Source organism: Mucilaginibacter sp. GW822-FHT03E02 (assembly GCF_058801545.1).
Genome location: NZ_JBXANJ010000001.1, coordinates 6,283,436 through 6,340,962, shown reverse-complemented (window position 1 = coordinate 6,340,962; position 57,527 = coordinate 6,283,436). Strand labels below are relative to the sequence as shown.

At 43.4% G+C, this 57,527-nt stretch carries 60 protein-coding genes (2 of these 60 running past the window's edge); 28 read left to right on the top strand and 32 right to left on the bottom strand.

The window, feature by feature from the left end:
- The 11 genes from AC1RM2_RS26595 to AC1RM2_RS26545 all read right to left on the bottom strand — a co-directional run.
- Positions 1-302 carry the 5' portion of a hypothetical protein gene (locus tag AC1RM2_RS26595; RefSeq protein ID WP_492988136.1) on the bottom strand. It extends 211 nt beyond the left edge of the window, so 302 of the gene's 513 nt are visible here — the first part of the coding sequence; the start codon lies at positions 300-302; its stop codon lies off the left edge, out of view.
- 19 nt (positions 303-321) lie between these two features.
- Positions 322-1,014, bottom strand: a complete 693-nt coding sequence (locus AC1RM2_RS26590) for a DUF4288 domain-containing protein (protein ID WP_492988135.1) — start codon at positions 1,012-1,014, stop codon at positions 322-324.
- A gap of 2 nt (positions 1,015-1,016) precedes the next feature.
- Complete coding sequence (locus AC1RM2_RS26585) at positions 1,017-1,442, bottom strand: VOC family protein (protein ID WP_492988134.1); 426 nt, start codon at positions 1,440-1,442, stop codon at positions 1,017-1,019.
- A 10-nt stretch (positions 1,443-1,452) separates the two neighbouring features.
- The gene (locus tag AC1RM2_RS26580) at positions 1,453-1,827 is read right to left on the bottom strand and encodes a hypothetical protein (RefSeq protein WP_492988133.1); all 375 of its coding nucleotides are present in this window, start codon (positions 1,825-1,827) and stop codon (positions 1,453-1,455) included.
- 2 nt (positions 1,828-1,829) lie between these two features.
- Positions 1,830-2,552 carry a DUF2071 domain-containing protein gene (locus AC1RM2_RS26575; RefSeq protein ID WP_492988132.1) on the bottom strand — a complete coding sequence of 241 codons (723 nt, stop codon included), beginning with the start codon at positions 2,550-2,552 and terminating at the stop codon, positions 1,830-1,832.
- Positions 2,553-2,571: 19 nt separating this feature from the next.
- A complete protein-coding gene (locus AC1RM2_RS26570) occupies positions 2,572-3,015 on the bottom strand; it encodes a DUF695 domain-containing protein (protein WP_492988131.1) in 444 nt (147 codons plus the stop codon).
- Between the two features lie 88 nt (positions 3,016-3,103).
- Positions 3,104-5,521, bottom strand: coding sequence for a glycoside hydrolase family 3 N-terminal domain-containing protein (locus tag AC1RM2_RS26565; protein ID WP_492988130.1), 2,418 nt, complete (start codon positions 5,519-5,521; stop codon positions 3,104-3,106).
- Positions 5,522-5,843: 322 nt separating this feature from the next.
- Positions 5,844-6,860, bottom strand: a complete 1,017-nt coding sequence (locus AC1RM2_RS26560) for an alpha/beta hydrolase family protein (protein WP_492988129.1) — start codon at positions 6,858-6,860, stop codon at positions 5,844-5,846.
- 278 nt (positions 6,861-7,138) lie between these two features.
- Positions 7,139-7,720 carry a Crp/Fnr family transcriptional regulator gene (locus tag AC1RM2_RS26555; protein WP_492988128.1) on the bottom strand — a complete coding sequence of 194 codons (582 nt, stop codon included), beginning with the start codon at positions 7,718-7,720 and terminating at the stop codon, positions 7,139-7,141.
- A 456-nt stretch (positions 7,721-8,176) separates the two neighbouring features.
- Positions 8,177-8,695 carry an O-acetyl-ADP-ribose deacetylase gene (locus AC1RM2_RS26550; RefSeq protein WP_492988127.1) on the bottom strand — a complete coding sequence of 173 codons (519 nt, stop codon included), beginning with the start codon at positions 8,693-8,695 and terminating at the stop codon, positions 8,177-8,179.
- Positions 8,696-8,706: 11 nt separating this feature from the next.
- Positions 8,707-9,024 (bottom strand): ferritin family protein, encoded by a 318-nt coding sequence (locus tag AC1RM2_RS26545; protein ID WP_492988126.1) that lies wholly within the window; start codon positions 9,022-9,024, stop codon positions 8,707-8,709.
- A gap of 240 nt (positions 9,025-9,264) precedes the next feature.
- Between AC1RM2_RS26545 and AC1RM2_RS26540 the strand changes: the two genes are divergently transcribed.
- Positions 9,265-9,621, top strand: coding sequence for a hypothetical protein (locus AC1RM2_RS26540; RefSeq protein WP_492988125.1), 357 nt, complete (start codon positions 9,265-9,267; stop codon positions 9,619-9,621).
- A 110-nt stretch (positions 9,622-9,731) separates the two neighbouring features.
- On the opposite strand, the gene AC1RM2_RS26535 is transcribed toward AC1RM2_RS26540, so the two are convergent.
- Genes AC1RM2_RS26535 through AC1RM2_RS26520 form a run of 4 tightly spaced genes read right to left on the bottom strand, consistent with a single transcriptional unit; the run spans position 9,732 to position 15,673 of the window.
- Positions 9,732-10,295: a histidine phosphatase family protein gene (locus AC1RM2_RS26535; protein ID WP_492988124.1), complete on the bottom strand. Its 564-nt coding sequence runs from the start codon at positions 10,293-10,295 to the stop codon at positions 9,732-9,734.
- Between the two features lie 46 nt (positions 10,296-10,341).
- Positions 10,342-11,361, bottom strand: a complete 1,020-nt coding sequence (locus tag AC1RM2_RS26530) for a hypothetical protein (protein WP_492988123.1) — start codon at positions 11,359-11,361, stop codon at positions 10,342-10,344.
- A 28-nt stretch (positions 11,362-11,389) separates the two neighbouring features.
- Positions 11,390-12,814, bottom strand: coding sequence for a hypothetical protein (locus AC1RM2_RS26525; RefSeq protein ID WP_492988122.1), 1,425 nt, complete (start codon positions 12,812-12,814; stop codon positions 11,390-11,392).
- A gap of 27 nt (positions 12,815-12,841) precedes the next feature.
- Positions 12,842-15,673: a TonB-dependent receptor gene (locus AC1RM2_RS26520; RefSeq protein ID WP_492988121.1), complete on the bottom strand. Its 2,832-nt coding sequence runs from the start codon at positions 15,671-15,673 to the stop codon at positions 12,842-12,844.
- 296 nt (positions 15,674-15,969) lie between these two features.
- On the opposite strand from AC1RM2_RS26520, the gene AC1RM2_RS26515 reads away from it, so the two are divergent.
- Positions 15,970-17,223, top strand: a complete 1,254-nt coding sequence (locus AC1RM2_RS26515) for an arsenic transporter (RefSeq protein ID WP_492988120.1) — start codon at positions 15,970-15,972, stop codon at positions 17,221-17,223.
- A 14-nt stretch (positions 17,224-17,237) separates the two neighbouring features.
- Positions 17,238-17,660, top strand: coding sequence for an SMI1/KNR4 family protein (locus AC1RM2_RS26510; protein ID WP_492988119.1), 423 nt, complete (start codon positions 17,238-17,240; stop codon positions 17,658-17,660).
- Positions 17,661-17,669: 9 nt separating this feature from the next.
- Here AC1RM2_RS26510 and AC1RM2_RS26505 read toward each other — a convergent pair whose 3' ends face one another.
- Genes AC1RM2_RS26505 through fdhD form a run of 3 tightly spaced genes read right to left on the bottom strand, consistent with a single transcriptional unit; the run spans position 17,670 to position 21,243 of the window.
- A complete protein-coding gene (locus tag AC1RM2_RS26505) occupies positions 17,670-19,988 on the bottom strand; it encodes an FdhF/YdeP family oxidoreductase (protein WP_492988118.1) in 2,319 nt (772 codons plus the stop codon).
- Entirely contained in the window at positions 19,988-20,341 is a 354-nt protein-coding gene (locus AC1RM2_RS26500; protein ID WP_492988117.1) for a DUF7009 family protein, read from the bottom strand. Before AC1RM2_RS26500 ends, AC1RM2_RS26505 begins: the two co-directional genes overlap by 1 nt.
- A gap of 5 nt (positions 20,342-20,346) precedes the next feature.
- Positions 20,347-21,243, bottom strand: a complete 897-nt coding sequence (gene fdhD / locus AC1RM2_RS26495; protein ID WP_492988116.1) for a formate dehydrogenase accessory sulfurtransferase FdhD — start codon at positions 21,241-21,243, stop codon at positions 20,347-20,349.
- Positions 21,244-21,368: 125 nt separating this feature from the next.
- On the opposite strand from fdhD, the gene AC1RM2_RS26490 reads away from it, so the two are divergent.
- The 3 genes from AC1RM2_RS26490 to AC1RM2_RS26480 all read left to right on the top strand — a co-directional run bounded on the left by AC1RM2_RS26490 (position 21,369) and on the right by AC1RM2_RS26480 (position 22,565).
- Positions 21,369-21,611, top strand: coding sequence for a MoaD/ThiS family protein (locus AC1RM2_RS26490; protein ID WP_492988115.1), 243 nt, complete (start codon positions 21,369-21,371; stop codon positions 21,609-21,611).
- Between the two features lie 97 nt (positions 21,612-21,708).
- Positions 21,709-22,146 (top strand): GNAT family N-acetyltransferase, encoded by a 438-nt coding sequence (locus AC1RM2_RS26485; protein ID WP_492988114.1) that lies wholly within the window; start codon positions 21,709-21,711, stop codon positions 22,144-22,146.
- Entirely contained in the window at positions 22,143-22,565 is a 423-nt protein-coding gene (locus AC1RM2_RS26480; protein WP_492988113.1) for a molybdenum cofactor biosynthesis protein MoaE, read from the top strand. The genes AC1RM2_RS26485 and AC1RM2_RS26480 overlap by 4 nt, the downstream gene beginning before the upstream one ends.
- A 93-nt stretch (positions 22,566-22,658) precedes the next feature.
- Here AC1RM2_RS26480 and AC1RM2_RS26475 read toward each other — a convergent pair whose 3' ends face one another.
- The 5 genes from AC1RM2_RS26475 to moaA form a co-directional block, all read right to left on the bottom strand.
- On the bottom strand, positions 22,659-23,723 hold the full coding sequence (locus tag AC1RM2_RS26475; protein WP_492988112.1) for a ThiF family adenylyltransferase: 1,065 nt from the start codon (positions 23,721-23,723) through the stop codon (positions 22,659-22,661).
- Positions 23,720-24,910 (bottom strand): NTP transferase domain-containing protein, encoded by a 1,191-nt coding sequence (locus AC1RM2_RS26470; RefSeq protein ID WP_492988111.1) that lies wholly within the window; start codon positions 24,908-24,910, stop codon positions 23,720-23,722. Before AC1RM2_RS26470 ends, AC1RM2_RS26475 begins: the two co-directional genes overlap by 4 nt.
- Positions 24,891-25,361: a cyclic pyranopterin monophosphate synthase MoaC gene (gene moaC, locus AC1RM2_RS26465; protein ID WP_492988110.1), complete on the bottom strand. Its 471-nt coding sequence runs from the start codon at positions 25,359-25,361 to the stop codon at positions 24,891-24,893. Before moaC ends, AC1RM2_RS26470 begins: the two co-directional genes overlap by 20 nt.
- A gap of 201 nt (positions 25,362-25,562) precedes the next feature.
- Positions 25,563-26,756 carry a molybdopterin molybdotransferase MoeA gene (locus AC1RM2_RS26460; protein WP_492988109.1) on the bottom strand — a complete coding sequence of 398 codons (1,194 nt, stop codon included), beginning with the start codon at positions 26,754-26,756 and terminating at the stop codon, positions 25,563-25,565.
- A gap of 131 nt (positions 26,757-26,887) precedes the next feature.
- The gene (gene moaA, locus AC1RM2_RS26455) at positions 26,888-27,877 is read right to left on the bottom strand and encodes a GTP 3',8-cyclase MoaA (RefSeq protein WP_492988108.1); all 990 of its coding nucleotides are present in this window, start codon (positions 27,875-27,877) and stop codon (positions 26,888-26,890) included.
- A gap of 206 nt (positions 27,878-28,083) precedes the next feature.
- On the opposite strand from moaA, the gene AC1RM2_RS26450 reads away from it, so the two are divergent.
- From AC1RM2_RS26450 to AC1RM2_RS26440, 3 genes are read left to right on the top strand one after another with little or no spacing between them, the layout of a single operon-like run.
- The gene (locus AC1RM2_RS26450) at positions 28,084-28,560 is read left to right on the top strand and encodes a hypothetical protein (RefSeq protein WP_492988106.1); all 477 of its coding nucleotides are present in this window, start codon (positions 28,084-28,086) and stop codon (positions 28,558-28,560) included.
- Positions 28,557-29,708, top strand: a complete 1,152-nt coding sequence (locus tag AC1RM2_RS26445; RefSeq protein ID WP_492988105.1) for an XdhC family protein — start codon at positions 28,557-28,559, stop codon at positions 29,706-29,708. The genes AC1RM2_RS26450 and AC1RM2_RS26445 overlap by 4 nt, the downstream gene beginning before the upstream one ends.
- An 18-nt stretch (positions 29,709-29,726) precedes the next feature.
- Positions 29,727-30,314 (top strand): nucleotidyltransferase family protein, encoded by a 588-nt coding sequence (locus tag AC1RM2_RS26440; RefSeq protein WP_492988104.1) that lies wholly within the window; start codon positions 29,727-29,729, stop codon positions 30,312-30,314.
- 119 nt (positions 30,315-30,433) lie between these two features.
- Here the strand turns inward: AC1RM2_RS26440 and AC1RM2_RS26435 are convergent, their stop codons facing one another.
- Positions 30,434-30,877, bottom strand: coding sequence for a KTSC domain-containing protein (locus tag AC1RM2_RS26435; RefSeq protein ID WP_492988103.1), 444 nt, complete (start codon positions 30,875-30,877; stop codon positions 30,434-30,436).
- A gap of 476 nt (positions 30,878-31,353) precedes the next feature.
- On the opposite strand from AC1RM2_RS26435, the gene AC1RM2_RS26430 reads away from it, so the two are divergent.
- Positions 31,354-32,121 (top strand): DUF4382 domain-containing protein, encoded by a 768-nt coding sequence (locus tag AC1RM2_RS26430; RefSeq protein WP_492988102.1) that lies wholly within the window; start codon positions 31,354-31,356, stop codon positions 32,119-32,121.
- 83 nt (positions 32,122-32,204) lie between these two features.
- Here the strand turns inward: AC1RM2_RS26430 and AC1RM2_RS26425 are convergent, their stop codons facing one another.
- Together AC1RM2_RS26425 and AC1RM2_RS26420 are read right to left on the bottom strand one after the other, a co-directional pair.
- Positions 32,205-32,552 (bottom strand): DUF6717 family protein, encoded by a 348-nt coding sequence (locus tag AC1RM2_RS26425; protein WP_492988101.1) that lies wholly within the window; start codon positions 32,550-32,552, stop codon positions 32,205-32,207.
- 185 nt (positions 32,553-32,737) lie between these two features.
- Positions 32,738-33,340, bottom strand: coding sequence for a GIN domain-containing protein (locus AC1RM2_RS26420; RefSeq protein ID WP_492988100.1), 603 nt, complete (start codon positions 33,338-33,340; stop codon positions 32,738-32,740).
- Positions 33,341-33,715: 375 nt separating this feature from the next.
- On the opposite strand from AC1RM2_RS26420, the gene AC1RM2_RS26415 reads away from it, so the two are divergent.
- On the top strand, positions 33,716-34,210 hold the full coding sequence (locus tag AC1RM2_RS26415) for a hypothetical protein (protein ID WP_492988099.1): 495 nt from the start codon (positions 33,716-33,718) through the stop codon (positions 34,208-34,210).
- Positions 34,211-34,344: 134 nt separating this feature from the next.
- Here AC1RM2_RS26415 and AC1RM2_RS26410 read toward each other — a convergent pair whose 3' ends face one another.
- Complete coding sequence (locus tag AC1RM2_RS26410) at positions 34,345-36,000, bottom strand: M56 family metallopeptidase (protein ID WP_492988098.1); 1,656 nt, start codon at positions 35,998-36,000, stop codon at positions 34,345-34,347.
- Positions 36,000-36,365 (bottom strand): BlaI/MecI/CopY family transcriptional regulator, encoded by a 366-nt coding sequence (locus AC1RM2_RS26405; protein WP_492988097.1) that lies wholly within the window; start codon positions 36,363-36,365, stop codon positions 36,000-36,002. The genes AC1RM2_RS26410 and AC1RM2_RS26405 overlap by 1 nt, the downstream gene beginning before the upstream one ends.
- Before the next feature lie 219 nt (positions 36,366-36,584).
- Between AC1RM2_RS26405 and AC1RM2_RS26400 the strand changes: the two genes are divergently transcribed.
- Positions 36,585-37,526 (top strand): hydroxypyruvate isomerase family protein, encoded by a 942-nt coding sequence (locus AC1RM2_RS26400; RefSeq protein WP_492988096.1) that lies wholly within the window; start codon positions 36,585-36,587, stop codon positions 37,524-37,526.
- Positions 37,527-37,648: 122 nt separating this feature from the next.
- On the opposite strand, the gene AC1RM2_RS26395 is transcribed toward AC1RM2_RS26400, so the two are convergent.
- Complete coding sequence (locus tag AC1RM2_RS26395) at positions 37,649-38,566, bottom strand: hypothetical protein (RefSeq protein ID WP_492988095.1); 918 nt, start codon at positions 38,564-38,566, stop codon at positions 37,649-37,651.
- 135 nt (positions 38,567-38,701) lie between these two features.
- Between AC1RM2_RS26395 and AC1RM2_RS26390 the strand changes: the two genes are divergently transcribed.
- From AC1RM2_RS26390 to AC1RM2_RS26380, 3 genes are all read left to right on the top strand, one after another.
- Positions 38,702-39,859: a M28 family metallopeptidase gene (locus AC1RM2_RS26390; RefSeq protein ID WP_492988094.1), complete on the top strand. Its 1,158-nt coding sequence runs from the start codon at positions 38,702-38,704 to the stop codon at positions 39,857-39,859.
- Positions 39,860-40,108: 249 nt separating this feature from the next.
- Complete coding sequence (locus AC1RM2_RS26385) at positions 40,109-40,327, top strand: hypothetical protein (RefSeq protein ID WP_090649425.1); 219 nt, start codon at positions 40,109-40,111, stop codon at positions 40,325-40,327.
- Between the two features lie 241 nt (positions 40,328-40,568).
- Positions 40,569-40,862: a hypothetical protein gene (locus AC1RM2_RS26380; RefSeq protein ID WP_492988093.1), complete on the top strand. Its 294-nt coding sequence runs from the start codon at positions 40,569-40,571 to the stop codon at positions 40,860-40,862.
- A 5-nt stretch (positions 40,863-40,867) separates the two neighbouring features.
- On the opposite strand, the gene AC1RM2_RS26375 is transcribed toward AC1RM2_RS26380, so the two are convergent.
- Positions 40,868-41,335 carry a CYTH domain-containing protein gene (locus AC1RM2_RS26375; RefSeq protein WP_492988092.1) on the bottom strand — a complete coding sequence of 156 codons (468 nt, stop codon included), beginning with the start codon at positions 41,333-41,335 and terminating at the stop codon, positions 40,868-40,870.
- Positions 41,336-41,471: 136 nt separating this feature from the next.
- Between AC1RM2_RS26375 and AC1RM2_RS26370 the strand changes: the two genes are divergently transcribed.
- From AC1RM2_RS26370 to AC1RM2_RS26350, 5 genes are all read left to right on the top strand, one after another.
- The gene (locus tag AC1RM2_RS26370) at positions 41,472-42,413 is read left to right on the top strand and encodes a hypothetical protein (RefSeq protein ID WP_492988091.1); all 942 of its coding nucleotides are present in this window, start codon (positions 41,472-41,474) and stop codon (positions 42,411-42,413) included.
- 65 nt (positions 42,414-42,478) lie between these two features.
- Complete coding sequence (locus AC1RM2_RS26365; RefSeq protein ID WP_492988090.1) at positions 42,479-44,947, top strand: ABC transporter permease; 2,469 nt, start codon at positions 42,479-42,481, stop codon at positions 44,945-44,947.
- Between the two features lie 146 nt (positions 44,948-45,093).
- The gene (locus AC1RM2_RS26360; protein ID WP_492988089.1) at positions 45,094-46,050 is read left to right on the top strand and encodes a hypothetical protein; all 957 of its coding nucleotides are present in this window, start codon (positions 45,094-45,096) and stop codon (positions 46,048-46,050) included.
- 239 nt (positions 46,051-46,289) lie between these two features.
- On the top strand, positions 46,290-49,016 hold the full coding sequence (locus tag AC1RM2_RS26355) for a carboxypeptidase regulatory-like domain-containing protein (RefSeq protein WP_492988088.1): 2,727 nt from the start codon (positions 46,290-46,292) through the stop codon (positions 49,014-49,016).
- Positions 49,017-49,511: 495 nt separating this feature from the next.
- A complete protein-coding gene (locus AC1RM2_RS26350) occupies positions 49,512-49,916 on the top strand; it encodes a DUF1761 domain-containing protein (protein ID WP_492988087.1) in 405 nt (134 codons plus the stop codon).
- A gap of 127 nt (positions 49,917-50,043) precedes the next feature.
- On the opposite strand, the gene AC1RM2_RS26345 is transcribed toward AC1RM2_RS26350, so the two are convergent.
- Positions 50,044-50,475, bottom strand: coding sequence for a DUF6526 family protein (locus AC1RM2_RS26345; RefSeq protein WP_492988086.1), 432 nt, complete (start codon positions 50,473-50,475; stop codon positions 50,044-50,046).
- A 656-nt stretch (positions 50,476-51,131) separates the two neighbouring features.
- Here AC1RM2_RS26345 and AC1RM2_RS26340 point away from each other — a divergent pair.
- Positions 51,132-51,995, top strand: a complete 864-nt coding sequence (locus AC1RM2_RS26340; RefSeq protein ID WP_492988085.1) for an aldo/keto reductase — start codon at positions 51,132-51,134, stop codon at positions 51,993-51,995.
- Between the two features lie 86 nt (positions 51,996-52,081).
- Entirely contained in the window at positions 52,082-52,507 is a 426-nt protein-coding gene (locus tag AC1RM2_RS26335) for a hypothetical protein (protein WP_492988084.1), read from the top strand.
- A 94-nt stretch (positions 52,508-52,601) separates the two neighbouring features.
- Here AC1RM2_RS26335 and AC1RM2_RS26330 read toward each other — a convergent pair whose 3' ends face one another.
- Positions 52,602-52,892 carry a YciI family protein gene (locus AC1RM2_RS26330; RefSeq protein ID WP_492988083.1) on the bottom strand — a complete coding sequence of 97 codons (291 nt, stop codon included), beginning with the start codon at positions 52,890-52,892 and terminating at the stop codon, positions 52,602-52,604.
- A 203-nt stretch (positions 52,893-53,095) separates the two neighbouring features.
- Here AC1RM2_RS26330 and AC1RM2_RS26325 point away from each other — a divergent pair, with 203 nt between their 5' ends.
- The 6 genes from AC1RM2_RS26325 to AC1RM2_RS26300 all read left to right on the top strand — a co-directional run.
- On the top strand, positions 53,096-54,262 hold the full coding sequence (locus AC1RM2_RS26325; RefSeq protein ID WP_492988082.1) for a galactokinase: 1,167 nt from the start codon (positions 53,096-53,098) through the stop codon (positions 54,260-54,262).
- 104 nt (positions 54,263-54,366) lie between these two features.
- On the top strand, positions 54,367-54,900 hold the full coding sequence (locus AC1RM2_RS26320) for an RNA methyltransferase (RefSeq protein WP_492988276.1): 534 nt from the start codon (positions 54,367-54,369) through the stop codon (positions 54,898-54,900).
- Between the two features lie 176 nt (positions 54,901-55,076).
- The gene (locus tag AC1RM2_RS26315; RefSeq protein ID WP_492988081.1) at positions 55,077-55,736 is read left to right on the top strand and encodes a YdeI/OmpD-associated family protein; all 660 of its coding nucleotides are present in this window, start codon (positions 55,077-55,079) and stop codon (positions 55,734-55,736) included.
- 350 nt (positions 55,737-56,086) lie between these two features.
- The gene (locus tag AC1RM2_RS26310; protein ID WP_492988080.1) at positions 56,087-56,410 is read left to right on the top strand and encodes an ArsR/SmtB family transcription factor; all 324 of its coding nucleotides are present in this window, start codon (positions 56,087-56,089) and stop codon (positions 56,408-56,410) included.
- 18 nt (positions 56,411-56,428) lie between these two features.
- Complete coding sequence (locus tag AC1RM2_RS26305) at positions 56,429-56,851, top strand: SRPBCC family protein (protein WP_492988079.1); 423 nt, start codon at positions 56,429-56,431, stop codon at positions 56,849-56,851.
- 401 nt (positions 56,852-57,252) lie between these two features.
- Positions 57,253-57,527: the beginning of a Crp/Fnr family transcriptional regulator gene (locus AC1RM2_RS26300; protein WP_492988078.1), read on the top strand. Its footprint extends 298 nt past the window's final position; only the first 275 of its 573 coding nucleotides appear in the window; its start codon is at positions 57,253-57,255; its stop codon lies beyond the right edge, outside the window.

The window sequence follows — 57,527 nt, the reverse complement described above, 5'->3', positions numbered from 1 at the left end:
GTTCTTGCCTCGGAGGTATAAAACACTTGGTCGTCGGCACCGGTATAAAACTCCTCGTCGGTTGATGCTTTGTGGCGTTTCTGAATTTCGGTTGTATCTAAAATGGTGAAAACGGCTGCAGTAGAATCGACTATGAAAACTCCATGCTGGCTTTTGCCCGCGCCAACCAATGATCCGTTGACATGCCTATGTGCAGCCAACAGTTTTTTATGTTGATTTTTTGCAGGATTTTTCCGCGGTGCCGATGAACAAGCAGTAAGGATAAGCAGGCAAATGGCGACAATTTTGGTAAAAGGTGGCATAGGTTTAGTAAAAGTTATATCAGGGCTTTCCGTCCCAGACAGATTTCAATTTATTCTTTCTTTTTCCAAGGGCCGAAAAAACTTCAACGCCTTCAGGATTATCTAATTCAGCAGGGTTTTCTATATCAGTTACAAAACAATCATCATAACTTTCAATCCGCCAGCGCACAAAACGGCCATCAGAGTTTAGGTAAGGTGCAGCATAATTCCTTTCTTGTTTTTCCAGTCTGTCGTACGCATCTTCAAATGAGCAGGCTTTTATTAAAACAAACCTTTTTTCGATGCTTTGCTTTTTTAGGCACACTCCTTCCACTTCAATAACCACCGTCATCTTAACACAATAATATTGCTCCTTTGGTGGCTCCTCCTCTTTTGTAAAGATCGCGTGATCAACAGATATCACCCAAATACTTGCAACAAAATCTACCTTTTTAAGCTTTTTCAGGTCATTAAATTTCAGTTTTGCAGTTACCCCTGTAGGGCGTTTCTTTTTGCCCGTAATTTCATACGTGTCAAATAAATTTAGTGCTACAAGGCGGGCTAAATCCGCCCGGTATATACTGTCAATTTTTTTGATCCGATCTTTGGGTTTAAGGTCGAGATGTTGCTTTACATCGGGATAAGCTAAATTGATTTTAACGGTCGCAAAACGTTTGGTGCTTGAAACGGCCTTATCTAATTGCCAATATTCCAGGTCATAAATTTCTTTCATTTTCAAATTTCCTTCTGCATAAACATCCAGCGCTGCCCTTCCAAATCGGCAGCGCGGTAACGGGTGCCGGGGTAGCCTTCTTCCGGCACAGATAATATGGTAGCGCCGTTGCTTTTAGCGTGTTCATAATGCCGGGTTACGTCATCCACATAAACCAAAACCCCGTTGATAACATAGGGCACCTCGTAAGCTTTGGCAGCTATAGCACAATTTTGCGCATGATGCTTCGGGCTTTGGTAATCTGGCGTGGGTTCGGCCAGCATTACCAGGCTTTCGCCCATGGCTATTTCGCCATGGCTCAGGCGGCCTTGCTCATCAGTCATGCGGGTTACCTCGGTAAAACCAAAAACCTTGCAAAGCCATTCCATTGCCGCTATGCCGTCCTCATAGGCCAGCATAGGTATAATTTGTTGGTTTGATGTGCTCATGATGCGCAGTTTAATGTTTAACAAATAATCTTGCAACGGCAAAATACCCTATATCGCAAACTACAATGATAAGGTAAGCCCAGAGTAGTTCGCGTTTATACAACCGTACCTGTTTATGAAAAAACACCAGCAATACAGCTGTTAGCACCAATAAATGGAACACAATAAGGTAGTAGCTTTCTATAAACAATGCCCAGTAAGCAATGCCTGTTACATCTGCCTGCACCTTATTTTTTGTCTCGAAATGCGAATTATAGTGGTTACGCAAATAGGCCCTTAAAAAAAACAGTACTACCTTATCTAAAATATAGGTGCCGCTTACCAGCAATGATATGGTAATAACCAGCGCATCAAATTTTATCTTACGGAAAATGCTTATAGGCATTGTCAGTTATTTACAACCAGTTTATCGGGTTTCGAATACCAATCGTGCTGTATATTGGTCATCAACAGCGCATTATCAAACTTAATAGTTCCTTTTGGAAAAATAGCTTCATCTTCAAAAAAGCTTGATGACACTTTGCTTACTTCCAGGGCTTCAACCTTCCAGTTTCTTGTATGTAGCAACAAACCTTCATATTTATCGCCATTTGGCGAATAGCCTGTAGCACCTGCCTTAAAAAAATCAGAAGCTGTATCTAAATCCTTAAAAACAGAATCCACGTTAAAAGTATCGGTAATTTTAGCATCTATGCTAATGGTAGTACCATCCGAGCTTTCAAAAGCTACATGATAGTTGCTGTTATGCTCATTAACATCAAACCTGGCATGGTAATGCCTGCCCGGAAATATCCTGCCGCCAACAATGGTGTTGAAACGGGATGAAGTATCCCTTCGGGGAATATAAACACCTTCTTTAATTTCATCATCTTCCTGCCATTCAACAGCAATGCGGTGCGCGCCGTTTTCGGAACCCATCCCAATAAAAGCGGGCAGCCCTTTAGGCCTTACATCTTTTAGCCGGATAAGACAAATACCCACGATGGCTTTGCCGTTGACAATTTTGGGACGAAACGGGGGCGGAATTATTAATTTGGCAATATCAGGATCAACAGTAAAGTTAACCAATATACGCCTGTCTATAATGCCGGTAATGGTAGGTATCTTCATGTGAAACGTTATTTAAAAACTATTCGGCAAAATCTTCCAGAACACCGTTATACTCGACCCAATCCGGGTCGGTATTAGCGGTAATACTGATAGGTAATTCATCAAAGCCTGCCAATGCGGCATTCAGGCGCTCGCCGGCTATATCGACATCGGTAGTATACCATGCCCACCACCGTTCGTTTTCGCCGGTAAATGAAAACGCCAGGATGGTTTGGTTATCCTCTTCCATAATATCCATAAGCACTTCCTCAACCTGCTCCATCAGGTCAAGGTCTGTTTCATGCGGCAGCAAAGTTTCATTGGGCGAATTATATGACCATATCACATCCATCCGGTGGTTATAAAAACCGGTATCAATAAAATTTTGCAGGTAAGGCCTGAATTTCACAAAAACAGGCAGCCCTCCGTCTGTCGAAAACTCGAGTGAGATCCATGAGTCGCCCAGGTATAAATCTTCAATCATGTATCAATATTACAAAAAAGGTTTGCGATTATTACACTTCGCAAACCTTTCATTTCATTTTTTAAGCCGGTATATTTTAGTATCTATATCACTGCACCTCAAACTCCTTTTTTAGCTTAATATCTTCCGATGAGCTGCCTATCATCACCATAAACTTACCGGGTTCAACCGTCCAGTTCATATTTTTATCCAGCAGGGCCAGGTCATCGGGATGCAGGGTAAATTGTACCGTTCTTTTTTCGCCGGGTTTAAGATTTACCCGTTCAAAACCACGCAAATCGTATTCATAGGTAGTTACACTGCTTACTTCATCCTTCAAGTACAGTTGTACCACATCATCACCCGCGCGGGCACCTGTGTTGGTTACATCAACGCTTACCTGCACATCACCCTGAGAATTCTCTGTCTCTGGCGACACTACCAGGTTACTGTATTCAAATGTGGTATAGCTTAGGCCATAACCAAATGGGTATAAAGCGCCGTTTACACTGGTTTTGCCCCAGCTGTTTTGCCCCTTTTGGCTTGCCTGGGCATTGGGCTTAAAGGGAAAGTTAAACTCAATTTGCCCTGTTGTTTTGGGGAAAGTGATTGGCAGTTTACCGCCCGGGTTATTATCACCAAATAAAGTCTCGGTTATTACCTGCCCGCTTTGCACGCTCGGGAACCAGGCCTCTAAGATGGCCGGCACGTATTTATTTTCCCAGTTGATGGTAAGCGGCTGCCCGTTTATCATCACCATAACCACTGGTTTGCCGGTAGCCTGTAAGGCCTGTATCAGCTTTAATTGCCTGCCCGGAAGGTTTAAGCCTGTGCGCGATAAGCTTTCGCCTACCCTATCCACATCTTCGCCCACAACGGCTATAATCACATCCACATTTTTGGCCTGGTTAACGGCGTTATCAATTTCTATTTGTTCCTGGTGGGTAAGGGGCGTTTCAATAATCTCACTCTCGGGCCAGGTGGCATCTATCATATCGCAACCTTTGGCGTAAACAATTACACCATCGTTACCCATATAATTAACCAGCCCATCGTACACACTGGTAACCGGGTTATGCGACGGACCGTAACGGCTAATGGCATAATTGGTTTCTTTAGCCAGCGGGCCGGTAACCAATATCCTGGAATATTTCTTCTTATCCAAAGGCAGCAAGCCGCCCTCATTTTTCAACAATACCATCGATTCGCGGTTCATTTTTAGCGACATGGCAGCATCGTCTGCCGTATGTACAACTTTATTTGCAGCCTTCGGGTCTTTAACATACGGGCTATCAAACAAACCCAGGCGGAATTTCACCCGCAACACATCGCCCACCCGCGAATCTATCACCTTCATTGAAATCTTGTTTTCTTTAATCAGCTCGCGCAGCGGCAAAATAAAGGTTTGCGGCATGGTAAAGTTGGTGCGCACATTTAGGCCGGCCTCAACCGCCTGCCTTACGGCTTCTTTATAATCGGCTGCTACATGGTGCTTGGAATAAAGATATTCAACAGCTTCGCTATCGCTCACTACATAACCATTAAAGCCAAACTGCTGGCGCAGCAACTGGGTTAAAAAATAGTAACTACCGGTAACAGGCACACCATCCCAATCATTATAGCTGCTCATTACGCCCATAGGATGCGCTTCCTGGATAACCCGGCGAAAAGGGTATAAATAAACCTGGTGCATTTCCCTTGGTGCCACATGCGGATCAGTACGTGCTGCGCCGTCGCGGCCGCCTTTAGGCACGCTGTATACCGCGAAATGTTTAAGGGTTGAAGCAACCCCTTCCTCTTGTATACCCAAAACCATTTGTTTGCCCATTTCGGCAATATGAAAGGGGGCTTCTCCATAACATTCTACCACGCGGCCCCAGCGCTGGTCGCGGGCGGGGTCAAGTATGGGGGCATATACGTTGGTATAGCCCAAAGCTTTGGCTTCGCGGCCTACGGTTTGGCCTGCCTGGCGTACCAGTTGTTTGTCGAAAGTACTGCCAATATTAATAGGCGCCGGTAAAGGTGTGGCACGGTCATGGTTTAAGCCATGAATGCCCTCGTTGGTAAAATCAACCGGGATACCCATGCGGGTTTCTTCCACAAACCATTTTTGTACGGTATTAATGGCCGAAGCATGTTTGCTAAAGGGGAACGAATATTGCGTGGGCGCATCATCAGTATGTGATGTAAGGTTGTTCAGTTCTTCGTCAATATTAGCTATGCCATCCTTCCAGATCTCGTTTTTCCAGTTGGCGACAGGCATTTCGTCTTTGAGTACCCGTTTATAACCGTATAAGGTAGCCATCTGGCATGTTTTTTCGTCAACGGTCATCTGGCTTAGTAAATCGGCAACGCGCTTATCAATGGTTTGCGATGGATCTTCAAACACATCCATTTTACCATTTTTGTTAAAGTCTATCCAGCCTTTATGATAAATATTTTTTTGTTGTGCCGATGCCGATAAGGTGAGTCCGGCAGCCATTGCCGTTGCCACGCAAATACGCGGCAGGTAATACTTTTTTCTCATGTAGATGAATTGCGGTTTGTATTTCAAATATAGGAGAATATAGTAATGCCGGGAATATATCACTAAGCTGTTACAATGCCCCCCGGCCCCCTGAAGGGGAAGTGTTTAATACCATTAGTTAAGCAAAACAGAAGTACCGATAATATCAATAATGAATTTTAAATATCCAACACCGAAGTTTTCTTTCATTATTCGTTATTGGACATTCGGTGTTCGATATTTAAACTGTTCATAATTCTCCAACTTAATGACAATTGAGGGAATGTTTATAAGCTCAACAAATCGCCGATAAGTTTTACTCCCCCTTCAGGGGGCCGGGGGGCTACAACGTCTTCCTAAAAAACGCTACAGCCAAACTATCTACTTTCAGGTGTACGGCATGCCTATCCACAGATGGATCATCAGTAAATAACACAGGGGCTTCTTTTTTTACAGGTTCGATAGCCTCCGACAGCATTACATAATGCCCGGTTTTGCCGGGGTTAATGTACAGCTGCGATCCATTTATCAATTGGTGGTAATGAATGGCATTGGTTTTTACCGGCGCTATACTGTCGCTTTGCGAACCCACGATATAAACAGGACTGCTGATATTTTTTACCTGTTGCTTATTTACAAAACCCGGGCCCATGGCCGGCGAGATAGAGAAGAATGCTTTTATCCGTTTATCTTTCAACGGAGGGTAATGTTTTGACGCGGCCAACAGGGTACTATCATCCAGCGATTTTAAAAGGCCGGGATATTCGGGGATCTCGATTTCTTTACGGCCAGCGGTTTTATAATAATTGCGTAGTACTTCAAAGTCAACTTCGCCGCCTGCAAGGGCTAACACCGTAAATCCGCCGAGTGAAAAGCCTGCCGCTCCTATCTTGTCAGTATCTATCACCGCTTTAAAATCCCGGTCATTCAATAGCGAGGTTAATGCAAAACTAATGTCCTGCGGACGCTCCCAGGCCTTTAAAAACTCCAGCTTTATCTTGTTATCATAAGTATTGCCCCAATGGTCAACCGCGACCACAATAAAGCCGTTTTGTGCCAATGCTACTGCCAGCCATTCCAGCGTTAACCGGCCGCCCCCTGTACCGTGCGATAGCATAATAACCGGCAACTTGCCCGCAGGCAGTTTTCCGTTACGCACGGTTTGCACACGGGTAAACGGCGAAAAGTATTTATCGGCCTGTTTTACCGAATCTATAGTGGGATACCAAACCTCAGTTGTTACCGGTCGGTTACGCTTTTGATCTTTAAACTGAAAAGTGCGCTGGCCAATATTAGTTTGTGCTAAAACGATATTGCCTGATAGTAAAAACATAAAGGCGGTTATAATTTGCTTGTACATAATTTTGATGGTTTAATAGTACAAATCAAGCCTTTATCATTAATAAAAAGATTGACAATTGTCAATAAATCAGGGTGGTCATTGGTCAGTTGTCATTAGTCATTGGTTTGGCGGCCAGGCACAAACTCCCGCGGGGTTAGCGTTAGCGTAACCCGTGGGTTAAACTGGTTTAAGCCTCCGGCTTAAGTTCAGCTGAAAGCTGAAATCATGTGGCCCACGAGCTGAAGGCTCGCGGGAGCGTTAACCATGTAGCCCACGAGCTGAAAGCTCGCGGGAGCTTAGGCTTTGGGGGGCCGTGGGGCCTTCAACCGGCTAAGCGTCTCCTGCGAGATGCCCAGGTAATCGGCCACTATTTTGTTGGGCAATCGCCTGATGATATCCGGACGGGTATCCATCAGCACCTGGTAACGGGCTTTTGAATCCATGGTAATCAGGCTCTCTATCCGCTGGATGGATGCAATATAATCCTGCTCAAGCCCGATGCGGTACATGGTTTCCCAGCCGGGAATCTCTGTCAGCAGTAAATCCCTGTCGTGCCGGCTAAGTACCAGCAGTTCTGACGCCTCCAGACTTTGAATAGCCGCCAACGACGGCGTGCCGTTTATAAAACTCGGGAAAGCTGTTCCCATATTGTTTTCAAATATCAAAAACCTGGTCGACTCGCTACCGCTATCGTCAATCAGGAAAACCCTAAGGCAGCCCTTAATTACAAAGTATATATTTTTGGCTACACTGCCCTTTGGCACCAATATCTCGTTACGCCTGGCATGTTTTAATTTAAAACAACGCTCAATCAGTTCCTCGTGTCCGGCAGAAAGATCCATCTTGCCTGAAAAATATTTTTTTAAAGTTGGATGCATAATACTGGTTTCAGGGGCTCCACACACACCCTCCCCGGTAAGGAGGGCTTAAATAGGGTTCAGCGTTTGTAATTATTAAGTTACAACTAAACCTTTAACTTATGAAATATCTAACAACATATAAATTTACCAAAGCCATACTTCTATCATGAAAAACTTAATATTTTGCTAAACCCTGTTGATTATTAACGGCTTAGTTATTAACAAAAGTGAAGCCCAAACCCAGACCGACACTGCGTCTGTTGTTTTTAAAAGCACCGCGTTAAAAATTTATCCTGATTTTCGGTTGCCGAATTTGAGGCATCGGGAGATCGAAGGATTTCAGTATTTTTTTTGATCCTCACTTTATATTTGTTGCGGTTTTGTTTCGATTTATATTTTATGACAATTCGTAATTTATTGATTATTAAACAGATGCTACTTTTTACTGTTTCACCTGTTGCGCAACACTACACTTTATAGCAAACCTTTATAAATACCGCAGTTTTCGTCATCAAAACAAACAAAAACCACTTCTTTAATACTGTCGTTCCCGGCCAGAAAATCCTGTACGGTTTTTATGGCGATACTTGCCGCCTTGTTTTTAGGGAAATGGTAAATGCCAGTACTGATATTAGGAAAAGCAATGGTTTCCACGTGATTTTCAGCAGCCAGTTTAAGGCTGTTTAAATAGGCGGCAGCCAGTAATCCATCTTCGCCCTTGCCGCCATTATTATAAACCGGGCCAACCGTGTGTATCACATATTTTGCAGGAAGATTACCACCTGTAGTAATTACCGCCTCGCCGGTTTTGCAGCCGCCCTGTCGGTTACGAATCTGGATGCACTCTTCCAGTATGGCTTTGCCGCCCGCCCTGTGGATGGCGCCGTCAACTCCCCCGCCGCCCAACAAGGATGTGTTGGCAGCATTAACAATTGCATCGGCTTTAATTTTAGTAATGTCGCCTTGTACCAGTTTTATTCGTTGGTTATTCATTGTAAAATAGTTTAGTCTTCGGCCGCCTCTTCGCCTTTGCTGCCCAATTCAACAATATCACCCTGTTGAAATAAAATAGCTTTTAATGTGGTACGCCAAACGGGCTTTTTACGCAGCAAAAATTCCAAATCCATGCCAAAATGTTTAAACTCCTCCTGTTGGGCATTTTGCATAATGGCTTTGGCGTCCTTATCTGTTTCTACAGCTATCCGTTGCTCGTACCAGTTAATGGCCTCTGCCTCCTCGGTAAGCGAAACAATCATCCTGGCAAAAGTACGGGTCTCGGCCGATAATTCATTTACAGGTTCGTGGTATTGATTAAATGACATAATATTCTTTTATCAATTAAAACAGCTAACCCGGATTTTGTTTGAACAGATAATTATTTATATGGGGTGAAAGGCAGAAAGGTTAAAGGTTGAAAGTGCGTGTGAAAACTTTGTTATTCGCCGATATGTTTTATTTATTGTTCAATCAGACGGTCAATTTTGACTTTTGAATTTTGCCTTTTGAATTTATTTTGTAACCCACACCAGGCCTTGTCCGTAACATTGTTATAAACTGATTTTATGCAGCCTAAAACTTTACTCATTTTATTGTTAATAGCATCGCCTTTTTTATGTTTTGCCCAGCCGGGTGCTGCCACTTACACTGCAAATTTTCACGGCCAGCAAATTAAACTTAACCTGGCCAGTGGTTTTAGCGGCGGAAGCCAAATACAAATGGGCACGGTAACCTATTATGCCAACAGTGGCCACCCCGATGCAAGCAATCACCTGATGTTCCAATCAAGGTATATCCAAAAAATCGAATATTTTGTACTCTCCAACATCCATGATTCCTATGATAAATTGCCGGCCTTTATCACCGGGAAATATTACCGGGGGCGAAATGCTGTGACCATAAGGTTTAAGTTGGATAAGTAACTAAGTGCGGCTTTAACGCGATGCCGGACTGTTTGGCCGTTGCAAAAACTATCATCTATTTAATCTGTGATGATTAAATTTTAGCGGAGGCTTATATTCGGTAACGTCTCTTAAAAATCGCAGCCCTTTGAGGCAACTATACCCTCTTTATCTTTGGTTAAAACAGCAACTCCATTATCAAATGTTATTATCCAAATGCTGTCATAATCATCATCCGGCCATTTTAAGCCACTTTCTTTTACACCAAGCGCCCTTGCTATTGGTGCGATGCCCCCGTGTTCCCAGGCTACAAGTACAACGCCGCTACGGCTTTTAAGATCTGCGGCCATACCTAATGAGTCTTTCTCGGTGCGGCTGCTATTGATGGTTAAATTGTATTTGGCCGCAAGCGGTACAATAGTTTGAAACATACGCGCATGTTTAGTAGCCTCGCCCAAACCAAGTGAGGGCACAAACACAAACGCCGGGATGCCAAACTTTGCAGTTATTACAGCCGGTAGTTTTAACGACCGGTTTAACCCCTCGCAGGTAAGGTTATCGCCTTTAAGCGGTTTCTCGGCATGGCGGATGAAGACTATTTTCAAATCGTTTGAAATGCTTTTTTGACCAAAGGCATTTAAACAACAAGCGTTTATAGCAGTAATTGCAATAAATAAAATTTTAGAAAACTTCATTTTTTCAGTTTTAAATCAATTATTAATATGAGCTTGTAATTGGGGATTATTTTCTTTTATAAAAAGAAATAGTAGCTAAAGAACCGGGATAGTCCCTTACTTCGGTGTTGGTATAATACCCGGAACCGTCAGCAGCAAAACATACGCCTTCGCCCTGCGGTTCGTTATTAAAGTAAGGGGCGTATTGCGGTTTAGTGAGCAGCCCGGCAGTTATAGAAAGGCCCGTGGGTAACTTCCAGTACCATATAGACTCTTTGCTTCTCAATAAAATCTCGGTGCCATCGGCAGATATATCGCCGCCGGTAGCTTTGTTAAACAGCAACTTAACAACAGGAGTTAAAGTTGTTATCGCAATAGTACTTTGGGGGTACCTGGCAACATAAATTTTTGAAAGGTTATTTTCCTTACTGGCAATATAAATATCCTTTGTTTTAGCATCAATCATCAGCGTCTCTGCGTTGCGGGACCCGTCCGGATAACGCAATTCTATTTTATCTACATCATTTATATCCAACGTAACAGGTAGAGTTTTGCCTGTTAAATCGGGTTCGGGGAAACGGTAGATCGTTATTGTTTTATATTTCGCATCGTTATCGCCTATATCGGCAACATATACATAACTTTTACCTGCAACCGGGCCGGGGCCTATGGCTATATCTTCCCAATCGCGGTTGCTTTCCCGGGTTAACGTGAGCGTTCCTTTATCGGCACCGGTTCCGTTGGTAAGGTAAACCTGGTTTGGGTTGCCGCTATCGTTATGAATATATAGCAAGCCAGGGGTTAACCTGCTTGCGGCAACGCCGGATATTTCTACAAGATCTGTCCGGGAAAGATGATTGGTTACCGGCACCGCGTTAAATAGCGTAGTAGTATCTAACGATGCAGGATCGTATGTAGGAGAGGGGAATACAACCGGACTAACCGGCGGCGTTGTTGCCACCGTATCTTTTGCCGGCACAACACTGCTACCTGTTTTTTTGCAGGCCGTTGCAACAATTATCAAAAAACAAAACAACCCACATTTAATGTATTTTGTTGTTTTATTTACATTAAATGGGGTTGTCATGCTGTAATTTGTATTTAGCTAATAAATATTAGTGTTGGTTGCCGGTACCATCTGTTTGGTAGCAACCGATATCTTTACCCGGAGGGGTTATGCCGCTTGAACCAAAGTTAGGATCAACCGGAACATTAGCAATTGCGCTAAAGCCGGTATAACCTTTGCCAACTGCAGGTGAGCCGGCCTGAAGACGGAAGTTAAATGCATCAACAGAGGCCTGGTTTACAAAATTCAGATTCGGAAGCGGGTAGTTTACAAACATTGGGTTGTTTTTACCTACCAATGATGTTCCGTCATATTTAAAACCGAAGGTGTAAGCAGTACCTAAAAATGCTTTCATATTAGGTATATCAGTAGCTTGCGGATGTGTTACAACAGCCTGTGCTATGTTAGTGGGTACAAACTGATTGGCAATAGCCACGTTATCGGCATAATAGAAATTATAACCATAAGCAGTTTTAGTGATTGGTCCATCCGTGTGGCTTAAAGTATCGGCAAGGTATACTTTGGCTGTAACATTGTTACCCCCTGCAATACGCACACCAAAATCGCAATCAACAATAAGGTTATTGTAAGCTAATGCCCTTGAGTTATTTTCAACCTCTACAGATCCTGAACGCGCCCCGTATACGCCGTGGTTTCTGAAACCGCCATTCACGTAAGTATTATTGTACATGGCTATCTGGCATTGGATAGAACTTTTTGCACCGTCATTTGCCGATTTTGTACCATTTGTAGCACCGCCAATGATCAGGTTATATGCCATGTTACCTTGTGTACCACCTTTTGCATTAAAACCGTCGCCGCCAAGGCCACCGCATTTTTCTAACGTATTCCTCATCATGTTGATATGGCCACCATAAAAACGAACGGCATCATCAGGCGTACCATAAATCCATGAATCTTCTAAAATGAAGCTTCCATTTGGATTTTGCCAGTATATAGCATACTGATCGCCGGTTGACGGGCCGGTGAACGGAGGTGATTTTAAGCCTGCGCCTGCAAAATCAAGGTGTGTCCACTTAATAACTAACAATTTGCAGGTAACATCGGCATAAATACCGCCCCATCCGCCTGCATATGCAGAATCCGTTGCGGCTGTTGAATTACCTGTAGTTTTAGTTCTGCGTGGATCGGTTATAGTAACCGGAGCGTCTTTTGTACCTAAACTAACCAAGGTGCCTTTTACAATAAACGTAGCCGAGTTTGTTACTTTTACAGTAACACCTTTTTGAATTAAAAGCGTATCTGTTGCATTAATGGTAACATCGCCAGATACGGTGTACGTTTTTCCGGCAAGCATTGTGCCTTTGATTGAGCCGGATAGCGGCGCGGTATTGCTAACCGCCTGCCCTACTTGCAGCAGCGGGGCCGATATAACGGCGTTATCTTTACTTTTACTGCATGCTGCCAGCACCAATACTGATAGGCAAACCAATGCATTTCTTAGATTTTTCATAATTAAGTGGGTTATAGTAATTTATTGTTAAAATTTGAACCGGAAACCAACCAGGAACCTGGCGTAAAACTTATCGTTTTCTACAGTGGCGTAATTGGGGCTGTCCTGTATAGGCAGCTTATTATTGCCGCTGTAAGCTTTATTTGATTGTTTTATTATTAATTTATAGGGCGTGTTTAGCAGGTTGTTAACTTTTACATATACGATGTAATGCTCGCTGAACTCTTTCTGGGCCGAGAAATCGAGGTTGATGGTTGGCCTTTCCCAGTTATCAAGATCTTTATATAATGACAGGGTATTTATTCTTTCGCCGGTGTAAACCGCGGCAAGTTGGGCATCTAATTTATGTTTGCTATCCTTATACAATAAAGAGAAGTTGCCCACATGAGCCGATTGGCCCTGTAAAGGCCTTGATTGGTTTACATCGATATTATGGAAACTGTTATCAGCCGGATCTACGTAAGTAAATTTCTTGGTAGAGTTAATTACCGAATGTGTATAGGTATAATTACCCGACACACCTATATTTCCAAAAAACTTTCTGAAAACCGCCTCTAAACCATAGTTATGGGCTGTTCCAAAATTGTATGGGCTTAACGTAAGATTGGCCGAAAAATCTGTTTGCACCAGGGCATATTCAATAGGGTTGGTAATTGTTTTATAAAATGCACCAACCATAAACTGATCTAAACCGTTCGGAAAAACCTCGTACCTGAAATCGAAATTATCGATAACCGAGTGTTGCAAATGCGGGTTACCTTGTATCGGGAAATTATCTGTAGCAAAGCCGGTATTATCCTGGTACGGTACCAGGTCTGAATACGCGGGGCGCAAAACCGATTTAAAATAAGATAACCTTAAAGCCTGGTTATTACTTAACGCATACTTCGCGTTAACGCTTGGCAAATAATCAGTATAAGTTATAGATGCCGATTTACCCGCTATAGTTGCCGGCAACGATGAATCATATGATTGTGATGTATGCTCGGCCCTTAACCCAAATAGAACGTCAAAACGATCGTTTATAAAATACTTAGCCTGTACATATCCCGCCTGAATATTTTCCTGAAAAGTATAAACACCGGGGTTACTAAACGCTGTACCTAAAGCATCGGTATTGGGTATAAATTTAAATTGCGAAGCGGGGATAGAAACGTATTTCTGGTAAGTTGAGTCGGCATCCGGAACAGGGCTTAGCTTATATTGGTTATCGTAGTTGTCCCGGTTTTTGTGCCTGGCCATACCACCAAAACCAATTTGCGTAGTATGATTGTTTATTTTGGTGCTATAATGCAAATTCAAATAACCGGATATATCCCTGTCGGTATTGCGGGTCCATTCACGTGTTTCCTTTTCTACCGAAACCGGTCCATATGACAGTGAAGTGGCCGTACCCGAAGCATTAGGGCTAATTTGCTGCGAAGTATTGAACGCTGCGTAATCTGGTAATTGTTGTTTGGCCTGCGAATAAACCAACGACCAATCTGTAGTGAAAAACGAAGCGAGTTTATTATTACCGTGCAATATCAGGCTGTAAATGCTCTGCAAATCCTGCCTGGTTTGGGTTTGGTTGTTGTTTTGAAAACCGCCGATATAACCGTTATAAGAATAGTTACCCAAAAGAATATCATTGGTTAACCGTACCCGGTCTTCGTTTAGTTGCAGGTAAGTACCAAACAGGCTTACCGTATTATCCGCATTAAATTTATAGTCGATTGTCGAGATCAAGCCAAGCCTATTGGTTAACGACGAATATTTTCGGGTTTGATAATCTGGGAAAACCTGTGTCATAGTGGCGTTAGGGCCCGCAGCCGGCCCTAATGTTGCATTTTGAACCAATACCGATGTATTGTTGCCCGCATAGGTGTTTTGGTAAGTGCCTGAAAAAATAACGCCGAGTTTTTTATTTAAAAACCTATCGCCTATCGTTAGGCTAAAATTGCTGTTGATAGGGGTCTTTTTTGTACCTGTTACCAGGTTATTGTAAGGAAAAGAAGAAACCGGGGCATAAACACCATTTCCCAAAATTTCGGCTGGCGACTGTTTATTTATTGATGATGTGTTGAAACTATCAAACGGTCTTTTTGAAAATAACTGGCTATACCCTGCGCCAACATTTCCCTCTAACCTGAATTCGTCCGGCGCTGTTTTCATCACCATGTTGATAACACCTCCGGAGGCATCACCTTCCATATCAGGAGTTAATGACTTGGAAATTTCTATACGTTCAACCAAATCTGCGGGGAATATATCTAATGGCACATACCTGTTCTTGTTATCAGGGCTTGGGATTTTAACCCCATTGATCAACGTTGTATTATAGCGCTTATCCATCCCCCTGATAATGGCATACTGGCCGTCACCTGTATTTCCCCGCTCGATAGAAACACCGGAAACACGTGCCAGCACGTTGGCAACAGTAATATCGGGTGATATGGCAATGGAATTGGCCGACACAATATTCACCAAATTATCAGCCCTTTGTTCGGCCCTTTTGGCGTACCTGTCCGATTCTTTATTGCCTTTAGCCGATATGGTTACACCATTTAAACTTGAAGTATTTGAAACCAGGGCAAAGTTGATTTTTAAATTTTGATTGTCGGCAAGTGTTATCGTAGTATCAATTGATACATAACCAATGTATGAAACCTTTAGTTTATAAGTACCCGCTTTCAAATTACTCAACACATATTTTCCATTAAGCATTGAAACGGTTTTAATCGGGCCGGGCTGCAGTACCAGTGTTGCGCCAACAAGTTGTTCATTAACAATTTTGTCAAAAACAGAGCCCGATATGGTAGAAGCATAAGAACCGGAAACGAAGAATATGAAAATCAAGGCTGAATAAATCTGTTTCATTAACACGATATTTTCAGCAAAGAAACCCCATCAAATCTGTAGCAATTTTGAATTTTAAGTCTATTATCTATTAATTAACTCAATGGTTTCCATAAGTTAACAATGACCTAACTTCTTCATTAAAAACACACTTTTACCTAACAATAAGTAAACACCAAAATGAAGAAATTTAACACCCCCTGAATATATTTTTCGGGTAATTGATGATAAAATTCCGGGGAATATCAAAATGGCTTATAGCAAAATCCATCAAAATAAAAGCAATTGTATATCCATAATCAATTAATTCAACATCTTTGAATAATTATATGGGGCATACTTACATCTGGATAATTTCTTTTTTTGCCGTAGCGGGCGTTATTATAAGGCCGTTTAAAATCCCTGAAGTGGTTTGGGCTGTAGCAGGGGCTATTTTGCTGGTTGTTTTTGGGCTGATATTACCTGCCGACGGCTTAACTGGTATAGCGAAAGGTACAGATGTATACCTGTTTTTAACCGGCATGATGCTACTTGCCGAAACGGCCCGCGAAGAAAAACTATTTGACTGGCTGGCGGCCCACGCCACCCGGATGGCCAAAGGATCGGCAAACAGGCTTTTCCTGCTCATATACCTGGTAGGCGTTGTGGTTACCACATTCCTATCAAACGATGCCACAGCGGTTGTGCTTACCCCCGCGGTGGCTGCCGCTGTAAAGGCAGCTAAAGTGGATAAACCTTTGCCCTACCTGTTAATTTGCGCGTTTATAGCCAATGCGGCCTCATTTGTATTGCCCATATCAAACCCTGCCAACCTGGTGATTTACGGCAGCCATATGCCATCGCTGTTACACTGGTTGCCACAATATATTTTACCCTCTTTTTTTGCTATAACGGTTACTTATATCATGCTGCGCTTTACCCAGCGTGGGGCTTTAAAAACAAAAATTGAAACAGATATAACTATCCCGGTTTTGGCACAGGGGGGCAAAACAGCCATCATTGGTATAGGTGCCACAGCCATTATTTTACTGATTGCATCAGCGTTTGATATTCAATTGGGCCTGCCAACAGCCATAACAGGAATTTTAACATCGGCTATTGTAATTATCAGGGCAAAAAAAAATCCTTGGATGGTGGTAAAAGGAGTTTCCTGGGCGATACTGCCCCTGGTTGCCGGATTATTCATTATTGTAGAGGCGCTGGGCAAAACCGGCATTATTGAGCGTTTAACCGCCCTGCTACATGAAAATGCCGCACATTCTGTAAATGCAACAGCCTGGGGCAGCGGCTTAATTACCGCCTTTGCATGTAACCTGATGAATAACCTGCCAGCCGGGTTAATAGCCGGCAATGTTGTGCAGGGCAATGTGCCCGAAATTATCAAAAGTTCGGTACTCATTGGCATCGACCTGGGGCCAAATCTGTCGGTTACCGGTTCCCTGGCAACCATCCTATGGTTGGTTGCCATCCGCCGCGAAGGACTGGATGTAAGTTTTTGGACGTTTTTAAAACTGGGGGCGCTGGTTATGACGGTAGCGCTGGTTTTTGCGTTGGCGGCGTTGTGGATATAATTCAAAATTAAGATATGCAGATAGAAGAAATTTTATTACTATACAGAGCTGAAAAACGAACTGGTTCAGCCTTGACAACTATAGAAACCATTGAAGCTACGGTAAATTTCCGGTTGCCTTATGATTACCGGTATTTCCTTGAAAATTACGAAGCATTTGAAAATTTTGTTGGACCCGAATATGTTGTTCTTGAAGATATCGATTCCATCTTACGTCGAAATACAGATTATGAAATTACGTCGGCACTACCGAATACCCTGATGATTGGTGGCAATGGCGGTGGTGAGTTTATAGCAATAGAATTTATTGATAGAGATAGGTATCGGATAGTTCTCTCCCCTTTTATTGGCTTAGAAACAATAAATCACATAGAAATTGGCACATCATTTACCGATATGTTTGTCCGTTTAAGTAGCGGCGAGGAATGGTTTAAATAAACTGTTATTTCAATCCTGCTTATGTTTTTTTATATAGATAAACACCAGTTTTGAAGTCGGCGTATTGCTTTTTTCGGCCACGCTGTCAATCGGGATCAGCACATTGGCTTCGGGGTAATAGGTCGCGGTGTTGCCTTCGGGGATGTTGTAGGGAACCACCACAAACAGGCGGGCCACACGCTCAACCCCGCCAAAGTTATTGTAAAGGTCTACGTGCTCCCCTTCTTTGAAACCGGCTTTGGCTATGTCCTTCCCGTTCATGAATATCACCCGGCGCTCGTTGTGGATTCCGCGGTAACGGTCGTTCAGTCCGTAAATGGTGGTATTAAACTGGTCATGGCTGCGGATGGTGGCCATCCGGTATTCCCCTGCGGCCATTTGGTGATTGGGCAAACCGGCAATATTAAAGCCTATCTTATCACCATACTGCACACTTTTAAACTTACCCGCGCGTGGACCATTGGGCAGGTAAAACCCTCCGGGGAGGCGCACCTTTTGATTATAGTCCTCAAAACCGGGAATCACTTCGCCAATTACATCGCGCACAGCATCATAGCTATTTGCATAGGTGTCCCAGTCGACCACCGAACGGCTGCCCAATGTGGCTTTGGCCAGGCGGCAAACAATCTGGTTCTCGTTCAGCAGATCTTTGGAAATGGGCTTAAGCATACCTTTTGACATCTGGACCACACCCATGGAATTTTCGCAGCTAATAAACTGGGCTTCGCCCCCAACCATGTCCTTATCACTTCTGGACAGGGTTGGCAATATCAACGCTTCATCGCCATGTACCAAATGGCTGCGGTTAAGCTTGGTTGATACATGTACCGACATTTCCAGCCTGCGCATAGCCTCAGCCGTGTAAGTAGTATCTGGCGTAGCCGACAGAAAGTTACCTCCCATTGCAAAAAAGACTTTAAGCTTACCCCTATGCATGGCTTGTATGGTTTCAACCACATCATAACCATGCCTGCGCGGGGGCTCAAAGCCAAAAACCTCTTTGAGCTTATCCAATTGCCGGGGCTGCGGTTTATCAAATATCATCATGGTGCGGTTGCCCTGTACATTGCTATGCCCGCGTACCGGGCATAAACCAGCGCCTGGCTTACCTATGGCGCCTTTCAGGATAGCAAGATTAACTATCTCCTTTACGGTATCAACCCCGTTTTTATGTTGCGTAACGCCCATAGCCCAGCAAATAATAATGCGGCTTTTGTTCTTCAGCATGTCGGCGGCCTGCTGAATCTGGGCCAGGGGGACACCAGCCTCATCGGCCAAATGGTTTATATCAAATTGATCAAGGTGATCCAGGAACGCTTCATAACCTTTGGTGCTGTTTTTTATAAATTCCTGATCAAACACCTTACCTGGGTTTTCCAGTTCAGCCTTGTACAGCAGCTTTTCTATGGCTTTCAGCAGGGCCATATCGCCATTGATCTTTACCTGCAGGTACAGGTCGGCCAGGTGGGTGGTCAACCCCAGGAAACCTTTTACTGTTTGCGGGTTTTTAAATCCCATCAACCCGGCCTCGTGCAAAGGGTTTACTGCAATTATTTCAGATCCGTTCTTTTTGGCCCTTTCCAACGCGGTAAGCATCCTTGGGTGGTTGGTGCCCGGGTTTTGGCCTATAATGATGATAACATCCGTATCATAAAAATCATTCAGGGTAACGGTGCCCTTGCCTATACCTATCGACTCGGCCAAACCAACACCCGTAGATTCATGGCACATGTTTGAGCAATCGGGCAGGTTATTGGTACCATACTCCCTTACAAATAACTGGTAAGTAAAAGAGGCCTCGTTACTGGTGCGGCCTGAGGTATAAAACGCGGCTTCATTTGGTGAGGCAAGGCTATTGAGCTTGCCTGCTATCTTTTTAAAAGCATCGTCCCAGCTAATGGGTTGATAATTTGTGCCTCCTTTTGGCAGGTACAAGGGTTGGGCTATCCGCCCTTTTTTACCTATCTCATAGTCATTCAGTTTAGCCAGGTCGGCAACGGCATTTTGCTCAAAGAATTTGGCAGTGAGTTTTTTGGTTGTAGCTTCCTCTGCAAGGGCTTTTGCCCCGTTCTCGCAATACTCGGCAATGGGCGACCGGTCATCATCCGGATCGGGCCAGGCGCAGCCAGAGCAGTCAAAGCCATCCTTTTTGTTCATTTTAAACAGGCCCTCCATACCGCGCACAAAGCCAGATTCCTGCAAAATATCAACCATGGCAACAGTTACAGCCGGTATCCCGGCTGCCCATTTTTTGGGATTGGTCAATTTCAGATCAAGCAGTTCTTCAGGGTTTTCTGCCGACGGCTGTTCTTTAGCATCCTTACTCATCACTTTTTATCGGCTAAAGGATTGGGGTAGTTATCACTCTGGTCTTCGGCCACATTATCAAGACAGGTGAAATCTTTTTCAACCAATAAATTCAGGCTGCCGTGTTTGCCTTCAAAACCCACTTTATCGGTCTCCGTCAGTTCTGTAATCACATTTTTTGGCACAAACAGGATAATCGTGTTCTCCCTGAATGTTGATGACAGGTGATCGTCATCAACAACTTTAATAGCATAGTATAGCTGCTGGCTGCCAAAGTCGATTTCTTCCTGCAGGTGGCCATCCGCTGCCAGTTGCGCTACATCGCTTTTGGTAAGCCTGTATCTTAATGAGTTGCCTTTAATGCGTATTTTCATGGGTGTTATATATTTTCGGCGGTAACCCGGCCATTATCGACAATTTTATTGCCCGGTATCTGTACGCGGTGTGCCGCGGTGTAAATGTTAAAACGTTCTTCGCGCAAAAAACCTATCAGCGTAATGTTAAACTCTTCGGCCAATTGTACGGCCAGGCTTGACGGTGCGCCAACCGCTGCTATAATATTAATACCTGCCATAGCGGCTTTTTGCACCAACTCGAAGCTTGCCCTGCCGCTCATCAGCAGTACGGTTTGCTGTAAAGGCAACCAGCCATAGCCAAGCGCGGCCCCTATCAGTTTATCAAGTGCATTGTGCCTGCCCACATCTTCACGCAGTAGTAAAAGCTCGCCTTCAGTGGTAAATAAAGCCGACGCGTGCAAGCCGCCGGTATCAGCAAAAACGCGCTGATGCCTTTGTAAAATAACAGGTAATTGGTATAAAACATCTGTTAAAACAGTGTCCTCATCTGCCAACTGCCCGGCAAAACTGCTTACGGTACGGATAGCATCGATAGAGCCTTTGCCACAAACCCCGCAACTGGACGTAGTATAAAAGTTGCGTTCGGCATTTTGCAGGTTGGGTACTACATTTATGTTTAATGTAACCTGTATTACGTTTTCTTTATTTTCGGCACAAGCTATGAAGCAGTGCGCCGTAGCCGCAACATCATCTGCATTTTTTATAATGCCTTCGGTAAATAAAAAGCCTTTAGCCAGTTCGGCATCATGACCAGGCGTGCGCATAGTTACAGATACATTTTGCGTATAGCGCTGATGTTCAGCACCATATTCCAGCCTAATTTCCAATGGCTCTTCTATCGCAAGGTCATCCGCGGTAATAACACTTGACGATGCGTTAACTTTAATAATAGGAATATGCTGTTGGGAATTGGCGACCATATGTAAATATACAATTTAGCACACAAGTTGTTTAGTTCCGCAGCCCGCTAAAGGGGGAGTTTTTGAATATCAATTATTTATATTTCTATGGCTTATGCTATCCTATTTTGCCCTAATTTTGAGGTATGAAGATCAATGTATTGGCATTTGGTGTTACAAAGGAGATTTTCGGGAGCGGCTCGGTTAGTTTAGAGTTAACTAATGATGCTACTATTTCGAATTTAAAATATGCGCTGGAGAAGGAATATCCCCGTTTAAGGCAGCTGGCATCATACATGGTTGCTGTAAATAATGAATATGCACTGCCGGGAGATACCATTCACGAACGGGACGAAATAGCTGTTATCCCCCCGGTGAGCGGAGGATAGGTTTAACCAGGGACTTTTTGTCGCATCCAAAAGCCCGCTATTTAAATTCTTTTTCGTTATCAGACATCTTTTCTTCGAATTTTTTTGTCGCTCAAACATGAACATCAGAAAAGCCACATTAGCCGATCAGGCAGCGTTATCAGATTTACTGGACCAGCTCGGCTACCCGGGAACCGGGGATTTTTTGTCTGCAAATTTAGAACGAATGCTGAGCCAGTCGCAATCGGAGGTTTTGGTTTATGAATTGGATGGGCAGGTTAAAGGCTTTATTGCTTTTGATTTTCTAACCCAACTGGCAGTTAAGGGCGATTTTGCACGGATAAGCTGTTTTGCCGTAGATGAAAATGCCCGCAGCATGGGAGTTGGCAAGGCATTGGAAGAGCATTTTGCCAATTTGGCAATCGCAAAGAAATGCGACCGGATTGAAGTACATTGCCATTCCCGCCGGGTTGATGCGCACCGCTTCTATTACCGGCAGGGCTACCACGAGTCGCCAAAGTATTTAATGAAATCGTTAACCGATCAACACGCATGACCAACACGCAAATAATATTATCCGCAGAAACCCTGAACATCCAGGCGTGTATCAACTGGATCATGTCGCCCGAATCTGGCGGGATCGATGTGTTTATTGGAACGGTTCGGAACACTACCAAGGGCAAAACCGTGCTAAAGCTCGATTTTGAAGCCTACGAGCCTATGGCTATCAGCGAAATGCAAAAGATAGCCGGCCAGGCTTTCGATAAATGGCCCGTACAAAAAATATTGATCCATCACCGCACCGGCGAATTGCAGGTTGGCGAAGTACCGGTAGTCATAGCCGTATCAGCCGCCCACCGCGATGCTGCATTTGATGCCTGCCGTTACATTATAGATACCTTAAAACAAACCGTACCCATCTGGAAAAAGGAGGCTTTTGAAGATGGAGATGTTTGGGTAGCAGCTCATCCTTGATGGAAAGTCAAAATTCAAAAATCAAAATTCAAAAGTTGTCGCTTTTTTACTTGATTTATTTAATGGCCCAAACACACCGCGAATGACGCGCAGCTAATGACCTAATGGCGCGTAGCCAACAATCCCCCCCTCTAACGACCAAACATCAGCCTCGGGAATTTTTTTTAGTACCAGCTTTACTGCTTCTCCACTCCTTTTACCTGTGGAACAATAGAATACCTTTGTATTAGTACTGGCAAAATAAGGCAGGTAGCTTTCCAGTTCGTCCAGCGGGATATGGGTGCCGCCTATATCGTAGGCATCGCGTTCCTGCTCGGTACGTACGTCAATCAGTTCGATGGTGCTGTCTTCCTCCATGCGGGTTTTAAGTTCGCCGGCAGTTATGGCGGGGATAGTCACCGTAGTTGCCAAACGTCTGATGTTGGTTTTGGTGACTGAACCGATCTTGATGATGCGGCTTTGCATGCTTTGTGCATCAAAAATCAACACCTTACCTGCCAGCAACTCGCCGGTTTTGGTGATGTATTTTATCACTTCATTGGCCTGCATACAGCCAATTATACCGGCCAGGGTTGGTATCACCCCACCTTCGGTACAATTAGGAATTTGGGTGGCATCAACCTGCGGGAACAGGTCACGGTAATTGGGCGATCGCTGCTCGTCTTTAATGGCAACGTTCCATACAGCAACCTGGCCTTCAAACTGGTAAATAGCACCGTAAACCAGGGGTTTCCCGCTTATTACGCAGGCGTCATTTAATAAGTATCGTGTCTCGAAATTATCAGTACCATCCACTACAATATCATATTGAGCAACAATTTGCAATACATTCTCAGATGTTATCTTATCTGTATAAGGCACCAGTTTTACACCGGGGTTTTGTAATTGCAAACGCTGGCAGGCCAAAGTAGCTTTTTGCATACCTACGTCGTTTGGTGTGTACAAAATTTGCCGGTGCAGGTTGCTGATGGATACTATATCAAAATCGGCAATACCTATAGTACCCACACCCGTGGAGGTAAGGTATTGCGCCGAAGGGCAGCCTAACCCGCCCGCCCCTACTACCAGTACTTTGGCCTGCTGCAAAAGCTGTTGTGCAGTTTCGCTGAAACCAGGCAAAGCGATTTGGCAGCTATATCTTAAATCATTATCGGTCATAAGTTGGTAGCTAATTTTTGGTGGATCGCCCTTTTAACAATCTCCATTTCTTCGGGCGTATTAACGTTAGTTAACGCTTCGGGTTCGGGTGCATTTAACAGGGTGATGTCGGTATTGATCAACACCTTTCGCGGGCAGGAATAGCCTTGTGCAAGGAACGATAGCAATATTGGATAACTCTTGGGCTCCCAAATTGCTATCAATGGCTCAGGAAATTCGGTAACCGGGCTATGATAAACCGTAGCAACTGACGAGCTATTACGCCACGCCACCAAATTGCGCAAAGTGGCCTCATCCATTAAAGGCAAATCACAGGCTATTACCAGCCAGGCGCTATCGGGGTTTTCCCTGAAAGCAGATAATATAGCCCCATAAGGGCCAAGGCCGGTAAAGGTATCCTGCAAAACCGGGTACGGCTCATCAGCTTCAGCCAGTTGGCCGTCCCTGTGCGATATAAATACCTGGTTACAAAATGGCTGCAGCATATCGGCCATATGATGCCGTTGCGGCTTGCCATGCCAGTTGATATTGCCTTTATCAACGCCCATCCGCAAACTTTGGCCGCCTGCCAATACGAGGCCGTTTAGTACGGGTCTGGCTTGTTTTAGGTTGGCTTCAAAAAAGGCAACAATCTTGTCCCTGTCGCCCAATTTATAAACCGGGATCTGTTGCCAGCAGGGAACGGTTTCCTTTATAAAATCAAAAAGATCGTCGCTGTTATCGGCCAGCAGAAACAGCTGTACGTTGGTAAGTTGCTCAACTCTTTTTTGCAACGACGCTTTTTTATTGATATCAATAATAACTACCTGTGCTTTGGCCTGCTGATGGTTACCATTCACCAATACCAAATCGGCATTGGCAAATTGCTGTTTAAGCTGGTAGGGCCTCAGCGGGTTTTGAAAGTTGAATTGCTGGTAGTTTACCTGGTCGCTATAATCCAACATGGCACCACTTGCCAGGCGGCCCGGGACCAGAGTAATATCATCATTATGCGATGTATCTGCATAAGCACATTTATAAGTTGACGATAGGGCCGATATAACATCGTCGGCCAGTAATTTAATAACCGTACATGGCCCGCCAACAATGGCCCATTCGTTACGACCAAAACTACCTATGGCCGGCCGCACCAGCTTAGCATGCTTTTTATGCTTTTTTTCCGGCTGGTTATGCTCGTTTAAAATCACGTTTACCTCCTGTTTTTGCTATCAGTTTGGTTTCTTTTATTACAATATCGTGGCTCATGGCCTTGCACATATCATAAATGGTAAGCGCCGCCACAGAGGCGCCAACAAGTGCCTCCATCTCGATACCTGTTTTAGCAGTTATGCTGGCCGTACATTCTATCACAACTTCCTGTTGGTCGTTCACCTGCACGGTAACGCTGCAATTATCCATTCCCAGCGGGTGACAAAGCGGAATCAGCTCGCCCGTTTTTTTGGCAGCCATAATACCGGCTATGATGGCTGTTTGAAATACCGGCCCTTTTTTACTTACCAAGTCGCCATCAATTAAATGCTGCAAAACTTCATCGGGCAAAACCACAATGCTGCGTGCTGTAGCAGTGCGGTGTGTAACCTGCTTTGCAGATACATCAACCATTGAAGGATTGCCTTGTTTATCTATGTGGGTTAACATTATTTATTATGATTTCACTGATTTTTAGGGTGATTGCACCGATTTTTTTGATTTTGTCTGAACCGGGATTCGTCCTGAAAAAAAATTCACTTCTTTTCTTTATTCCTATTAGTTGTTTATAAATTCAATCCAAAAAATCTGATAAATCTGTTTAATCCGAGTTCAGACAAAATCGGTGAAATCATTCTTCAATCGGTGCAATCAAAATCTATACAATCTAAACACCTCTCCCTGCTTAAATTCACTCCTTTCCAGGGGTAACTCTAAAAATGCTTCGGTATCTGCTAAGTTAGCAAAATCGCCCGAACCATTTCCTTCAACAGGCGATGCCATGAGCTGCCCTTGTGTATTGCTGCACAGCTTTACCTGCAAATAGTATTGCAAAGGCGGCTCAAACTTAAAATCTTTATCTAAAACAGCATAAACAGGCAATTGTTGGGGCAAACCTAAAGTGGCATTTAGCCAGGCTAAAAAATACCTGTTCAGGCACATAAAAGTTGCCACGGGATTGCCGGGGAATGCGAAAACCAATGCCTTATCCTGGTACTGGCCAAACCAAAATGGCTTGCCGGGGCGCTGAGCTACTTTATGAAATAGCTTTGTTATCTGCAAATCCTGTAGCGCCTGTGGGATATAATCAAACTTGCCCATGCTGATGCCGCCGCTCAACAGCAATACATCGTAATTTTGCAGGCAGTGTTGTATCTGCGTTTTGGTTACTTCGGGGTCATCCGGGATGTGTAAAACATTTGGTTGCAAACCATGCTGTTGCAAAACCGCCTTAACGGTATAGCTGTTTGATTTACGGATTTGGTAGGGCGATGGTGTTTCACCCACATCTACCAATTCGTCGCCCGATGAGATAATTACAACTTTTGGCATCTTCTTGACCAACAGATGGATTTTTCCTACCGATGCTGCTACGCCGATAATTGCAGGTGTAACTATCTGGCCGGCCAATGCCAACACTTCTCCCTGCCTTTTATCTATCCCCTGTATATGAATATTTTGCCCTTGTTTAATGTTCTCCGCGTGAATGCTTGCCAAACCATCCTTTATCTCAACATCCTCATAACGAATTATGGTATCTGCAGATGCCGGCAACACCGCCCCTGTCATAATCTCGATACATTCGTTCGGTTCATCAATCTCCACGGGTTCATCGCCAGCGGCCTGGGTTGCCTTTATACTGAAGGTGTCGATGCCGTTTTTTATAGCCGTATAGTTTAGGGCAATGCCATCCATCGTTACCCGGTTAAAGGGGGGCAAGTCACGGTCGGCTTTAATAGGTTCGGCCAATACTTTTCCCAGGACTTGTTCAAAGGGAACGGTTTCGTTGCCGTGGTCCCTGATCCGGGCTAATATCAGCTTTTCGGCTTGTTCAACAGTAGTCATTTTAAAAGCTTAATTTTAGCTTAAAGCAAAAGGCAGAAAGCCTAAGGCCTTACTTGTACTTCAATATAAATAAACCGGCGTATTGGCTGATTTTTCTGCTTTGGGCTTTCTGCCTTAAGCTTTCGGCATTTTCATCCTCCAATAGTGGCCATTGATTCGTGGATACCCGGATGCACAACACGCTTTCTTTCGGCCTCCCAACCGTCTGCAGCGCGGCTGCTAAATGCATTAAGCAAAACCAGTTTAAGATCATCTTCGCTTGTTCCGGCACGCATCAGGTCTTTAATATTTAATCCACCGTCATCGTATAAACAGGTTTTCAGTTCGCCCTGCGGGGTTATCCTGATACGGTTGCAAGTGCCGCAAAACGTACGCGAGTAAGCGGCTATTACGCCAACCGTACCCTTATGCCCTGGTATCTGATAGTTATATGAGGTGGAGTAAGCCGGATCATCTATCTTATGTATCTGCGGATACTTTGTTTTAATCTCGTCCAATATCCGCACATAATCCCATTGCAGGCCGGTGTATAAATGTCCATCACCGTTAAAAGGCATTTCTTCAATAAACCTTACGCTCACGGGCAAATCTTTGGTCATCTCTACCAACGGGATAATATCCTGCGTATTTTTGCCATCCATTACTACTGCATTTATTTTCACCTCGATATCATGTTGCAGCAAGGCCTCTAAAGCGGCCATAACATTGGCAAATTCATCGCGGCGGGTTATAGTAAAAAAACGGTTGGCATCCAGCGTATCCAGGCTAAGGTTTACCGATCGTACACCTATTTTCTTCAGTTCCGGCACGTAGGGCGCGGTTAACACACCATTGGTAGTCAGGCTTAGTTCCTCCAAACCATCCAATTTAGCTATAGATGTAAGCAGCTGCATAATATCCTTGCGCACAAAGGGTTCGCCGCCGGTTATCCTGATCTTTTGGATGCCCATTTTTACCAGCAGGGCACAGGCTTGCAGCATTTCTTCGTAGCTCATGAGCTCTTTACGCGATAGCCAGTTCAACCCATCCTCGGGCATACAGTAAAAACAACGCAGGTTGCAGCGGTCTGTGACTGCCAGACGCAGGTAATTAATATTTCGGCCGTGGTTATCTGTTAACAAGTGAAAAAATTTACTGCGTTTGTAATTTAATTAACAAATTTGATGCTTTTGAGTTTGATTGATCGTTACTGTAAAAGTAAAAATTACAAATTTGAACTTTGTGGTTTAAATGTACTTTTTTGTTGAAGGAAAATTGATGATATTCAACAATCATAACGTATTTTATCGTTATATTGATTTATGCGTACCCTTACCTAAGCATACACATGAAAGCAATAATCTTTTTATTTTTAATGGTTAGCGGTTTTTTGTTGAGGCATCACAATGGACCGCGAATAAATAGAAACGCATCCGTCCACAACATTGACACCTCAGCTTACCAGGAGCCGGATATTCTTTCTATCATCAATTTGATTGCAACACCAGAAAAATATGATGGAAAAAAAGTAAGAATTGTAGGATATATAGCTTTATATTTTGAGGGAACAGCTTTATTCTTGCACAAAGAGGATTTGGATAATGTGATAACAAAAAATGCTGTTTGGGTAGATATTTCGCGACTGGCAATAGATAGTTTAAAAAAATGCAATAATCATTATGTAATAATCGATGGTATATTTAATAGCCACATGAATGGACATATGGGTGTGTACAGCGGCAGCGTCAAAAATATAACGTGGTTAGAATTGTGGCCCCCCGATACCCAAACAACTATAAAAAAGCGTAAACGAATTAAACATTGAAAGAACTTAAAGACATAATAACCGCTTTTGATGCAGCGCATAGTGCAGGCAGACAAACCGCACTCGCCACCGTTGTACATGTTGAAGGCTCGTCGTACCGCCGGGCCGGTGCACGCATGCTTATTACCGAAGACGGGCAGCTTACCGGCGCCATTAGCGGCGGCTGCCTGGAGGGCGATGCCCTGCGCAAGGCCCGCCTGGTGATGGCCCAAAACAAACCCATGCTGGTTACCTACGATACTACCGACGATGACGACGCCAAGTTTGGTGTTGGCCTGGGTTGCAATGGTATTATCCACATTATGATTGAACCTATTTTTGCCGATAGGCCGGATAACCCGATACAGTTGTTTAAGCAATTTTTAAGCAAGCGTGAACCTGTGGTACTCATCACCCTGTTTACCATGAACGACAAACAGGCCCCGCAGCCAGGCACCTGCCTGTTGTTAAATAAGAACGAAGAAATACGCGGCCAATTTCCTGATGATGCCATTAAGGATGCCCTGCTGCAAGATGCTAAGCATGTTTTGGCCAACGGTAATTCGGTAACCAAAACTTACTTATATGGCGATAAATTTACCTGCTTTATTGAGCTTATGCAGCCCGCCGTATCGCTGGTAATATTTGGTGCCGGTAATGATGCTATCCCGTTGGTGCAGATAGCCGCCGCCCTAGGCTGGATAATTCACCTGGTAGATGGACGCACCAACTATGCAGTTCCTGAGCGGTTTCCGCAGGCAGGCAAAATCACTATATCCAAACCAGAACATGCTTTACAATATGTAAAAATAGATGAGCGTACGGTGATTATTTTGATGACACACAACTATAATTACGATGCCTGCGTATTAAAGCAACTGCTGCCGCTCAGCCCCTCCTACATCGGGGTGCTGGGACCCAAAAAACGATTACAAAGAATGCTGGATGAATTTGCCGGCGATGGCATAACAATCACCCCGCAACAACTGGAAAGCGTATTTGGGCCCACGGGGTTGGATATAGGATCTGAAAATGCCGATGAAATTGCCCTCTCTATCATTGCCGAAATGCAGGCGGTGCTAAAGAGCCGTACAGGAACATCGCTACGATATAAAACTACTATCCATAACCATGTGCCGCAACAAATTGTACATCAATATATGCCGTAACAAAACAGAAGAAAACGAATGACGGGGATAATCATACTTGCTGCAGGCTCATCAAGCCGTTTCGGATCGCCAAAACAAAACCTGGTTTACCAGGGCAAAACATTATTACAACGCGCTATACAAACCGCTTTAACTTCGGCCTGTTGCGATTACGCGGTAGTAGTATTGGGCGCCAACGAAGGCCAAATACGCCCCAACATATCCGATCAGCAAATTAATATTACCTACAACCCCGACTGGCATGAAGGCATGGCTTCGTCTATTCGTTTAGGCATAACTGAACTACTGCGTTTAGAGCCTTCGGTTACAACAGCAATATTGATGCTTTGCGATCAGCCATTTGTTGACCCATTGCTACTTTATCAGTTAACCGAACGCAAAACCGAGAATGATGCCGGCATTATTGCCTGCGCATATAAAAACATACTGGGCGTGCCCGCTTTGTTCGACAAAAAGTATTTTCCCGAATTAATGAAGTTGACCGGCAGCGAAGGCGCCAAAAAACTCATCAATGCCTACCCGGATGATGTGATGTCGGTACCATTTGGCCTTGGTGCCATTGACATTGATACTATTGAGGATTTTGAACGGCTGAACCGGGGATGAGGGGGTGGGTTGCCAGTTGCGTGGTTCGGGTTACAGGAGTAAACTCAACTTTTAAAAGAGCTTAAAAGTTGAGTTGCCCAACCTGGCAACACGCCCCCCGCAACCCGCAACCGAACCAACTATGCGGTAGCTACCAGCCTGCTTACGCTGCGGTAAACATACTCGTTATAAATATGTCTGCGCGCAAACCTGCCCGGCGAATCGGCATTAATCAGCTTTACATAAACCGCCTTGGGTACATCAAAATACTCGTATTCGGCACCATCCAAAAACGAAATCTTCAACACCTGCGATTTGTATTCAAAATCGGCAATGTTTGATAGCGTGGTAGTGGCCGTATATTCGGTTAATGATTGCGCACGGGTTTCGGGTGCTATGCTTACCAAAAAGTGGTAGGCTTCAATAATGGTTTTACTTTTTTCTTCCGCTTCAATCCTGCTCTCATCCTGGAACTTATCCGGGTGCCAGGTTTTCATCATGTTGCGGTAGTTGGATTTTAATTCCTGTAATTCTGCAGCTTCGGTAACGTTTAAAAGCTTTCTGTAGTCGACAATTTTTTTCATTGCATTAATTTTATTTTATCGTCGTTGAAGCTAAAAGCATGATAACTAAACGCTTTGTTTTCAAGAAAATAATGGCGCGAAGGTACACTTTTTACAGCACAATTTATAGCCCCGGCCGCGAAATGATTTTAGTTTGATCTGGGCTTAACAATTACATTATATAAACCCGTTCTTCCGGTTCCCGGGAAAGACAGCAGAACAAAAACTCTCTGTTGGCAAAACAGATCATCTGCACCTGACGGTTAGCATCGTAAACTTTATATACAGACCACAAAGGCATACAGTAGCAAGAACCATCAAGCGGAATTTGTGCAGATAAATGGTCAATAATTGGCGAACCGTACTGCCGATGGGATAATTTGGCCTTGCTAAACAACCAAAATACCTATTCACCGATACATTATGCCATTTCATCGGCACATTAGCCAATAAGGCACCGGTTTTGAATACCCGCTTATACACTAAAATAATACATTATGAAAAAGTTACTTTTATTTGCCGCTGCACTTAGCCTTTCGTTGTTTTCCTGTAAAAAGGATAGCAGCAACAGTGCAGGCGGCACATCGCACGTTACAGTGAAGATGACCGATGCCCCAGGCGCCTTTGATGCCGTTATCCTAAACGTTAAAAGCGTTGTTGTAGTTACTGACAAAGGAGAAAATACGCTTGAAGTAAATGGCGGCCCTATAGATATCCTGAGGTTCAGGGCTGGTAAAGATACCGTATTGGCAGCCCAGGATATCCCGGCGGGCACTATCCAGCAAATAAGGCTGATATTAAACAGCACCGGCAACAGGGTAGTTGTGGGTGGTGTATCTTACGACCTGACTACCCCAAGTGGACAAACATCGGGCGTAAAGCTTAACGTGCATGATAATTTAACAGCAGGTGTTGCCTATACCCTACGTTTAGATTTTGACGCAGCCCAATCAATAGTATTAACCGGGAATGGCAAGTACATACTAAAACCTGTGATAAGGGCAATACCACAGGCGGTTTCCGGCGCGTTAAGCGGTATAATATCTCCGGCAGCATCATCGCCTAAAGTATATGCCATTACCGGTGCCGATACAGTTGGCACGGTGGCGGATGCTACAGGCAAATTCTACTTTTCGGGTCTGGCTGCTGGCACCTACAATGTACAATTTGTGCCCGTAAGCCCTTATGTTACTAAAACCGTAACCGGTGTAGTTGTGGTAAACGGTGCAGTTAAAGACATGGGCACGGTAACCATTACCCAGTAAGCTTAAGTATAGCTAAAACGAAACGGCTGCTCCTGTCAGGGCAGCCGCTTTTTTATTGAACATATTTATTAGTCTTAAGTATTTTATACCTTCCCGAAATAAATTACCTCCGGCAGTTTACCAAACACAAATTCGGTAACGCCGCAGAGCCACATTTTCTGGTTAAGGTCTTCACCGTTGTATTGGGCCAGCAAATAAATGCCTCCCCCTACATGGTCCCGATAATCCTCAATAAGTTGAAGCGGGGTTGCGTTTTCAAAAGGCTCTTCGGCTAATTGCAGTTCCACTTCGCGGGCACCCTGGCCAACATAGTCAAGCATGATGTCGGCGCCTTCAACCATTTCCAGGTCGGCGTGCATGCCTTGCCAGTCGGGCAGGTCAATATACCAGCGATTGGTGGGTTCTTTGATAAATTTATAGGTGGCAGGCATGGCGTAAAATTAATTTATAAATGGGAATATAACAACAAGTTGATAGTTACAAAAGGCTATCTTGTGAAATCGCGCGGCAGAATGTCTACATAAAACAAAAAAGCCACCATATGTAAATGATAGCTTCTTGTAGTATTATATTGTAGTATTATATGATGGCCTTTTGCGAAAAGTGCTCAGGAGGATTATATGCCTGCTAAGTCGTCGTTTTGTTTTGCAGCACGGTTGGTCACTTTATCTGTATATGCCTGGGCAATAAACTTGTTATTGTTTACGCTCGATTGGGTGTTGTGGTTTAAAGTATATACTTCGGCGGTGCCCGATAATTCAATTTTTGATTTATCGCTTGTGTTTACGGTAGCAGTATAAACATCCAGTTTCAAATTGGCAGTAGCGTTGTTATGCAGGTTAACTTCCAATTCGATGGCAGATAGGTTACCGAATGATTTAACCTCTGCATTGTCATAAGCGCTGATAGCCCGCAGATCATTTGCTGTTACCCAAACCACTAATTTTTCGTTATTGTATGATGTAATACGCAAAACACCTTTTGAGCTTTGTACCAGGGCGCTTTCGGCATAGTATTTATTGTAAACCTTCACCTGGTCGGTTGCACCGGCCGATACGTAAAGTTCAACGTTGCCACGGATTTCGATTTTGTTGATGTTGCTTACATCTGTTAATACAGTGGCAACAGTTTGGGTATTTTTTGTAGATGCAAAGGTTGAGTTTGATAAACCGGCTACTAAAACTAATGAAGCAGCAACGGTAATTAATGTAGTTTTCATGATATTAATATTTTGATTGTCAAGTAATTGTATATTGTAATTTTTAAATACACCAATAAGACGCCCCCATTTTTAAAACGTTACAGCTGTTTTCGGTGAATTAGATGCAGGCCATGTTTTCGTCGGCGAACAACGGATTAAAGCCGGTGAATGAGGGATAAATTTTAGTGTTTACCTGACCGTTGTTACCCAGGAGGCAAACAAAGTGTAGATACCCCTCGGGGGAAGGGCATAGAGATTACAACAAATGGATAATTTATTATCTAACAAATAGCATCATAAATATTTAACTTAAAATGTAATTTATTTCAATTATTATTAAATATCTTCGCCGCAGTTATTAAATATTAAAAATAAAACTTAAACCTGCAACAAATGAAAAAGATCAAGAGCATTCTTTTATTAACACTTGCCATTGGCACAATTACCTTAAACTCCTGCTCAAAGAGTAAAGACAACGCCGTAATATCAACAACAATTACAGCCAGCATCGACGGAACTGCTACAACTTTTAACAACGCGTTTGCGGTAACCGGCACAGTGGGCGGCCAAAAATTCACCAACGTTCAAGGTACGGCTTCAACTAAAGCGGTGTTATCGATAACTATTAACGGCACGATAACCGCGGGTAAAACTTACACTTCGACAGCTACTGCCGTAAGTGACAAACCTTTGCTTTTATATGCACCTAACGACACCGACGACTACTTAAACGATGACAGCAATAGCGCCAAAATAGTAACCGTAACTGTAACATCTATCAGCTCGAATAATATACAGGGCACATTTAAAGGTAACGTTACCGCTGGTTCCGGTAAAGTTAAAGCCATTACCGACGGAAAATTCAATGTTGCTTTAAGCAGTAAATAACATCCCGTTAATTAAAAAACCAAAAATGGCCATCCCGCAAAAGGATGGCCATTTTTGGTTAAACATTAGGATAAAGGAATTTTAATAAACCTGGTCAATCCGGGTTCAGATAAAACAATTGGGCATAAACCATTTTACATTTTTTCATAAAATTTGTAAAACATATCCGGGTTTTTAAAACCATAGTCTGCAATGTTCTCGGATATTGAAACCCAATCGTTCACGGCGTATACTTTTTTTCCTGTTTTTACCTCGTGTACAAAACGCAGCCTTACCTGGTCGCCCTGTTTAATGCCGGCAAACTCAGGAGAGTTGGGCTTGAATGCCAGGTTAAACCTATAGCCATTATCCTTTTCAATTACCGCAGATTTCCATTTTCCATTGCTGTCTTTCTCAATTTGTGCAACCTTGCCGTCGGTGAACCTAACCCGGTTTACTTCATATAAAAAAGGATATTCAGGATTGGTTTCCGCTTGCACCGGCTGAAAGATTCTTACATTGTTTTTGACAATGTATTGCGGAAAAAACACGATAGGGATGCCCTCGCCAATACCACCGCCAAATAGCTTTACTGTAACTTCATCGCCAACATTAAGCAGGCTATAAAGCTCTTTGCCATCGCCGTAAAAGGTTTTAATTTCAAGCGGCATGCTGTTGTAATTTACCTTATATCCCTGTGGTATCCCGGTCTTCTTATCTCTAATCAGTTCCGTTATTTTAACGGCAATTTCTTTATTTATAATTTCCCTAACCAGTGCCGATTTGCTTTTATAATCATCTGTTTGCTGATAGGCTTTAAATTTTGCCATTGATAACTGTTGCCCTATGCCATATTTTATTTTTTGCCGGTACTTAACAGCGGTATCTGTAACAGTAACTGAGGGTTCAGTTTTTTTCGCCCTTGTTTTTAAACTGGTTGCAAACACCAGGCAACTGATGGTTACCATAGGTACAATCAGCACGTAAGTTAGCTTTTTCATATTTTTTGATGGTTTGTTAAACAACATTTGTATCCGGCTGGTAAGCTGTACTTTGCTAAAACCATTGTACAGCATACCCTGCCCAGTTACCGATAGCTGGAGCAGCAGTTTGGCGTACATCCGCTTATCAATTGTACCGGCCATTTTTGCATCAACCTCAAACTCGTGGTTGGCTTCAATAGCGCGGGCAAACAGGTATGCAAACGGGTTAAACCAAAGGGCTATTTGTACCAGCCGCGCTATCACCCTATCTGCCGAGTGATACAGCTTTACATGCAGCATCTCGTGGCCTATTACGTGTTTCAGCTCTTCGTAACAGATATTTTCATCAGTTAAAAATATATAGTTAAAAAACGAACCATTGCCAAGCTTTTTGTAGCCGCTTACAATTTTAACATTCCCCATTTTGGCCAAAGGCTTACCTTTAAACCTGGTAAAAAAGAAAATAAGCGCTATTAATAAGTAACTCGATAATGAAATAACAGCTACTACATATACCCAACCCATGATACCCGCCCAGTTTACAGACGGTGCAACAGGCCCCATTTTTTGGGGAGCAACGCTAACAGGCATTGGTTGAATAACCTCCCGGGCGTTCATGTAAACCACGCGCTGTACCGCAGCAACATATTGCGGCTGTTCATCTACCTGTATTTTAATTGCCGGTATAACAAAGCTAAGCAGTAATGTTACCAGCAGGTACCACCTGTTGATGGTAAAAAAGGTAAGCCTGCGCAAAAACGCGTAATAAAACATATAAAAAAGGCCGGTACAGGCCGATACCCGCAGCAGATAGGTGATGGCTTCCATTATTTTTCGTTTTTATTGATGATTGCTTTTAATTTCTCGATATCATCCTGGCTCAGCTTTTCTTCTTTCACCATAAATGAAAAAAGGCTCTCAGCCGAATTATCAAAGTAGCCCGCAAAAAACCGGCTGAAAAATGCCTTCCTATACTCGGCTTTGGTTATTTTGGGAAAATACTCGTAGGTTTTACCATAGGCTTTATAATCCAGGTAGCCTTTCTTCTCCAGCAACCGCACAACAGATGATATCGTATTATAAGGCGGCTTCGGATCATCCGGCAATGCCTCAATAATGTCCTTAACAAAGCATCGTTTTAACTGCCATATTACCTGCATTACACGCTCTTCTGATTTTGTTAGCTCTTCCATAAATCAAATATATAACTGATTTTTCAGTTATACAACTAAATCTTAAGTTATATAACTTATTTTTACGTTAAATAAGACAACTATCTGATTTAAAGCAATATAAATTAATAAAATCGCCTTGTAATCATGAACGGCATTAAACTGAGATATTTTTGAATTTTTACTTTTGAATTTTGCCTTCAATAAAACTATCTTGCCTGCTCAAACCAATCCAGGTCTATGAAACGCAGAAACTTTGTGCAAAGCTCGATGCTGGCAGGCGCATCATTATTAAGTACCGGTGTATTAAATGCGGCCACACTTACCGGCTGTGCCGACCCCACTGGGGTAGCAACAACCGCCGCCGATAAGCCTTTCAACCTTAATTATGGCATTCATGATGGGATGTTTAAAAACCATGCCGGCGATGATTTTGTTGAGCAGATAAAATTTGCGTACGATAAAGGCTTTCGCTCCATCGAGGATAATGGCATGAGCCACCGTACCCAAGATGAGCAGAAAAAAATTGGAGATACACTGGCCAAACTGGGCATGGCTATGGGCGTATTTGTTCAGCCCGGTTTGGGTAACGACAGCAACATGCTGGCATCCGGCAAGGCCGACCAACTGGAGAAATTTATTGCATCGTGCAAGCAAGCGGTAGAGATTGCCAAACGCATCAACAGCAAACTGGTAACTGTTGTTCCCGGTGATTTTGTACGTAACCTGCCTATTGGCGTACAAACAGGTAATGTGATAGAGGCCATTAAAAAAGGCACTGCCATTTTAGAGCCCCACGGCGTTATTATGGTGCTGGAGCCCCTAAGCGACAACCCCGACCTGTTTTTGCGCACGCCCGACCAGGCTTACGCCATTTGTAAAGCGGTAGGTAGCCCATCATGCAAAATATTGTACGACATGTACCACGTACAGCGCAACCAGGGCAACATCATCCCTACCCTCGATTTGGTGTACGACGAAATAGGTTACTATCAAATTGGCGATAACCCCGGCCGTAAAGAACCCGGCACCGGCGAGGTAAACTATAAAAACATTTTCAAACACATTTATAACAAAGGCTACCGCGGCGTTTTAGGCATGGAACACGGCACTGCCGGGCAAGGAAAAGAAGGCGAACTGGCACTAATAAAGGCTTACAGGGAAGCTGATAGTTTTATGTAAATTGGTGTAGATGTCGCGCAAAGACGCTAAAGCGCAAAGAAATCAAACGGACAGTGAGCTACGTAAATGAACAATCAATAAAATATTAAACTTCAAAACTTAGCGTCTTTGCGCGAAAAAAATCACCGTACTACAAACCGCCCCCTCAACTCCCTTCCTATCCCCATAAAACTGCGCTGGTTAAGCGGAAACTCCAGTATCACATGCGCCAGGCTCAGGATATACAGCCAACGGATCCCCAGGTTATAATTGTAAAAATACAAGCCGACCGATGCCAGCCACAAAATACCAATAATTGTTGCGCGGGTAATGGTAATGCGGTGCCAGTTAATTACGCTGGTTTTGGCAAACCAGTTGATGTAGTGATAGGTATAAGCAAAGGCAATAAAACGGGTGAGTATAATACTGGTTTTGTTATTGTACAAATCGATGGTTTTACTGCGCAGGGTTGTGGTATTCAAATTTGCAAAATGCCCGTAGTTACGCATAGCCCATTGTGCCGGGGCGTTGTGCAAACCGGTAAATAATACGCACAATAGTACCGGACAAATTAAAAAGGTAAAAAATGCCAGGTAGCCCGAAAAATCTTTGCTTTTTAATGCCCCCAACAGCAAAAAAGATCCGGTGAAAACATAAACATGGATGAGCGTAGGCAGGTACAAGCCAAAAATAGTGCGCAGTATATTATTGGTGAGTAAAAAATAGCCAAGAGCTACAATTACTGCAAAAGCGATAATGCGCATAATTGTACCCGGAATTACCAGCAATATGAACGACAGGCCAAATGCGTAGTAAATAACATAGGGATATGGCAGTTTAAGCAAAACAGCAATAACCACCACCCCGGCAATAAACAAAGGATCGTACTTTTTGAGCGTAAAATATCGCTTGCCATTTAACCAGGATATTTCGGTAAAGTAATGTAGCGGGCCAAGCGTGGCGTAGGATATCAGCACCAGCTCAAACGGGATAACAATAGCCAGGCATGCCGCGGCAAGCATGCCTAATATATTGTAATAATTTATCCGGTTGATATTCATTGGTTCGCTTAGTTCATTGGTTCACTGGTTCATCAGTTCATTGGTGTGTGGCGTTGTATAACCTTGGTAAGTTAGCTTTATCAAGGCAACTGACATGTGTACGCAAAAATTAAACAAATTACATAATTTTAGGCAATGAAATTTAAACTAACCTTATTACTGTTTTTTATATCTGGTACTGCCTTTGCGCAAGATAGCCTGTTTGCCCGTAAACTGGTAGATACGCTTACCTCGCCATACTTCTGGGGGCGCGGCTATACCCATGATGGTGTGCATAAGGCTGCTGCATTTATATCGGCACAGTTTAAAAGCTATGGTGTAAAACCAATGGCGGGCAAAAATTACCTGCAGGAGTTTAGCTACCCGGTTAATATTTTCCCCGGCAAAATGGATGTTACCATCAATGGGGTTAAGCTTATTCCCGGCAAGGAGTTCATCGTAAGCCCGGACAGCCGCGGCGCAACCGGCACAGGCAAGCTGGAACAAACCGATAGCACACATTTTGTAGACCGGCAAAACCGGGTTATTGTATCACTGGAAGATAAACTCACCTGGTCGGTTGAAGGTAAAGTGCTTGATTTTACCGTGATACAAGTTGATAAAAAGGCGTTGAAGCAGTTGCCAGCTTCATTAACCGTAGCTATAGAAAACCAACTCATCCCTGATTTCAAAACTGCAAATGTTTGTGGTGTGGTGAAGGGTACCGTTAAACCCGATTCTATCATCGTGGTTACCGCCCATTACGATCATTTAGGAGGCATGGGCAACAATACGTACTTCCCCGGAGCCAATGATAATGCCAGCGGACTAACCCAGATGTTAAGCCTGGCCAAATACTATGCCGCCAATCCACAACCGTACACCATGGCTTTTATTGCTTTTTCGGGCGAGGAAGCCGGTTTGCTTGGCTCAAAATATTTTACAGAAAACCCTTTGATCGACCTGAAAAAGATTCGCTTTTTGATCAATCTTGATTTGAATGGCACCGGTATCGAAGGGATAACCGTGGTAAATGCCACCGTTTATCCAAATGAATTTGCCGCCATCCAGCAGATCAATAACGATAATCACTACTTTGTTAAAGTGGCCAAACGGGGTAAAGCAGCCAACAGCGATCATTATTTATTTACCGAAAAAGGCGTGCCTGCATTTTTTATTTACACCCTGGGCGGCATAAAAGCCTACCATGACGTATTTGATTTAAGCGCTACACTCCCATTAAACAAGTACCGGGACCTTTTCAGCCTCATTGTTAAATTCAATAGCGCGTTAATGCAAAACGCAAAGCCATAATGTTAAAATAGGTCATTGGTTTACTTAAAACTGTCTTTTAAATATATTTAGTTTCATAACAGACATCATTAAACCACCCTAAGTCATTTTTTATTAACAATGCATTAAATGTGTTAACAAATTATTTATGCTAAATATTTTGAATTAAAATTTTTTAATGCATGTTTACACTGTAAAACCAATTGTGAGTAGGCCGAAAACAATTCGGCATTAATCGGGTTAACTTAAATTAAACAAAAAGAACTTATCATGGCAACAGAAAAAGGAAGCGGTATTACCGCGTATTCAGTGAAAACCAAAACTAAGAATGTACCAATGGTTGATCCCGTGATCGACATTAAATCTGGAAGGTACATTGCTACCGGTACGGATGGTGCAGGTAACAAAATGGCTGCTATCATGGGCAAAGCCACTGCCGAAGAGCATATTGCCAATGGTAACGCTAAAAAAGGTACTGGCTGGGCTTAATATTTTTATTAACCGCAAAAGCCCTGGGTTGAGTTATGCTTAAACCAGGGCTTTTGTATTTTAAGGAGATTGTATTGCGGCACTTCCTCTCGTTGCAGCATTTTGCTCCAGGCATCAGTTCAGGCAATTGTAGTAGCCCATAAGTAAAACTACGTATGCCCAAATGGGTGAAAACACCTATTTCAGCATTTTTCTTTTTGCTTTAATTTTATCGCACCTGATTAATTAAAGTATTTTAACCATGGCTGTACGTATTCTTTGTATTAAAACCGATGAAACGCCACACGATAACCCGTATGTGGCAATAGAATTACTGGAGTGGATTAACGAACGAATAAACGTTAAAGGGATAACCGAACGTGCTAAACTTTACGACTGGATAAAGAACGAGGACGGTGAAGCCTATATTATTGACGAATATGGCAACAAAACCTGCCTGATACCGGCCCTTTGCCCCAAAGGCAACAAATATGTAAAAACCATCAGCGGCGATCCTGAAACGGATATCTTACTGGGTTTGCCCGAGTGCGCCTGATTTTGCTACCATTTGCAAAATGGCGTTACCGATAAATTTGAATTGTAATACCTTGCATCGCCGCTAACCTCGGTGGTAACCCAGGGCGGCAGTATAAATTTTTCGTCTTCACTTTCCAGTTCAATTTCGGCAACCAGCAGGCCTTTGTTATCGCCTAAAAACTCGTCTACTTCCCACACCTTGCCGCCAACATCAATCCGATATCTGCGTTTTGTCAGTTCGGATATGGCAAAATTATCCAACAGCTCTTCACCATCCACGGCAGGAATTGCATACTCATACTCTAACCTGCTTAAGCCGGTAGTGCCTCCTTTTATGGTAATAAAACCCTCATCAGGCGTTACACGAACCCTGATAGTTTTACCCGGCTCGCTTAAAATATAGCCTTGCCTAAAGTACGTACCTATCGGCTTTGGCATTTGTTGCCATTGATCGCCATCAACTAAAAATTTACGTTCTATTTCAACTCCCATGATTTCTTGCTTTATTCTTTAACTACTCAGCCGCCGGTTGGTTTTAAAATTACAAGCCAGGCAATAGTATAAAAGCCAGGCAAATATTATTTTATTAAATCAATAACCTATATTTAAAGCTAAAATCCTTTACCTGATGATAATCAAAACAAAGCTGCCTGCATTACTGCTAACACTTTTAATATTCATTAACCTTGCCTGTAAACAGCCTCCTGTGGTTAAACATAACGGTGAAAAAGACCTGATATCGTTTAAACCGGTATGGGGAGTAGCTTATTCAGAAATTTCGCGACTTACAGCAAACGGACTTTCGTTCACAAACTATGGTTACCAGATGGAGCCTCAATGGCGTATCAACTTTGTATCCAACGATTCGGCAAGCATCTATAGCCCAATAAAGGGAAAATTCATCAACTTTCCGTTAACACGTGGCTACGATTCTATTTTTAATACCGCGCGTACCTGGCTCAAAGTAAAAGCAATGAACCGGGATAGCTTGAAACTTGAAATAATTAAATCATATGGCGACACCGTTGACACCCGTGGCATAAAAATTTATATGACTTTTTATGCTGATGATTACATCAAAAACACCCTGCACACAGATACCACGATTTTAAAAAGAGCAAACCACAAAGATTCGCTCTTCATCAAAAGACTATCTGATGCCGCTAATAAAGATTATACCGAAGCATTTGCAGCCCGGCAGCCCGCCACTTTAACAAGCACAAGCCACATGGTGAAAGTAAAAAAATGGATTGCCGAAGGTGATCTGCTTAATCATTTTGATACATCTGACGATTATATGAACCCAACGTTTGATATCGTGATAAGTAAAGCGTACGCCGATTTTTATTACTCATTTAGTGTATATATTGATGCTGATGGCCAAATGCATTATAATGAGCCGCTCATCCCCTTTCTTGGCCAATCCTTAAAAGACGACTACATACGTCAATCTACCGCCGTCATGAACAGCTATTTAAAACATTACCTGAAAGTTACACCAGGCAAAACATTGAATATGCTGCATGCCAGCGAAATTAACATTCATGTGCAGGGAATAACAGGAATATAAAACAGCGGTTCCAATAAATAAACTAGCCCTACGTTAACCATTAAACCTATAATCAGTTAACAACAATGATAAAAACTTACCTTAAATCAGCTGTCCGGAATTTCTGGCGTCACAAACTTTTCACGCTCATTAACATCACCGGCTTATCTGTAGGCATAAGCGCCGCACTGGTTATATACCTCATAGTACACTTTGATTTTACTTTTGATAAATTCCACCACGATGGCAATCGCATTTATCGTGTGGTTACCAGCTATACCTTTAATGGCAATTTATCTTACAGCAGCGCATCGCCTGTACCGTTGGCCGATGCTGCAAAAAAAGAGGCAACCGGGATAGAAAACGCAGCCCCTTTTGAAACCATAGCGCACCTTGATGTGGTGATACCTAACAGCCAAACCGCCGGCACCCGTTACAAAGAGCAGGACGATATGATTTATGCCGATGAACGTTATTTTAACCTGTTCAACTATCACTGGCTTGCAGGCACGGCGCAAACGGCTTTAACCGGGATTAACCAGGTGGTATTAACAGCGGCCAGGGCTAAACTATATTTCCCCAACCTTTCGCCTTCCGACGTGGTGGGTAAAACAATTATTTACGACAGGCACTATGATCAGCAAACTTCCGTGGTTACCGGCATTGTTGAGCAACCTGCAGGTAACACCGATCTTGCCTTTCATGATTTTATTTCATATAACACCTTTAAGGCAATCAAAACCCTGCAATATAAATTTACCGATTGGCACCCCAATACAAATTTAGCCTGGGACCAATATTTTATAAGAACGGCACCTGGTGCAAATCCAATATCGGTTGAGAAACAATTAAATGCCATATTAAAAGCACATACCGCTACTGATCAGCAATTTAATCGTTCATCTTACCAGCTACGTTTACAGCCACTTGCCGATATGCATTTTGATAGCCCGTACGGTATATTTTATAACCGGCCAACAGCCAATAAGCCAGCTTTATATGGTTTAATAGCAATCGCCATCATGTTACTATTGTTGGGTTGCATTAATTTCATCAACCTGACAACAGCGCAGGCTACCCAAAGGGCCAAGGAAATAGGCATCCGCAAAACGTTGGGCAGCAGCCGTAAGCAACTGGTATTCCAGTTTTTGTTCGAAACCTTTTGTATCACACTAATGGCGGTTATGATATCAACCGCGCTTACCCCGGTTTTGTTAAAAGCATTTTCAGGTTTTACGCCGGCAGGCCTAAAGGCAGATTTTACCAATCCGGGCATTATCCTGTTTTTACTTGGTTTAACTGTATTAGTAAGCTTGCTTGCAGGATTTTACCCGGCCAAGGTGCTATCGGGTTATAAAACACTACAGGTACTTAAAAATCAATCGGGCTACCACAGCCGGCAAAACAGCAACGTCTTTTTACGTAAAACACTAACTGTTACCCAGTTTGTTATAGCTCAATTTTTTGTAATGGCAACAGTGTTGGTGAGCAAACAGGTGTACTATGCGCTAAATAAAAACCTGGGGTATAAAAAAGATGCTATCCTTATTATTGAGAGCCCATGGCAAAACCGGTCGATGCAGGTTCAGTACTTATTCAGGAATAAATTAATGGCAATTCCGCAGGTTAACCAGTTAAGTATGGGTATAGATGCGCCTGCATCCAACTATACAGATATGGAACAAGCCACCTACAACGATGGCAAAAAAGAGATTAAAACCGATGTATTACCCAAGTTTGGGGACGAAAACTATACCAGAATATATAATTTAAAACTATTAAAAGGCCGAACGCTTGAACAACGGGACTCCCTGAGCGGCATGCTCATCAATGAAACTTATGCCAAAGTTATTGGCTTTAAAAACCCGGCAGATGCAATTGGAAAACCCATATCCTTTCATGGCGACCACCGGCAGGTAGTAGGTGTGCTTTCTGATTTTCATCAATCATCACTACACGATGCCATTAAACCGGTTATATTGCTTATACAACCCGGACAGTATTTTAACCGGATTTTTCACATTGCCCTAAACCCGCAAACCGCCCCCGGCGATTGGGAAAAAGCCATAACAGCCATGCACATCGCATGGAAACAAACCTACCCCGAACAGGATTTCGATTACCATTTTTTTGATGAAAATATTGCCCGTTTTTATGAAAGCGAGCAACGCACCTCTACCCTGCTTAGCTGGGCAACCGCATTATCTATCATCATTGGCTGCCTGGGCCTTTTGGGGCTTACTATTTACACTACAAACCAGCGCACCAAAGAAATTGGTATCCGCAAGGTTGTAGGTGCCTCGGTTAGCCAAATAGTGGCTTTACTTTCAAAGGAGCTGGTGATGCTGATATTGCTTGCATTTGTTGTGGTAACACCGATAGCTTGGCTGGCAATGAACAAATGGATGCAAAGTTTTGCCGACCGTACCCCCATTAGCTGGTGGATATTTGCCGCAAGCGGCGGCGGAATGGTTGTTGTAGCCATCATTACGTCGGGTTTCCAAACCATTAAAGCTGCGATAGCCAATCCTGTAAAAAGCCTTAAAAGCGAGTAGTTAATTTGTCAGTTCAGCACCTAATTCGTTCATTGGTAAGCCATTTTGAGATAGATAGGAAGAAATATTTCATCAGAAACCCCTAAGTTTCAAAATCTAAAAGTCCGTTTTAGCGGTTTATTGAATTATATATATCTTTAAGCCGTATGCTATCTATCAATATAAAAACAATAAAACCGGCTGGTTTTATACTGCTTACTATCATCTCGCTTGCACAAATGGGCTGCGGAGGACCGGGCAATAAAAAAAAAGAATTAATAGACTTTAAGCCTTATAACGGCATCAACTATTCAGAAGTAAAACGCAGGCAAAAAAACGGATTGTCATTTAACGAATATGGCTACCAGCTGGAGCCGCAATGGAAGCTTAAGTTTGTATCTGATGATTCGGTAAGCATATACAGCCCTACAAAAAAGGCATTTATCAATTTTCCGCTTACACGCGGGTACGATTCTATTTTTAATGCCGCACGCTCCTGGCTAAAAGTGCAAAAAATGACTAAAGACAGCCTTATCCTTGAAATTATTAAACAAAAAGGCGATTCGCTTGATATCAAGGGCACCAAAGTATACATGACCTTTTATGCAGATAATTACGTAAAAAACGTTTTGCACACCGATACATCGATACTAAGGCACCCCAGCCGGCAGGATACTTTGTTTATCCGCTCACTGGCGGCAAAAGCAAATGCCGATTATAAAAAACAGTTTTCGGCAAGGCAGCCGGCCCAAATTACCAGCCGCAGCCCACAGGTAACAGTAAGCCGCCGCACTACAAAACCCACTATCGAAAATAATTTCGACCCGTCCGACGATTACCTCGACCCTACTTATGATATCGTGATCAACAAAGCGTACAAGGATTTTTATTATTCATTCACCATGTATATCGATGATAAGGGCGGCATGCATTACGGCATCCCCCTTATTGATCTTGCCATCAGCGGACCCGAATTTGCCCAGGCCTATAACCGGATGGCCAGTGGTATTATGGAGAGCTATTTTAAGCTTTATCTTAATGTAAAGCCAGGCTCCACGCTGGGTATTGTACATTCCAGCATGGTATCTGTACATGTTGAAGGTAAAATATCATCGGCTAAATAGCGCTGCTCTGCAGGTGTTTTTCATTGCAAAAAGTAACAATCATGTTATTTTCTGTGCTATGCTGCCAAATGGCTTTAACTTTCGCCATGCAAAACAATGCAGCTTAATTTTAAGCGTTCATTGTAAAACATCGTTCAAATCCTGCCAGTTTGTAAAAAAATGTTAAATGCTTTATGCGCCCCGTATGCAACAGCCCTAAATGTTTATATTAGCCCCGTTAGCCGCTTTATATTATATTAATGATATCAAGAAAATTTTTACTCGTAGCATCGCTGTTTTTATCTTTTGGCTTAGCCGCAATGGCCCAGCAGGATAGTATTCCTATTAATTCCGTTATCGAAAAAACCGCGAAGTATTCAACATCCTTTCCGATAGAAAAAGTTTACCTGCACCTGGATAAGCCTTATTATGCAGCCGGCGATACCATCTGGCTTAAAGCTTACGTAACGGTGGAGAAACACCAGCCTTCGGCCTTAAGCGGCATTGTTTATGTAGATTTACTTAACAGCCAGGATTCGGTAATAGCAGGCTTGCGGCTGCCCCTTAAAAGCGGCTTTGCCAACGGAAATATTACGCTGGATGGCGAAACAATTAAGCAAGGCACCTACCGCATAAGGGCATACACCAACTGGATGCGTAATTTTGATGCCGAATATTTTTATGACCGTACCATTAACATTGGTAACGCTATTGATAATAAGGTGAATACTTTCATCAGTTATAAAAGCTCGGGCAAAAAGGGTGGCCTGATTAAGCTAAATGCCAACATTGTTTACAAAGACCCTACAAGTGCACCTTATGCAGATAAAAAAGTAAGCTGGCAATTGGTGCGCAACGGCGACGCCATAGCCAAAGGCAAAGGCACAACCGATGCCAAGGGTAACTTATTGGTTGAACTGCCGGAAAATGACGCCCCAACCCTTACATCAGGATCGCTGGTGACGGCAATTGATATGGGCGACCGCAATTTTATTACCAACACATTCCCGCTAACAGGATCTATAACCAATTTCGACGTACAATTTTTTCCCGAAAGTGGGCAGCTAACCAATGGCGTGCGCACCAAAGTAGCATTTAAAGCCATCAACGCCAAAGGCCTGGGAGCCGATACTAAGGGTAAAATAACCGACGATGCCGGAACCGAAATAACCACATTTACATCGACCCACCTTGGTATGGGAGTGTTTGGCTTAACACCCGAAAGCGGCAAAACATACACAGCTACTGTAACTTTCCCCAACGGCTCATCGGCTGTATACAAGTTACCAAGGGTGCAAAGTATGGGCATAGGCCTTACCGTTAATAACAGCGACCCTGATAATCTTAACATAAAAATAGCCGCAAATGATGTGTTTTTGCAGCGCAAACAAAACAAAAGCTTTTACCTGGTAGCGCAAAGCGGGGGTGTTATTTATTACGCCGCTTCTACCGTATTAAAAGATCTAAGCTACTCGGCAGCTATCCCGAAAGCAAAGTTCCCCACCGGCATATTGCAAATCACGTTGTTTTCATCGGGGGGCTATGCATTGTGCCAGCGCCTGGTATTTATACAGCATAACGATCAGCTGAGCCTTAATTTGAAAACCGATAAGCCATCATATACTGTTCGCCAAAACGTAAAAATATCGGTAACGGCGCTTAACAAAACTGCCCCGGTAATAGGCAGCTTTTCGGTAGCCGTTTTGGACGATGCCACCATCCCATCCGAAGAAAATAACGAGCAAACCATATTAAGTTACATCCTGCTTACATCTGATCTTAAAGGCTATATCGAAAAACCCAACTACTACTTTAATAAACCCGACCAGGAAAAATCAGACAATCTTGATATTTTGATGCTTACCCAGGGTTATACCCGTTTTAATTACGAGGACATACTGGCCGATAAAAACCCTCCTATTTATACAGCACCTGAGCAGGGCATCGAAGTATCGGGTATATTACGCACCAATACCGGGCTGCCGGTTAGCAAGGGCAGCATTCGCCTTATTGTGCCAGATAATAATTTTTCGGCCGAAACCCTCACCGATATGACAGGCAACTTCAAGTTTTCGGATGTAATGGTGAGAGATACTTCAAAAATCACGCTGAGTGCCCGCAATAACCCCAACGGCAGAAACATGGTGATAAACGTTAACGGCGAACTTTATCAAAAAGTAAACAAAAACCCCAATGTAGCCGACGAAATTGTGAACATTGATAGCGTTATCCGCCCGTACCTGGAAAACAGCCATAAACAATATCAAAGCTCGAGGGTGCTGAAAGAGGTAGTAATTAAGGCAAAAGCTGTTGTTAAAAAAGCCAGCCATAATGATTATGGCACATTTTCTGGCCTAAGCCCGCAAGCCGATCATGAAATAAACCCGGAGCAACTGAAAGGCTGCCCTATTTTGATCAATTGCTTAAGCACCATGGCGCTTGGTTTAACCTATGCGGATAATAACTTCTATGTAACCCGCGATTACAACCAGGGAAAAAAAACCACGCCGGTACAAATTTATATTAACAGTGCCCAGATTGATGTTAACAACCTGGCATCAATGAGTGGCGATGATGTAGAATCGGTAGAGATATTTTTGAACGATGGTTTAAGCGGCATAAACCGTGTAAACGGCACAAAAGGGGTTATGATCATCCACAAAAAAGTGGTTAAAACTCAAAAAATTTCGCTGTCGCAATTAATGGCTTTGATACCCAAACAAAATGTAATTACGTTTGCGGTACAGGGCTATAGCAAGGCAAAAGATTTTTACGTACCTAAGTACGAGGTTGGCAAAAGCAGCGTAATAGGGCTCGACCTAAGGAACACCATTTACTGGAACCCTAAAGTAATTACCGATAAAAATGGCGTAGCCACCTTTAACTTTTACAACAGCGACGCCCGCGGCTCATACCGGGCCATTATCGAGGGCCTTGATGGCGATGGTAATTTAGGCAGGCAGGTAATACACTTTAATGTGAAGTAGATTTTTTTGCAAGGGGCGAGTCGACTCACCCCGACGGGGATCCGCCCGCCTGCCCCTTCTCTTCGACTGCGTCGCATAGAGGGGCGAAATAGAAAATTGGAGTTAACCCTCTTTGCGGCGTCAACCGGAGAGAGGGTGGCCCAGCGCAGCGTAGACCGGGTGAGTCTTAGCCAGCGTTCAAAGCCGGTGTTTGTGTAAAACCAAATTAGTCATAGGAAGTCGTAAAATTCCACAAAATTCTGAAGGGAAAATGACATACTAAAGAGCGTTGTCATGGTGAGCCTGTCGAACCATAGTGGGCAAAGGCCTCTCCGCACGCCCCTTCGACAGGCTCAGGGTGACAAGCCTGCGCAATCGAAATTACAACATGTTATAGGTAGTAATAAAATCGTCCCGATCATAAAATTAGCCCCCTTATTCCACAAAAAATCTTTGTTGTTTGATCCAAAAACAGATAACTTTAATTACACGTAAATCACACATAAACTTATCATCATGGATCCTAAATTAATCAACTGGGCTGCCGTTGTGGTGGCTGCTCTCTCCTCATTTTTAGTAGGCGGTATCTGGTATTCGCCAATAATGTTCGCCAAAGCATGGATAGCCGACAATAAACTTAATGAAGACGATTTAAAGGCCGGCAACAAGCTAAAGATTTTTGGAATGACCGCCATCTTTTCACTCATTATGGCCGCAAACCTGGCAGCCTTTTTGGCCGATGCAAAAACAGACCTGGTCTGGGGGACAACAGCAGGCGCTCTTGCCGGCGTCTGGACATTTTGCGCCATTGCCACCATGAGCCTTTTCGAACTTAAAAGTTGGCGGCTGATATTTATTAACGGCGGCTACAGCTTGGTATCCCTAACGCTGATGGGCGCTATTTTGGGGGCCTGGAGGTAAGTTGAAAACCCAAAATTCTAAGCTCTAAATCCTAAAATTCAGTGGTTCAATTTAATACCTTGGCTTCCAATCTTCGAATTTGGAGTTTAGAGTTTAGGATTTAGATTTTGGGGTTTAGAATTTAACCCTACACCCTATGATGGTCGGCCCGCCAGGTTTGGATCGCTTTTTTAACTTCATCGGGTTTAAGGTTATCTGTCAGTGTTTTTTCAACAAGCTGCACCATTTCCTCATCGGCCGCAAAACGGAGGGCAGCTATCTGACCAATACTAAGGTTTCTGCTTAATGGCTGGCGGGTAAGTATAAAATAACGCAGGCTCTCTTCGGCGCGTATAGCCCTGTCCTGCGCCTTTAACGGAAAGGTGCGCATCATTATAAAAACAAACAGCAAACAGATAAACAGCAGCAATATCAGCAGCGAGGCCATCAGTCCGCCGGTGCCCCATTGCAATACCGCATTTACAATAGCCGATACAACGCCGACTAAAAGCAAAAGGGTTAATACGTAATGATAGCCTGGCGCAAAGCGCCTGTGATTGGTAAAATTCTGATCGGTCATGGTGGTTATTTTTTTATGGAAAGATAGCTTTTTAGTATCAAGTAGCGAGTATCAAGACTGCTGCAATTTTTAGTATCCGGTCGCAAGTATCAAGTATCAAGACTACGGCACACCATCTATTAGCTGGAATGTCTGATCACCTAACAATCAAAATCTTGATACCTGATACTCGCTACTTGATACTGAGGTGGGCATTGCCTGCGGCCGGGCTCTCTGCTCATACTACACAGGCCTTAGCCACATTGGCCGGTATCCGCGCCGATCCCTAACGCAAGATTATCTGAACCCGGATTTTATGAGATTAATCGGATTACCGGATTTTAAAAACTCCCCCCATCCTGGCGCGAGTATCCGCGTAAAGGCCTGTAAAGGTGGGCTACTCGTGCCTTGCCGCCATGTATTTAAACCACCATCGGCACGAGAAGCCATTGCGCTCTCAACGGCCCGTCATTCTCGCGCCAGATTGAGGAAGGAAATTCTAAATTGTTTTTTAGTATCAAGTAGTAAGTATCAAGATTTTTTATTAACTCCTTGCCACTAAAAATTGCAGCAATCCTGTCCGTCAGCAAAAATCTTGATACTTGATACTTACTACTTGATACTCCCCCCAAACAATGCGTCCATATTTGAGTTCATTTATAATCAACAATAACAATATGGCAACAACAACAAGTTCATTTGAAAAAACTTTCAGTTTAGGGGGCGATTTCAAAATAAACCGCCTGGGATATGGCGCCATGCGCATTACAGGCGCGGGTATTTGGGGGCCACCCAATGATAAAAAAGAGTGTATCCGTGTTCTTAAACGCGCGGTTGAACTGGGCGTTAATTTTATTGATACGGCCGATAGTTATGGCCCATTTATATCTGAACAATTAATTGCCGAGGCCCTTGTACCCTACCCCGCCGACCTGGTTATTGGAACAAAAGGCGGCTTGCTGCGTACCGGCCCTAACGAATGGCCAATTGATTCATCGCCCGCGCATTTAACGCAGGCCCTTGAAGGAAGCCTTAAACGCCTTAGGCTGCAAAGGATCGACCTGTACCAACTGCACCGCATTGACCCAAAAGTGCCTGCCGAAAAATCATTCGAAGTGTTGCAAAAAGCACAACAGGATGGCAAAATTAAACACATAGGCTTATCTGAGGTGAGTGTGCAGGATATACAATTGGCACAACAGTTTTTTGAGGTGGTATCGGTACAAAACATGTACAGCGTTGATAACCGTAAATGGGAGGCTGAATTGGAGTACACACGCGAACACAATATCGCCTTTATCCCCTGGTTCCCGCTTGGTGGCGGCAATGTAAAAGGCGAAGAAGTATTGCAACGTGTGGCCGGTAAACATGGCGTTACCATTCACCAGGTTGCTTTAAGCTGGTTACTGCACCATTCGCCAAATATATTGCTCATCCCGGGCACCTCGAGCGTTAAACACCTGGAAGAAAATATGAAAACAGCCAACATTCAACTATCCGAAGACGATATGGATGTGCTGAACAGCCTTGGCGATTTGTAATTAATTTGCTATTTAAGACTAAAAGCAAAAGGATGTGGTTAATTTTACTGCATCCTTTTGTTTTGTATTAAAGTCATACCCTGCACATGAAAACCAAAGAAGAAATACTAAACAGCTTTTACACCACCGGTGCCGATGGCGTGCCCGAAATATCTGCCCCCGATTTATTAAAAGCCATGGAAGCCTATAAACAACAAAGCCTTGCAGATGCGTTTAAAGCCGCCCGCAAGCTTAAGGACGAATTTGCCCCCATGCCCGATTACCAGTTTAAAAACCTGGAAGATTATATAAAAAGCACCGAAATTAAAGTTGTTAAAAACGATAAGGACGAGCTAAGTGAACAAATAGCTTTAGTTGCCGATAGCGTACTCCCCAATTTTTTACCCGATGACCCCACTGTAACCGAATTTGCTTTCGATTTTAATATGATGGGCATCGGCTATACCGCGTTTTACACCAAAGATGCCGAAGGCTACTGGCAAATGAACCACTGGCGGGTGGGAAGAGAATAGTTGGCAGTTTGCGGTAGGCAGTTTGCAGTCTTAAATTTTCACTATGACGGAAGCTGAGTTTGCAATTAATGAACAGCTAACTGAAAACTGCCCACTAAATAACCGCCACTTTAATAGGCTTCACATCTACAGATTCCCAAACATTTTGGGTTACGTAAGGCTCGGCCAGTTTCCAGGCATCTAATTGCTCTTCGGATTCAAATTGAAGCATCATTACCGAGCCTATCATATTGCCCTCATCGTTTAAAAAGGCAGCAGCGGCAATAAAATTGCCGTTTGCTTTAAGCTCCTTAATCCCATCAAGGTGATGCGGGCGTACATTCATGCGGCGTTCAAGGGCGCCTTCGTCGGTATAATCATAACCGGTAACCAGGTATTGTTTCATGAGTTTTAAATTTTGGTAAAAACCAACCGATAAGGTTGGTCTTTATTTTTTGCCGGATGTAAAGCTATAAAATTAAAAATCCATACAAAACCTCAATATTTCTCATAAAAATTTGATGTTTTTTTGAAATTAATTTACATTTATAAATGTAAACTTGACAATTTTTACAATATTTGTTTTCCAATTGTAATATAACCCGAATAATGAAGAATAATCTGCACCAGGAATTTATCAACATCTTTAATAAAGAAGCCGACAACGCCTACTTCTCACCAGGACGCGTAAACCTTATCGGCGAACATATCGACTATAACGGGGGGCTGGTTATGCCCTGCGCCATCACTTTTGGCACTTACCTGTTAACATCGCCCAATGAGGATGGTATTTTCCGTTTCAGAAGTTTAAATTTCAGCGAGCAGCAAGATACTCCCTTACAGGCATCATATGAAAAAGTTGGCGAAACCTGGTTTAATTTCCCAATCGGTGTAATCAACAGCTTTATACAGGAAGGTCATGATTTACAGGGCCTCGACATGCTTTTTTACGGTGATATCCCTATCGGTTCAGGCTTGTCATCGTCGGCCTCTATCGAGGTAGTAACCTCTTTCGCCTTAAATGATATTTTTAATAGCGGTTACAGCAAGCTTGATTTGGTTAAACTATCCAAGTCAGTTGAGAACAACTTTATTGGCGTAAACTGTGGTATTATGGACCAATTTGCAGTTGCCTTCGGCGAAAAAAACAAAGCCCTGATGCTGAATTGCGATACGCTTGATTACGAAGCGGTTGACAGTAACCTGGGCGAATATGTGCTGGCTATCATCAATACCAACAAGCCCCGCAAACTGGCCGAATCAAAGTACAACGAACGTGTAGAAGAATGCCAAACCGCTTTAAAAGCATTACAGCAGGAATTGAACATCAACTACTTATGCGATATCGATGCCGAAACCTTCGGCAAATACCAGTACCTGATTACCAACCCTACCGTACTGAAACGCGCCAAACACGTTATTGAAGAAAACGACCGGGTAAAACTTGCAGCCAAAGCATTGGCCGGCAACAACCTGGATGAATTTGGCCGCCTGATGTACGCCTCGCACGATTCGCTACGCGATTTGTACGAGGTAAGCGGCATCGAATTGGATACCGTTGCCGAATACAGTAAAACAAACCCCAACGTAGCCGGAGCCCGCATGACAGGCGCAGGCTTTGGCGGCTGCGCTATAGCCTTGGTAAAAGGCGATGCCTTTGAAGATTATAGCAAAGGCGTTACCGAATACTATACCCGCAAAATAGGTTACGCACCATCGGTATACAGCTCATTAATAGGCAACGGCGTAGGCTTACTAAACGAAGTGGTTATTTAAGCTATTAATCGATACTTTTGCGCTCCAGTGGTTCATTAGTTCATTAACCCGTCATAAAAGACCAATGAACTAATGAACCAGTGAACTAATGAACCACTATGGAGATTCGCAAATTAAAATTAGATGAGCTGAACCGGGCTTCGGTTGATGAATTTAAAGAACAAGCTAAGCTGCCGGTTGCCGTAGTGTTGGATAACGTGCGCAGCATGCACAATATCGGCTCCATTTTTCGTACTTCGGATGGTTTTGCGGTTGAGCAAATTTGCCTCTGTGGTATTACTGCCCAACCCCCGCACCGCGAAATTGAAAAAACTGCCCTGGGTGCAACCCTATCCGTAAACTGGACTTATTACGAAACTCCGCTGCAGGCTATTGAAAAATTACGCAGTGAGGGCTACCAGATTATTGCCGTCGAGCAGGCCGAAAACAGCACCATGCTCAATGAATTCACTCCCGATGCCACCCAAAAATACGCCCTCATATTTGGCAACGAAGTAAACGGCGTAAGTGACGAGGTCATGCAAACCATAGACGCATGCATCGAAATCCCCCAATTTGGCACCAAACACTCCTTCAACATTGTAGTATCAGCCGGCATTGTGCTGTGGGATTTTTTTGCCAAGCTGGCTATTGGTTGATTTTTGTTCATGGTTCATAGTTGATGGTTCATGGTTCCTTTTAAGCGCAAAAATTGCAAACAGCTTTGTGTTGATCAATGAGCATATACCGAAATTTATAGTTTCTTTTAAAGTTTGTAACTTGTTCGGCCATGAACTATTAACCATGATCTATGAACCATTAACCATGAACAAAAATGAACGCCTTAACCAAAAAGCTCCAGATAAAAGCCAATTCCCGTTGGTTATTGCATAATTCACCGGCTAATTTCCTGGATAGCTTACTGCCGCTGCCCAACGATGCCGAAATTGTTTTTAATACAACCGGAAATTTTAACGGCGTACTTTTATTTGTAACCAATAGCCAGGAACTGGCATCCGAGCTTAAAGTAATTGCCCCGGTATTAAAAGATGACGCTGTTTTCTGGATCATTTATCCCAAAAAAACTTCTAAAATCAGCACCGACCTGGAGATGATGAGCATCTGGAACGAACCCACCGTTTATGGACTGCGCCCGGTTGCATCTGCCGCCATAAATGAAACCTGGACTGCCTTGCGTTTTCGCCCGCAGGATAAGGTAAAAGTATCCGAAGGACGCAACGATGGTATTCGTAATAACGAGCACAGCGCTTATATTGATGTTGATAATAAGGCGGTTATCCTACCCGACTATATAAAAAGTACAATTGAGCAGCATCCGCCGGCAATGGCCTGGTACCAGCAGCTATCATACAGTAACAAAAAAGAATATGTGCTTTGGATACTAACGGCCAAACAGGAAAAAACCCGCGACGAACGTTTGACCAAAATGGTAGATATGCTCTTGAACAAAAAGAAAAACCCATCCGACAAATAAGTTGCTTCAAATTTTCAATTATTTAATAATCACTAATTTATATTTTCGCAAGCTACCTTTCCATATACCATTGATACACCGCTTCACTCCTTTTGAAAACCCTCCAGACGTCCTATAGCTAACCTGTGATGCACCTTCGGTGGTCCATAGTATTCCAAACTCGATTTTAACATCGGAATTCAATTGGCCGGTATGTTTCACCGGTATCTTCAAATGGCTATTCCTGGTTTTTTAATGCCGTTGTGCTGCCCGGAAAATCGATACAGCATTTTTTTTTACAAACCATTGCGTAACCATTTGGTTTCATATATATTTGTAACCAAATGGTTTCATATAGCCATTTTTAACATATGCACCGAGACGTTTTTAAAGCCATTGCCGATCCTACCCGCCGTGAGATCATCAACCTGATTGCCCACCAAAGCATGAACCTGAACGCCGTTGCCGATAATTTTAATATGAGCCGACCAGCGGTGTCCAAACACATCAAAATACTGACCCAATGTGGCCTACTGGTGATTAAACAACATGGCCGCGAACGCTATTGCAGGGCCGACCTAAAGCAATTAAAACAAGTTACCGACTGGGCCGAACAGTACCGTCGGTTTTGGACAAACAAACTGGATGCCCTTGACGCGTTTTTAACCAACGAACAAAACACACCATCTATATAAACAAAAAATTGAAAAGCTATGAACACAGAACCTTTTGTAATTGAGCGCATTTACAAAGCCCCCATCAGCAAAGTTTGGGCGGCTATTACCGATGTTAATAAAATGGCGGAATGGTATTTTAAGTTAGCCGATTTTAAACCCGAAGTGGGCTTTGAATTTGAATTTACCGGCGGAGATGGCACCACAGAGTTTTTACACAAGTGTAAGGTTACCGAGGTGGTTGACGGCAGCAAAATTACCCACAGCTGGACGTACGATGGCTATGAGGGCTATTCGGAAGTAACATGGGAGTTATTCCCCGAAGGTGACGGAACCCGGCTTAAACTTACGCATGCAGGCCTGGAAACCTTCCCGAATTTGCCATCATTCAAACGCGAAAACTTTGTGGCCGGCTGGACACATATTACAGGCATATCGTTGAAAGAATACCTGGAGAAATAATTTAAAAAGACAGGCATTCGGATAGCGGCCTGTGAAAACACAGGCTGCGGGATGTAAAACAACCTATTGTCATTTTCCGATGCCTGTGTCCCCACAGGCATCTTCCCTTTATATATTTCGGAGCAACCTGCTCAAACCAACCGGCAATCGGATAGCGGTCTGTGAGGACACAGACCGCGGGAATGGCTAATGAATGACGTTATAAAAAGGGCTGTCATGGTGAGCTTGTCGAACCATAGCGGGCAAAGGCCTCTCCGCGCGACTCTTCGACAGGCTCAGGGTGACAGGCCTGCGTACCTCGAAAGTAGAATACGTCATGAGCAGATAATAATCGGTGACGGTTGATTTTGTACCCTCTTTACTCCTTTTGTACAAACCGCCGATTACCTGTATTATTGTATGTGCAATCTACCCTTACAAACCATATTAAAAAATTTGTTCAGCTTACTGCGGATGAGGAACAGCTGATTAATGCAGCGGTAACTGTAAAAGCGGTCAGGAAAAAAACATTCCTGCTGGAACCGGAGCGTGTTTGTAAGGAACTTTTTTTTGTAGGTAAGGGCTGCCTGCGCCTGTATTTCATCAACAAAAAACTGAATGAACAAACTACCTTGTTTGCTATTGAAAATTGGTGGATGACCGATTTTGACAGCCTGGAAAGCGGCCGACCATCCTA

Coding starts and splice junctions, on each gene's coding strand:
- AC1RM2_RS26500 (WP_492988117.1), bottom strand. CDS start 20,341: ATGAAAATACGCATTAAAGGCAACTCATTAAGATACAGGCTTACCAAA.
- moaC (WP_492988110.1), bottom strand. CDS start 25,361: ATGTTAACCCACATAGATAAACAAGGCAATCCTTCAATGGTTGATGTA.
- AC1RM2_RS26330 (WP_492988083.1), bottom strand. CDS start 52,892: ATGAAACAATACCTGGTTACCGGTTATGATTATACCGACGAAGGCGCC.
- AC1RM2_RS26430 (WP_492988102.1), top strand. CDS start 31,354: ATGAAAAAGTTACTTTTATTTGCCGCTGCACTTAGCCTTTCGTTGTTT.
- AC1RM2_RS26585 (WP_492988134.1), bottom strand. CDS start 1,442: ATGAGCACATCAAACCAACAAATTATACCTATGCTGGCCTATGAGGAC.
- AC1RM2_RS26570 (WP_492988131.1), bottom strand. CDS start 3,015: ATGATTGAAGATTTATACCTGGGCGACTCATGGATCTCACTCGAGTTT.
- AC1RM2_RS26420 (WP_492988100.1), bottom strand. CDS start 33,340: ATGAAAACTACATTAATTACCGTTGCTGCTTCATTAGTTTTAGTAGCC.
- AC1RM2_RS26400 (WP_492988096.1), top strand. CDS start 36,585: ATGAAACGCAGAAACTTTGTGCAAAGCTCGATGCTGGCAGGCGCATCA.
- AC1RM2_RS26340 (WP_492988085.1), top strand. CDS start 51,132: ATGGCAACAACAACAAGTTCATTTGAAAAAACTTTCAGTTTAGGGGGC.
- AC1RM2_RS26310 (WP_492988080.1), top strand. CDS start 56,087: ATGCACCGAGACGTTTTTAAAGCCATTGCCGATCCTACCCGCCGTGAG.
- AC1RM2_RS26370 (WP_492988091.1), top strand. CDS start 41,472: ATGATAATCAAAACAAAGCTGCCTGCATTACTGCTAACACTTTTAATA.
- AC1RM2_RS26555 (WP_492988128.1), bottom strand. CDS start 7,720: ATGCATCCAACTTTAAAAAAATATTTTTCAGGCAAGATGGATCTTTCT.
- AC1RM2_RS26540 (WP_492988125.1), top strand. CDS start 9,265: ATGCAGCCTAAAACTTTACTCATTTTATTGTTAATAGCATCGCCTTTT.
- AC1RM2_RS26510 (WP_492988119.1), top strand. CDS start 17,238: ATGCAGATAGAAGAAATTTTATTACTATACAGAGCTGAAAAACGAACT.
- AC1RM2_RS26535 (WP_492988124.1), bottom strand. CDS start 10,295: ATGAAGTTTTCTAAAATTTTATTTATTGCAATTACTGCTATAAACGCT.
- AC1RM2_RS26325 (WP_492988082.1), top strand. CDS start 53,096: ATGAAGAATAATCTGCACCAGGAATTTATCAACATCTTTAATAAAGAA.
- AC1RM2_RS26475 (WP_492988112.1), bottom strand. CDS start 23,723: ATGACCGATAATGATTTAAGATATAGCTGCCAAATCGCTTTGCCTGGT.
- AC1RM2_RS26405 (WP_492988097.1), bottom strand. CDS start 36,365: ATGGAAGAGCTAACAAAATCAGAAGAGCGTGTAATGCAGGTAATATGG.
- AC1RM2_RS26480 (WP_492988113.1), top strand. CDS start 22,143: ATGACCAACACGCAAATAATATTATCCGCAGAAACCCTGAACATCCAG.
- AC1RM2_RS26590 (WP_492988135.1), bottom strand. CDS start 1,014: ATGAAAGAAATTTATGACCTGGAATATTGGCAATTAGATAAGGCCGTT.
- AC1RM2_RS26485 (WP_492988114.1), top strand. CDS start 21,709: ATGAACATCAGAAAAGCCACATTAGCCGATCAGGCAGCGTTATCAGAT.
- AC1RM2_RS26565 (WP_492988130.1), bottom strand. CDS start 5,521: ATGAGAAAAAAGTATTACCTGCCGCGTATTTGCGTGGCAACGGCAATG.
- AC1RM2_RS26550 (WP_492988127.1), bottom strand. CDS start 8,695: ATGAATAACCAACGAATAAAACTGGTACAAGGCGACATTACTAAAATT.
- AC1RM2_RS26315 (WP_492988081.1), top strand. CDS start 55,077: ATGAACGCCTTAACCAAAAAGCTCCAGATAAAAGCCAATTCCCGTTGG.
- AC1RM2_RS26450 (WP_492988106.1), top strand. CDS start 28,084: ATGAAAGCAATAATCTTTTTATTTTTAATGGTTAGCGGTTTTTTGTTG.
- AC1RM2_RS26560 (WP_492988129.1), bottom strand. CDS start 6,860: ATGTACAAGCAAATTATAACCGCCTTTATGTTTTTACTATCAGGCAAT.
- AC1RM2_RS26545 (WP_492988126.1), bottom strand. CDS start 9,024: ATGTCATTTAATCAATACCACGAACCTGTAAATGAATTATCGGCCGAG.
- AC1RM2_RS26305 (WP_492988079.1), top strand. CDS start 56,429: ATGAACACAGAACCTTTTGTAATTGAGCGCATTTACAAAGCCCCCATC.
- AC1RM2_RS26505 (WP_492988118.1), bottom strand. CDS start 19,988: ATGAGTAAGGATGCTAAAGAACAGCCGTCGGCAGAAAACCCTGAAGAA.
- AC1RM2_RS26440 (WP_492988104.1), top strand. CDS start 29,727: ATGACGGGGATAATCATACTTGCTGCAGGCTCATCAAGCCGTTTCGGA.
- AC1RM2_RS26425 (WP_492988101.1), bottom strand. CDS start 32,552: ATGCCTGCCACCTATAAATTTATCAAAGAACCCACCAATCGCTGGTAT.
- AC1RM2_RS26520 (WP_492988121.1), bottom strand. CDS start 15,673: ATGAAACAGATTTATTCAGCCTTGATTTTCATATTCTTCGTTTCCGGT.
- AC1RM2_RS26530 (WP_492988123.1), bottom strand. CDS start 11,361: ATGACAACCCCATTTAATGTAAATAAAACAACAAAATACATTAAATGT.
- AC1RM2_RS26385 (WP_090649425.1), top strand. CDS start 40,109: ATGGCAACAGAAAAAGGAAGCGGTATTACCGCGTATTCAGTGAAAACC.
- AC1RM2_RS26580 (WP_492988133.1), bottom strand. CDS start 1,827: ATGCCTATAAGCATTTTCCGTAAGATAAAATTTGATGCGCTGGTTATT.
- AC1RM2_RS26490 (WP_492988115.1), top strand. CDS start 21,369: ATGAAGATCAATGTATTGGCATTTGGTGTTACAAAGGAGATTTTCGGG.
- AC1RM2_RS26460 (WP_492988109.1), bottom strand. CDS start 26,756: ATGACTACTGTTGAACAAGCCGAAAAGCTGATATTAGCCCGGATCAGG.
- AC1RM2_RS26375 (WP_492988092.1), bottom strand. CDS start 41,335: ATGGGAGTTGAAATAGAACGTAAATTTTTAGTTGATGGCGATCAATGG.
- AC1RM2_RS26380 (WP_492988093.1), top strand. CDS start 40,569: ATGGCTGTACGTATTCTTTGTATTAAAACCGATGAAACGCCACACGAT.
- fdhD (WP_492988116.1), bottom strand. CDS start 21,243: ATGGTCGCCAATTCCCAACAGCATATTCCTATTATTAAAGTTAACGCA.
- AC1RM2_RS26410 (WP_492988098.1), bottom strand. CDS start 36,000: ATGGAAGCCATCACCTATCTGCTGCGGGTATCGGCCTGTACCGGCCTT.
- AC1RM2_RS26360 (WP_492988089.1), top strand. CDS start 45,094: ATGCTATCTATCAATATAAAAACAATAAAACCGGCTGGTTTTATACTG.
- AC1RM2_RS26395 (WP_492988095.1), bottom strand. CDS start 38,566: ATGAATATCAACCGGATAAATTATTACAATATATTAGGCATGCTTGCC.
- AC1RM2_RS26525 (WP_492988122.1), bottom strand. CDS start 12,814: ATGAAAAATCTAAGAAATGCATTGGTTTGCCTATCAGTATTGGTGCTG.
- AC1RM2_RS26390 (WP_492988094.1), top strand. CDS start 38,702: ATGAAATTTAAACTAACCTTATTACTGTTTTTTATATCTGGTACTGCC.
- AC1RM2_RS26575 (WP_492988132.1), bottom strand. CDS start 2,552: ATGAAGATACCTACCATTACCGGCATTATAGACAGGCGTATATTGGTT.
- AC1RM2_RS26435 (WP_492988103.1), bottom strand. CDS start 30,877: ATGAAAAAAATTGTCGACTACAGAAAGCTTTTAAACGTTACCGAAGCT.
- AC1RM2_RS26345 (WP_492988086.1), bottom strand. CDS start 50,475: ATGACCGATCAGAATTTTACCAATCACAGGCGCTTTGCGCCAGGCTAT.
- AC1RM2_RS26415 (WP_492988099.1), top strand. CDS start 33,716: ATGAAAAAGATCAAGAGCATTCTTTTATTAACACTTGCCATTGGCACA.
- AC1RM2_RS26355 (WP_492988088.1), top strand. CDS start 46,290: ATGATATCAAGAAAATTTTTACTCGTAGCATCGCTGTTTTTATCTTTT.
- AC1RM2_RS26365 (WP_492988090.1), top strand. CDS start 42,479: ATGATAAAAACTTACCTTAAATCAGCTGTCCGGAATTTCTGGCGTCAC.
- AC1RM2_RS26350 (WP_492988087.1), top strand. CDS start 49,512: ATGGATCCTAAATTAATCAACTGGGCTGCCGTTGTGGTGGCTGCTCTC.
- AC1RM2_RS26335 (WP_492988084.1), top strand. CDS start 52,082: ATGAAAACCAAAGAAGAAATACTAAACAGCTTTTACACCACCGGTGCC.